Source organism: Kitasatospora sp. NPDC017646 (assembly GCF_044329365.1).
Classification (GTDB): Bacteria; Actinomycetota; Actinomycetes; order Streptomycetales; family Streptomycetaceae; genus Kitasatospora.
In genome coordinates this window covers 1-41,166 of record NZ_JBIRJC010000049.1, presented here as the reverse complement: position 1 = coordinate 41,166, position 41,166 = coordinate 1, and the positions used below count along the sequence as shown (strand labels likewise).

The 41,166-nt window shown below is 71.3% G+C and carries 25 protein-coding genes and 1 tRNA gene; 15 read left to right on the top strand and 11 right to left on the bottom strand.

Annotated elements, in window-relative coordinates; genetic code table 11:
• Positions 1-98: 98 nt before the first annotated feature.
• The 4 genes from ACH4J0_RS37650 to ACH4J0_RS37635 form a co-directional block, all read right to left on the bottom strand.
• Positions 99-860: a YcnI family protein gene (locus tag ACH4J0_RS37650; protein ID WP_396245694.1), complete on the bottom strand. Its 762-nt coding sequence runs from the start codon at positions 858-860 to the stop codon at positions 99-101.
• Positions 861-1,011: 151 nt separating this feature from the next.
• Complete coding sequence (locus tag ACH4J0_RS37645; RefSeq protein WP_396245693.1) at positions 1,012-1,848, bottom strand: hypothetical protein; 837 nt, start codon at positions 1,846-1,848, stop codon at positions 1,012-1,014.
• 518 nt (positions 1,849-2,366) lie between these two features.
• Entirely contained in the window at positions 2,367-4,766 is a 2,400-nt protein-coding gene (locus ACH4J0_RS37640) for a glycosyl hydrolase family 95 catalytic domain-containing protein (protein ID WP_396245691.1), read from the bottom strand.
• 42 nt (positions 4,767-4,808) lie between these two features.
• Complete coding sequence (locus ACH4J0_RS37635) at positions 4,809-5,828, bottom strand: LacI family DNA-binding transcriptional regulator (RefSeq protein WP_396245690.1); 1,020 nt, start codon at positions 5,826-5,828, stop codon at positions 4,809-4,811.
• Positions 5,829-6,112: 284 nt separating this feature from the next.
• Between ACH4J0_RS37635 and ACH4J0_RS37630 the strand changes: the two genes are divergently transcribed.
• From ACH4J0_RS37630 to ACH4J0_RS37610, 5 genes are all read left to right on the top strand, one after another.
• Positions 6,113-7,405: an ABC transporter substrate-binding protein gene (locus ACH4J0_RS37630; RefSeq protein WP_396245689.1), complete on the top strand. Its 1,293-nt coding sequence runs from the start codon at positions 6,113-6,115 to the stop codon at positions 7,403-7,405.
• 2 nt (positions 7,406-7,407) lie between these two features.
• Positions 7,408-8,373, top strand: a complete 966-nt coding sequence (locus ACH4J0_RS37625; RefSeq protein WP_396245688.1) for a carbohydrate ABC transporter permease — start codon at positions 7,408-7,410, stop codon at positions 8,371-8,373.
• A gap of 46 nt (positions 8,374-8,419) precedes the next feature.
• Positions 8,420-9,265, top strand: coding sequence for a carbohydrate ABC transporter permease (locus ACH4J0_RS37620; RefSeq protein ID WP_198429402.1), 846 nt, complete (start codon positions 8,420-8,422; stop codon positions 9,263-9,265).
• An 11-nt stretch (positions 9,266-9,276) separates the two neighbouring features.
• The gene (locus ACH4J0_RS37615) at positions 9,277-11,163 is read left to right on the top strand and encodes a DUF5107 domain-containing protein (protein ID WP_396245687.1); all 1,887 of its coding nucleotides are present in this window, start codon (positions 9,277-9,279) and stop codon (positions 11,161-11,163) included.
• A gap of 88 nt (positions 11,164-11,251) precedes the next feature.
• On the top strand, positions 11,252-13,738 hold the full coding sequence (locus tag ACH4J0_RS37610; RefSeq protein WP_396245686.1) for an RICIN domain-containing protein: 2,487 nt from the start codon (positions 11,252-11,254) through the stop codon (positions 13,736-13,738).
• 276 nt (positions 13,739-14,014) lie between these two features.
• Here ACH4J0_RS37610 and ACH4J0_RS37605 read toward each other — a convergent pair whose 3' ends face one another.
• Genes ACH4J0_RS37605 through ACH4J0_RS37595 form a run of 3 tightly spaced genes read right to left on the bottom strand, consistent with a single transcriptional unit; the run spans position 14,015 to position 17,108 of the window.
• Positions 14,015-14,863, bottom strand: coding sequence for a carbohydrate ABC transporter permease (locus ACH4J0_RS37605; RefSeq protein WP_396245685.1), 849 nt, complete (start codon positions 14,861-14,863; stop codon positions 14,015-14,017).
• A complete protein-coding gene (locus tag ACH4J0_RS37600) occupies positions 14,863-15,819 on the bottom strand; it encodes a carbohydrate ABC transporter permease (protein WP_396245684.1) in 957 nt (318 codons plus the stop codon). The genes ACH4J0_RS37605 and ACH4J0_RS37600 overlap by 1 nt, the downstream gene beginning before the upstream one ends.
• Positions 15,820-15,848: 29 nt before the next feature.
• Entirely contained in the window at positions 15,849-17,108 is a 1,260-nt protein-coding gene (locus tag ACH4J0_RS37595; protein ID WP_396245683.1) for an extracellular solute-binding protein, read from the bottom strand.
• A gap of 510 nt (positions 17,109-17,618) precedes the next feature.
• Between ACH4J0_RS37595 and ACH4J0_RS37590 the strand changes: the two genes are divergently transcribed.
• Genes ACH4J0_RS37590 through ACH4J0_RS37575 form a run of 4 tightly spaced genes read left to right on the top strand, consistent with a single transcriptional unit; the run spans position 17,619 to position 21,185 of the window.
• Positions 17,619-18,491 (top strand): SIS domain-containing protein, encoded by an 873-nt coding sequence (locus tag ACH4J0_RS37590; protein ID WP_391492914.1) that lies wholly within the window; start codon positions 17,619-17,621, stop codon positions 18,489-18,491.
• Positions 18,488-19,414 carry an ROK family protein gene (locus ACH4J0_RS37585; protein WP_396245682.1) on the top strand — a complete coding sequence of 309 codons (927 nt, stop codon included), beginning with the start codon at positions 18,488-18,490 and terminating at the stop codon, positions 19,412-19,414. The genes ACH4J0_RS37590 and ACH4J0_RS37585 overlap by 4 nt, the downstream gene beginning before the upstream one ends.
• A complete protein-coding gene (locus ACH4J0_RS37580) occupies positions 19,411-20,343 on the top strand; it encodes a 1-phosphofructokinase family hexose kinase (protein ID WP_396245681.1) in 933 nt (310 codons plus the stop codon). Before ACH4J0_RS37585 ends, ACH4J0_RS37580 begins: the two co-directional genes overlap by 4 nt.
• Positions 20,343-21,185 (top strand): ketose-bisphosphate aldolase, encoded by an 843-nt coding sequence (locus ACH4J0_RS37575; RefSeq protein ID WP_396245680.1) that lies wholly within the window; start codon positions 20,343-20,345, stop codon positions 21,183-21,185. Before ACH4J0_RS37580 ends, ACH4J0_RS37575 begins: the two co-directional genes overlap by 1 nt.
• A 218-nt stretch (positions 21,186-21,403) precedes the next feature.
• Here the strand turns inward: ACH4J0_RS37575 and nagA are convergent, their stop codons facing one another.
• Positions 21,404-22,573: an N-acetylglucosamine-6-phosphate deacetylase gene (gene nagA, locus ACH4J0_RS37570; protein ID WP_396245698.1), complete on the bottom strand. Its 1,170-nt coding sequence runs from the start codon at positions 22,571-22,573 to the stop codon at positions 21,404-21,406.
• Between the two features lie 361 nt (positions 22,574-22,934).
• On the opposite strand from nagA, the gene ACH4J0_RS37565 reads away from it, so the two are divergent.
• The 5 genes from ACH4J0_RS37565 to ACH4J0_RS37545 all read left to right on the top strand — a co-directional run bounded on the left by ACH4J0_RS37565 (position 22,935) and on the right by ACH4J0_RS37545 (position 35,572).
• Positions 22,935-25,754 (top strand): TIM-barrel domain-containing protein, encoded by a 2,820-nt coding sequence (locus ACH4J0_RS37565; protein ID WP_396245679.1) that lies wholly within the window; start codon positions 22,935-22,937, stop codon positions 25,752-25,754.
• A gap of 253 nt (positions 25,755-26,007) precedes the next feature.
• Positions 26,008-26,766 (top strand): DeoR/GlpR family DNA-binding transcription regulator, encoded by a 759-nt coding sequence (locus tag ACH4J0_RS37560; RefSeq protein ID WP_030290478.1) that lies wholly within the window; start codon positions 26,008-26,010, stop codon positions 26,764-26,766.
• A 969-nt stretch (positions 26,767-27,735) separates the two neighbouring features.
• Positions 27,736-30,192, top strand: coding sequence for an RICIN domain-containing protein (locus ACH4J0_RS37555; RefSeq protein ID WP_396245678.1), 2,457 nt, complete (start codon positions 27,736-27,738; stop codon positions 30,190-30,192).
• A 93-nt stretch (positions 30,193-30,285) separates the two neighbouring features.
• Positions 30,286-32,691 carry a ricin-type beta-trefoil lectin domain protein gene (locus tag ACH4J0_RS37550; RefSeq protein ID WP_396245677.1) on the top strand — a complete coding sequence of 802 codons (2,406 nt, stop codon included), beginning with the start codon at positions 30,286-30,288 and terminating at the stop codon, positions 32,689-32,691.
• Between the two features lie 1,267 nt (positions 32,692-33,958).
• Positions 33,959-35,572 (top strand): peptide chain release factor 3, encoded by a 1,614-nt coding sequence (locus ACH4J0_RS37545; protein ID WP_396245676.1) that lies wholly within the window; start codon positions 33,959-33,961, stop codon positions 35,570-35,572.
• 531 nt (positions 35,573-36,103) lie between these two features.
• Here the strand turns inward: ACH4J0_RS37545 and ACH4J0_RS37540 are convergent.
• The 3 genes from ACH4J0_RS37540 to ACH4J0_RS37530 form a co-directional block, all read right to left on the bottom strand.
• Positions 36,104-36,177: transfer RNA gene (locus ACH4J0_RS37540), tRNA-Met, on the bottom strand.
• Positions 36,178-37,031: 854 nt separating this feature from the next.
• Positions 37,032-37,697, bottom strand: coding sequence for a hypothetical protein (locus tag ACH4J0_RS37535; protein WP_396245675.1), 666 nt, complete (start codon positions 37,695-37,697; stop codon positions 37,032-37,034).
• A 166-nt stretch (positions 37,698-37,863) separates the two neighbouring features.
• Complete coding sequence (locus ACH4J0_RS37530) at positions 37,864-40,083, bottom strand: RICIN domain-containing protein (protein ID WP_396245674.1); 2,220 nt, start codon at positions 40,081-40,083, stop codon at positions 37,864-37,866.
• A gap of 269 nt (positions 40,084-40,352) precedes the next feature.
• Between ACH4J0_RS37530 and ACH4J0_RS37525 the strand changes: the two genes are divergently transcribed.
• Complete coding sequence (locus ACH4J0_RS37525) at positions 40,353-40,952, top strand: restriction endonuclease (RefSeq protein WP_396245673.1); 600 nt, start codon at positions 40,353-40,355, stop codon at positions 40,950-40,952.
• The last annotated feature ends 214 nt before the right edge of the window (positions 40,953-41,166 follow it).

Here is a 41,166-nt window from a genome sequence, read left to right as displayed (position 1 = left end):
GCGCCGGCCCGCGCGGGGGGTGGGGGGGGGGGGCGGGGGGTGGGGGGGGGGGGGGGGGGGGGGGGGGGGGCCGCGCGCCCCCCCCCGCCCCTGGGCTTTTATGCCGAGGCGCCCGTGCCGGTGCCGCGGCCACGACGGCCGAGCACGACGCCCGTCACCGCGCCGAGGACGCCGACCACGATGCCCGCGATGCCCAGTGCGCGGGCGGTGGAGTCGCTGTCGCTCGCCTTCGCGGCCGCGGTACTCGTCGTGTTCGCCGGCGCCGGGTCGGCCTTGGCGCTCGCCGCGGTGCTGGGGGCGGGGGCGTCGGAGTCGCCGGCGGTGGCGGCGGTCAGCTTGAGCACCGGCGCCGGGTTCTTCGGCTCGGGCTGGCCGTCCTGGGGCTCTTCGATCCAGCGGACCACGTTGCCGTCGCTGTAGGTCTGCAGGGCCTTGAAGACGACCTTGTCGGTGCCGTCGGGCAGCGCGCCGAGGTCGACGGTGAAGTCCTGGAAGTGGCCGGGGGTGATCTGGCCGCCGGTCCACACGACCTGGGAGACGGCCTCGGTGATGTCGCCGTCGTCGGTGTGGATCGCGGTGGCGAGCTTGGTGGTCTGGATCGCGTCGGTCCAGCCCGGCACCGGGGCGACCTTGACGGACGGGATCGGGTGGTCGGTCGGGAAGTCGATCTCCACCTTCACGGTGCTGTTCTTGTCGTCCTCGTTGGGCACGCGGAACGCGAAGGTCTGGTCGGTCGCGTTCTTGGGCGCGCTGGACGGCTGCACGATGACGTGTGCGGACGCCGGCACGGCCGCGACGACTACGGTCGCGGCGGCCAGCGCGCAGGTGACGGCAAGGCGCTTCTTCAGGGACAGACTCATGGCTGTGTGGTCTCCAGGTCGGAGGCGCGCGCACGCCGGTGCGCACGGGCGGCGGGCGCGGGTGACCCGGCGTCGTTGCCCGTGGAGGCGGAGCACGCGCATGTGTGATCAGGGGGCGGATGGCCGTGACCGGTCGGCGTTCCCGTTCCGGTCAGGCGGCCGGTATCGCAGGCGGGCCACGTCTGATCACCACGTGTCGAAGCAACGTCCACCGCGGCAGCCACCATCGGCCCTCGGCGGGCACGAAGTGCATGGCGGCGGCCCGCGACCGTCCGTGCGTCCGGCCGCGCAGCATCGCGAACAGGGCCAGCGCCCCGCGTAGTGATGCCGCGCGGGCGTGAACCGCCGCGGTGACGGTTTCGGCCGTCAGCCGGACCAGCCGCCAGACGGCCACCTCGCCCCGCCACAGCCACCACCCGGCGGCGACGGTCGCCGCCAGGTGCGCGACGAGCATGGCGGGGCTCAGCCCGAGGAGCGCCGCGTGGCTCCAGAAGGAAACGTGCGTCGCCGCCACGGCGACGTGCGGAGCGGCGCCGCCTCCCGCCGCGACATGGGCAGCCGACGGACCGGGCCGTCCGCTGCCCGCCGCCAGCGCCCTGGCCATGCCGGTCATGCCGTGCATCTCGGGCATCCCGGGCATCGCGGTCATAAAGGAGGGCCGGTCAGTGGGCCCGGCAGCCGGTGGAGATCGCCGACCGCACTGCGCGGCATGGAAGAGGACGTGCAGGCCGGCCTGGCCCGCGGCCAGGCCGCCGACGATCGCCCGCAACGAGCGCTCCCGCCGTGCCGCGAGCACGGCAACGGCACCGGCGAGCGCCCACCCGAGCAGCAGCGCGTCCAGCGGCACCCTGCTGCCGGACGCCAGCGCGTGCCCGCCGGCGGCCAGCGCGACGCAGACCGTCGCGAAGGGCAGAGCCCGCAGTACGCGGAGGTCGAGCGCGGCGGCACGTACCGGCGCGGGTACGGGCTCGGTTCTCGGGGCAGACATGGCCGGGACATCATGGCACCCGCGTCCACGACCCCGGGCGGGCTCCCCCGTATCGTTCCCAACCCGACACTTTCGGCCACCGGCGCGATGCAATGGGTGAGCACGGCGGAGCGAACGGGTACACCTCTGCGGAGCGGCGCCGGCCCGGTGCCTGCCATCAACAAGCGGAGGTGTCCCGTGTCCGAGTCCAGGCAGGAGCCGGTGGCGAGGTCCTGCGGAAACTGCAACTGCGGCTGCCCGCAGGTGTTCGTCGACCCCGACGCGCCGGAGGAGCGCCGTATCCCGGCCGACGCGCGCTCTGCCTATTCATGCCCTGCGGGTTGCATCGATGCGATCTCATTCTGCGGACGATAAGTCCGGGGAAGGAGTTATCGGCTGGCCAGCGATGCACTGCCGCAAGTGGAATGAAAGTGCGGATAGTCCGGTTGGGGTCGGCTACTGGCTGCGCCAGGCAGGGAGGGAATGAGGCACTCTGGGGCCGGGGTGCGGGGCACGGGGACGCGGCACCCGGGGCCCGTTCAGCCGGGTGTGCGGATCCGGTGGGTTCCCTCCTGGCCGAGCCGGATGGCCACGCGCGGTCCGGCGGGGGTGGCGGTGAGCGTCGCGGCGGCGGATCTGCCGGCCGGGTCGGTCACCGTGGGCTCCGGCGTGCCGGCGGGGAGGAGCAGGTCGAGGGTCTGCGGGCGGGTGTTGTGCACGGCTGCCTCGGTCAGGCGGCCCTGGTCCCAGCGGAGGTCGACGGTGAGCCCGCCGCGTGCGCGCAGCCCCCGGACCCGGCCGGTGGGCCAGGCCTCGGGCAGGGCGGGGAGCAGGCGCAGTACGCCGTTGTGGCTCTGCAGCAGCATCTCGGCGATGGCGGCGGTGGCGCCGAAGTTGCCGTCGATCTGGAAGAGGTCCGGCGGGTGCAGGCCGAGGAGGTTGGGGGCGGAGTAGTCGGTCAGCAGGCCACGCACGCCGCGGTGGGCGAGGTCGGCGTCGCCGAGGCGGGTGGCGAGTGCGGTCACCCAGGCCAGGCTCCAGCCGGTGGATCCGCCGCCGTGGTCGAGGCGGCGGGCCAGGGCGAGTCGAGCTGCTTCGGCGGCCTGCGGGTTGGTGAGCGGGTCGATGGCGCTGCCGGGGTAGAGGCCGTAGAGGTGGGACAGGTGGCGGTGGCCGGGGTCCTCCTCGGGGAGGTCCTCCCACCATTCGAGCAGGCGCCCGTCCTCGCCCGTCGGCGGGGGACGCAGCCGGCCGCGGGCCGCGTCCAACTCCTCGGCCAGGCCGACGTCCACCCCGAGGAGACGGGCGGCGCGGGCGGTGGCGGCGAACAGCTCGGCGGTCAGCCAGTGGTCCATGGTGGCCGCGGCGGAGACGGCGGCGAGAGTGCCGTCGGGCAGCCGAAAGTGGTGCTCGGGGGAGGTGGACGGGCAGGTGACCAGTCGTCCGTCCCGGTCCTCGGTGAGGAAGTCCAGCAGGAAGCGCGCGGCGCCGCGCATCAACGGGTACGCGCGTTCGGCCAGGAAATCGCGGTCCCCGGTGAAGAGGTGGTGTTCCCACAGGTGCGCGCACAGCCAGGCGCCGGCCATCGGCCAGTTCGCCCAGGAGGGCGAGCCTGAGACGGGGTTGGCGCAGCGCCACAGGTCGACGTTGTGGTGGACGGTCCAGCCGCCGGCGCCGTAGTAGGCGGCGGCGGTCCGGGCGCCGGTCCGGGCCAGGTCGGCGATCAGGTCGAAGAGCGGTTCGTGGCACTGCGAGAGCCCGGTGGTCTCGGCGTGCCAGTAGTTCATCTGAAGGTTGATGTTGGTGGTCCAGTTCGAGTTCCACGGCGGTGCGGTCTCGGTGTTCCAGATCCCCTGCAGGGTGGCCGGCTGGGTTCCGGGGCGTGAGGAGGCGATCAGGAGGTAGCGGCCGTAGGCGAATTGGAGGGCGGCCAGGCCTGGGTCGGCGTGACCGGCCCGTACGGCGGCGAGCCGTTCGTCGGTGGGCAGCTCGCTCGGTGGGCCGTCGCCGAGCCGTAGCGCCGTGGTGCGGAAGAGCCGCCGATGGTCGGCGAGGTGATCGGCGAGCAGCTGCTCGTAGGGCTGGGTGCGGGCCCGGTCCAGGCGCTTCCCGAGGCGCTCGACCGGCCCGTCGTCGGGGCCGGCGGGAACCTCGGCCGGCCCGCGGTAGCCGGTCTCGACGGCTACCAGGAGCAGCACTTCGTCGGCGCCGGTCACCCGAACCGCGTCCCGGCCCCGTTCGACGAGGCCGCCGGTGGCGATCACCCGCAGGCCGGCCGCGAAGCCCATGCCTTCGCCGGACCGGTAGCGCACCGGGTCCTCCTCGCCGAACGCCACGTGGGCGGGGGCCCGGCCGGAGACGACCAGTCCGTCCGCGTCCGCGCCGTCGTGGCGGGGGTCGGGATGCGGTGTGCTGAACCGGGCGGTGAGGTGGATCCGCCCGGGTACGGAGGACGTGATCCTGGTGGCGAGGACGTCGGCCGGCGCGGAGACGAAGGACTCGCGCAGTGTCTCCGTGTCGCCGGTCCGGTACGAGACCCGGTGGACCGCCTCGTCGAGGTCCAGTGTGCGCAGGTAGTCGTCCACCGTCCCGTCGCCGAGCTCCAGATGGAGCGTGGCGAGCGGCTGGTAGGCCTGCGAGTACGGTCCCTGCATGCGGGTGGCGACCGCTTCCGCGCGGGCGTAGTCGCGATCGCTCAGGACCGCGGTGCGCAGCGTCGTGAGGTGGTCCGCCGCGCCGCCCCGGTCGCGCGGGCCGGGGCCGCCGGACCACAGGGTGTCGGCGTTGAGGTGGATGGTTTCCGCCGCACCGGACCGGTCGGTGCCGCCGTGGAACAGCGCGCCGAGGCGCCCGTTGCCCAGGGGCAGGGCCTCCAGGAAGGAGGTGGCCGGCCCGCGGTAACGGAGGCGGTCGTAGCCGGAGACGGAGTCCGTCGACACGTGGATCGCCCTTTCAGGGAGTGGGAGGAGCGTGCCCGGCTGTCACGGCCCATCGGCCGGCGCGCAGCCGACCGGCGCAGTGCTGTCCCGGACGACCAGCTCGGGGCGCAGCAGGTGCATCGAGTTGGTCGGGACCCCCGACTTGGTGAGGGCGCGCAGCAGCAGCTCGACCGCCTCGCGGGCCATCTCCCGCTTGGGGATGGCGACGCTGGTGAGGGCCGGCCGGGCCACGCCCACCTCGGGGTTGTCGTCGTGTCCGACGATCGACAGGTCGTGCGGGACGGAGCGGCCGACGGCCCGGGCGGCCTCCAGGGCGCCCAGGGCGAGGACGTCGTGCGTGGCGAAGAGCGCGGTGGTCCTCGGATCGGCCGTCAGCGCCGCCGTCGCCGCCGCGAAGCCGCCCGCGGGGGTGGGCTCGGATGCCAGGTGGACGGCGCCGTCGGGGACGGTGAGGCCGTCGGCGGTGAAGGCGCGCCGGAAGCCCGCCACCCGGGGGGCGTGGTCGGGGCTGGCGAGTACGGCGACGCGTTCGTGTCCGAGCTCGCGCAGGTGGCGCCCGGCCAGGAAGCCCGCCCGCTCGTAGTCGATGGTCACGACCGGGAAGCGGTCGGGGGCGTCGGTCTCCCAGGCGCACAGGGCCACCGGGAAGGCGGCCTCCGCCAGCAGCGGCAGATGGTCGATCAGGTCCCGGTCCCCGGCGATCAGCAGCGCGTCGACCGAACGGCTGGTCAGCCCGGCCAGGTGCCGCTTGGCGCGCTCCCCGTCGAGCCGGGTGGTGCAGAGCAGCAGGTGGTAGCCGTTCGCGTCGAGGACGTCCTCGACCTCCTCGACGATGTCGGCGTAGAAGGAGCCCGTCACGGTGGGGACGAACAGGCCCACCGTCCTGGTGGCGCCGGTGGCGAGGGAGCGCGCGACCAGGTTGGGGGTGTACCCCAGTTCCTCGATCGCGGCGCGCACCCGGGCGGCGGTCGGCGGGCTCACGGCCCCCCGCCCCCGGATGACGTTGGAGACGGTCTGCTTCGTGACCCCGGCGCGCTCGGCCACGTCCTGCATCGTCACCATGGCTGGATCCTTCGAATTTACCGGTCAACTTTCTTCTGGTGAAACGTAGGGCACCAGTGAAGGGTCGTCAAGCCGATCCAAAAACCCGTCATCTCCATTGAGTTGAGGATCCGTCGCACGAGCGGCGACCGCATGCCGAACGACGGAACGGGATTTCGCAGAGACTCTTGATTTACCGGTCAACCCGCCCGTATCGTCCCAGCCATCCAGCGCCTCCCCCGTCCTTCGGGCCCCGGCTGACGCCCCGCCCGCACGGAATCTCGCGCCTCCGAGAGGAACCACCCATGGGTAGAACGACCACCGCACGTCGCCTCCTCGGCGGGGCCACCGCCGTCGCACTCGCGCTCGGCGTGAGCGCCTGCGGGGGCTCGGGGGGCGGCGGGAAGGCCTCGGGCAGCTTCACCTACTGGTCGATGTGGCGTGCCGACGAGCCGCAGGCCAAGGTCCTGAAGGCCGCGATCGACGACTTCACCGCCGCCACCGGCGCCAAGGTGGACGTCACCTGGGCCGGCCGGGACATCGCCAAGAAGATCGGCCCGGCGATCGCCGCCAACCAGGCCCCGGATCTGTGGGACGAGTCCGACGACAAGGTCTACGGCACCACCGCCGCGGCCGGTCAGGCGCTGGACCTCTCGCCGGTGCTCCAGCTGCAGGTGCCGGGGGAGGACGTGCCGATCTCCCAGATCGTCCCGGCCAAGTACTTCGACATGCTGCCGAAGGACCCGTCCGGCTCCAACCACTACGTGATCCCGTACGAGATCGTCACGAACGCCATGTTCTACAACGCGGCCGACCCCGCGATCGCCGCCGCCATGCCGAGTCCGCCCACCGACTGGGCAGGGCTGCTCAAGGTCTGCGACGCCCTGAAGGCGGCCGGGAAGGCGTGCATCGCCTCCGAGGGCGAGGACCCCTGGAGCAACGCGCTGTACTTCGACTACCTGCTCAACGGGGCCGGCGTGAACGTCTCGCAGCTCGCCGCCGACAAGTCCGGCGCGACCTGGGACGCCCCGGCCGTCCTCACCGCGGCGCAGCAGGTGGAGCAACTGGTCAAGGGCGGCCACCTGATCGAGGGCTACGACGCCACCAAGTACCCGACCCAGGAGACCAACTGGGCGAGTGGCAAGGCCGCCTTCTACATGGACGGCAACTACGTCACCGCCGAGGTCGCCAAGCAGGTCCCGGCCGGCTGGAAGATGGCGTCGATGCTGCCGCCCACCGCGAAGACCCCGGACGCTAACCTGATCGGCTTCGCAAGCCCCAAGCGCGCCAAGAACGCCGCCGCCGCGCAGAAGTTCATCGCCTTCTTCCTGCAGAAGAAGCACCTGGCCGGGATCTCCACCACCGCGCTCAACCTCACGCCGCGGGCCGACATCCCCGCGCCGGCCGAACTGGCCGACGTCCAGAAGGCCCTCGACGCCCCGGCCGTCCGCCTCGGCTTCGACGGGGTGGCCGGCAGCTGGCTGCCCAAGGTCCTGAACGAGAACTACCTGGACCTGTGGCACGGCAAGACGACGGCCGCCCAGTTCGTCGCCAAGTGCAAGGCCGACCAGGTCTCCTACTGGCAGACCCAGGGCTGACGGTGGCGACGACGATCGACGATCCGCCCCGGACGGGCGCCCCCCGGGGCCGGTCCGCGCCCGCCTCCCGGGCCGGCGTCGGCCCGCTGGAGCGCCAACGCCGCCGGATGTTCTGGCCGTTCACCGCGCCCGCGCTGACCGTGTACGCCGTGCTGTTCATCGCACCCGTCGGCTACGCCCTGTGGACCAGCCTGTACCGGTGGGACGGCATGGGCGAGATGGACTGGCGCGGCCCGCAGAACTACATCCTGCTGTTCCGCGATCCGAGGTTCCGCACCTCCCTGGTCAACACGCTCGAACTGATGGTCATCGGAGGCACGATCACCTTCGTGCTCAGCTTCGCGCTGACCCTGGTGCTGCGCGAGATGCGGGCCAGGCTGTTCGCCCGATCGGTGCTGTTCTTCCCCTCGCTCGTCAACGGCATGGTCTTCGGCATCGCCGCCGGGTTCCTGTTCTCGCCCACCGGCCCGGTGAACCAGGCGCTGAAGCTGTTCGGGGTGACCACGCCGCCCAAGTGGCTGTCGACGGACAACCTGCTCCCGATGGTCCTGGGCACCCTGATCTGGACGGCGACCGGCTACTACACATCCATCATCATGGCGGCCGTCGACCAGATCCCCGACTACCTCTACGAGGCGGCCGAACTGGACGGTGCAGGCCCTTTCCAGCGCTTCCGCCACATCACCCTGCCGTGCGCCTGGGACGTCATCGCGGTCTGCGCGGTGCTCTGGACGGTCAGCTCGGTGAAGATCTTCGAGCTGATCCTGCTCTACGGCGGCAGCACCAACGCCTATCCGCCGGTGAGCAGCTGGAACACCGCCGTGTACGTGTACAGCGAGGCGTTCCCGCAGGGCACCGTCCCCCGGCTGGGCATGGCCACCGCCGCCGCGATGGCCAGCCTGGTCCTGGTCACCCTGATCACCGTCGTGCTGCGCCGCCTGCTGCGCCGCGAGCCGGTCGAGTACTGACCCGCCGCGCCCCGGCCCCACACCGCTACCGGAAAGGTCACCACCCGTGCGACGCAGAAACCCGGCCGCCGGACTCGCGAGCAGGATCGGCACGGGCGCCGTCTGGCTCGTCGTCGCCGCGGACCTGCTGCTGGTCCTGTGGATCCTCCTGACCTCGCTGCGCAGCGGCCCCGACATCCTGCACCACGCCTTCGGCCTGCCGACCAGCCCGCAGACCGACAACTACACCACCGCGCTCGACGAGGGCGGCTTCGCGCGGGCGGCCCTGAACAGCCTGCTCACCGCCGGCCTCTCCTCGGTGGCGGCCGTCGTCCTCGCGGCGCCCTGCGCGTACGCCCTCGCCCGGCGCCGCTCGCGGACCTCCTCGGCGTTGACGATGACCTTCGCCATGGGCCTCGGCGTGCCCGGCCAGGTCCTGGTGGTGCCGTTGTTCGTCGGCCTGTCCCGGGTGAGCCTGACGGACAGCGACCTCGGCCTCGGGCTGGTCTACGTCGGCCTGGCCATGCCCTTCACGGTCTTCCTGCTGACCGGCTTCTTCAGCGGCATCCCCGGTGTGCTGGAGGAGGCCGCCGTCCTGGACGGCGCCGGCCCGGTGCGCACCTTCGTCCAGGTGGTGCTCCCGGTCGCCCGGGGCGGGCTGGTCACCGCCTTCCTCCTGCAGTTCATCACCGCCTGGAACGAGACCCTGTTCGCCCTCGTCCTGACGAACAGCCAGGGAACGATCACCCTCCCGGTGGCGCTCTCCTCGTTCGTCGCGGCACAGCAGTTCAACGGACTGGACTTCGGCACGATGTTCGCCGGGGTCTGCATCATCCTCGCCCCGATGATCGCGCTCTTCTCCTGGATGGGCTCGCGGATCATCCAGGGCATGACGGTTGGGATCGGAAAGTGACGTTTTCCCGCGTGACCTCGACTCTTCGCACCGGCCCGCTCCGCATCGACGGCACCCCCGACCCGGTCGGGGGCACCCTGCCGATCCTGCACGGCCTTCCCCGGCAGACCGGCGCGGGCGCCGGCGTCGACGACGAGATGCGCCGCAACCTGGCCTACGGGGTGCCCGGCACCCTGCTGCCGTACACCCGGCAGGGCGACTACGGCCGCGTCCGCGCCGAACGCGAACTCCCTTGCGCGGTACTGGAGAACGAGACCCTCACCGCGACCTTCCTGCCCTCCCTCGGCGGGCGGCTGTGGTCCCTCGTCCACCGCCCCACCGGGCGTGAGCTGCTGCACCGAAACCGGATCCTGCAGCCCGCGAACCTCGCCCTGCGCGACGCCTGGGTGGCCGGCGGCGTGGAGTGGAACCTCGGCACCACCGGGCACTGGCCGCTGACCTGCGAGCCGCTGCACGCCGCCCGGCTGACCGCGCCGGACGGCACCCCGGTGCTGCGGATGTACGCCTTCGAGCGGCTGCGGCGGCTGGTCCTGCGGATGGACGCCTGGCTGCCCGCAGGCTCCCCGGTACTGTACGTCCACATCGCGGTGCACAATCCCGCGCCGACCGAGACCCCGGTCTACTGGTGGTCCAACATCGCCGTGCCCGAACACGAGGAGGTCCGCGTCCTCGGCCCGGCCGACCACGCCTTCCACTGCGACTACGTGAGCGACCTGCGCCGCGTCCCCTTCCCGCAGATCGACGGCGCGGACCGCAGCTACCCCGGCCGGACACCGCGCGCCGCCGACTACTTCCTCGACCTCCCGGCCGGCGAACGCCCCTGGATCGCCGCCCTGGACGGAGCCGGCACCGGACTCGTCCAGACCTCCACCGCACGGCTGCGCGGACGCAAACTCTTCTGCTGGGGCACCGGCACCGGTGGCAAGCACTGGCAGGAGTGGCTCTCCGGCCCCGACGCCGCCTACCTGGAGATCCAGGCGGGCCTGGCCCGCACCCAGCTGGAGCACCTGCCGATGCCCGCCGGCGCCACCTGGTCCTGGACCGAGGCGTATGGGCTGCTGCAAGCCGATCCCGAGGCCGTGCACGGGAGTTGGGACGACGCCCGGTCGGCCGCGGGCGCGGCGCTGGACCGGCTGGTCCCGCCGTCGGCGCTGGAGCAGGCCGACGCGCTCGCCGACGGGTTCGCCGAGCCCGAGGAGGTGCTGGCCGAGGGCGGCGGCTGGGCCGCGCTGGAGATCGAGGCCGGCGCCCTGCCCGCCTCCCGCGCCCTGCCGTTCGGCGACCCCGCCGCCGCGCAGGAACCGTGGCGGCAACTCCTGAAGACCGGCACCCTCCCGGTCTGCGACCCACCCGCCGAACCGGTCACCGGGGCACACTGGCGGCTGCTGCTGGAAGGGAACGCCGCCGACTGGCACGCCCTGTACCAGCTCGGCCTGCTGCGCCTGGCCGCCGGGGAGCGGGCGGCCGCCCGCGAGGCCTTCGAACGCTCCGTCGCCGCGCAGGCCTCGCCCTGGGCGCTGCGATCGCTCGCCTTCCTCGACCCGGACCCGCAGGAGGCCGCCGACCTGATGCGCTCCGCCCACCGACTCCGCCCGGAGCTCAGGGAGTTGACGATCGAGACGCTGGATTCGCTGCGGCGCGCCGAGCGTCCCGCCGAGGCGCTCGCGCTGATCGGGGAACTGTCCCCGGCCGACCGGGCTCACGGGCGGATCAGGCTGGCCGAGGCGGAGGCGGCGCACGCGTGCGGCGACGACGACCGGGTCCGGCGACTGCTCGCCGAGGGCATCCAGGTCGACACCATGCGCGAGGGCGAGCTCTCCCTGGACACCCTCTGGCTCGCCGTCCACCCCGGCACCGCGGTGCCCCCGCAGTACGACTTCCGCATGGCGGACGGCTGACCGCCCGCCACCCCCGGGACCACTCTCCCGTTCCGCACCCCCACAGCAGGGGCGCAACGGTGCGCCCCGTCACGGAAGAGGAGTACCAGTGTCACCTCTACGCACCCGATGGGCCCGAGCCCTCACCGCCGCCGTGCTGGCGGCGCTCGGCGCCGGCGCCCTGGCCGCCGCCCCGGCGGCCGCGGACAAGCCGGCCCCCGGCAAACCGGCCTCCGCCACGTACACGGTCTCGATCGGCGGGACCGGCTCGTACGCCTACCCCGACGACACCCCGGCCGGTGTCTACACCGACAAGGACGGCACCTTCTACTTCCAGCAGTCGCACTCGCTGTACGGCGCGAAGGACTCCCGGCAGTGGAGCTTCTACACCGGCGCGGACTTCGAGAGCGCCACCAGGTCACCGATCAGCGACGCCGTCGACCCCGCCGACCCGAACGACCGCAACGACGACACCACCTCGCGGTGCAACAACAGCGTCACCGGCGTGCGGTCCACCGACGCACCGCAGGGCTCCGGCTACTCCCAGCGCAACTTCTGCGACCTGGTCGGTGTCTGGGTCGACCCGGACACCGGCGACTGGTACGGGCTGGTGCACAACGAGTTCACCCCGCAGCCCTTCGGCGACGGCCTGCACTACGACGCCATCGACTACGCCGTCTCCACCGACCAGGGCCGGACCTGGACCATCAAGGACCACGTCATCAGCTCCCCGTACAGCACCGCCCGGGGTGACAACACCGCCTTCCCCAACCAGACCTACGACTACGGCGACGGCGACCCCCGCCTGTTCGTCGACACCGCCTCGGGCTACTTCTACGTCTACTACGGCTCCCGGATCATCCCCAAGGCCGGCGTGGGCGGCGGCAACGGCGGCCTGGCCCACGTCGCGCGCGCCCCGATCTCGGCGAAGATGGCGTCCGGCTCGTGGCAGAAGTGGTACGACGGCACCTGGTCCCAGCCCGGTCAGGGCGGCCTGGAGAGCAACATGGTGCCGGTCACCCCGACGGCGCCGACCGGGTACACCCCGCCCGTGAACGACTACCACCCGAGCACCCCCGGCTCGGTGGACCAGCAGGTCAAGGCCGGCCAACTCCCGCCCAAGTCACCGCTGTTCATCATGAACATCGCCTACGACGCGTACCTGGGCCTGTACATCGGCGAACCCGAGGTGGTCTCCGGCACCGCCCCGCAGCAGTTCTACGCCACCAAGGACCTTGCCACCCAGCAGTGGAGCCTGATCGGCGACAGTGGCAGCGGCTACACCTCCGGCTCCTGGTACCGCTGGATCCTCGACCCGGCCAGCCGCACCGGCGGCACCGTCATCGGCAGGACCTTCCGGTCCTACTGCTCCATCGCCTGCGCCACCTCCGACGGCGAGTACGCCGACATCACCGTCGGCTCCTCCGCGCCGGCCGCCCCGCCGGTCGACCTGACGAGGACCTACCGGATCCAGAACGGAAACGGCCGGGTGCTCGTCCAGGCCGCGGGCGCCTCCGCGGTCACCTCCACGGCCAAGGCCGGCGGCTCCGCCCGGGAGTCCTGGAGGTTCCTGGCCGAAGGCGACGGCTCCTACCGGATCGCCAACGCTGCCACCGGTCAGCTGCTGGGCGTCGATTCCGCCTCGACGGCCGGCCGGGCCTGGGGCTCCCGACTGACCGCCACCGGCGCCGCCGGCGGGAACGCCACCGTCGGGCAGCAGTGGTTCATCCTCCCCAGCAAGGCAGGGAAGGGCCGGTTCCAGCTGGTGAACCGCTACAGCGGCCTGGTGGTCGGCATGTCCGGCACCTCGGGCCGGCTCGCCGAGACCGTGCCCGCCCGTTCCTGGAGCGATGCCACCGGCAGCACGGTCGGCGGCGGCCGCACGGCGGCCGAGCAGGCCCTCGCCTTCGCCCCGACCGGGACGGCCCCCGAGACCGTCCTGCTCACCGCCCCCGGTGACCAGTCCGGCACCGTGGGCAGGGCCGTCTCGGTGCAGCTCGGCGCCACCGACAGCGCCGGAAAGCCGCTCGCCTTCGCGGCGACCGGCCTGCCCGCCGGGCTCTCCGTCAGCCCCTCGGGCCTGATCACCGGCACCCCCGGCGGCGCTGGCCTGTCCACCGTCATCGTCACGGCCTCCTCCGGTACCGCGAGCGCCTCGGCCACCTTCACCTGGACCGTCGAGCCGGACCTCAGCGGCAACCACACGCTGACCACGGGCGGCAAGGCGCTCGACGACGCAGACGGCAGCACCACCGCCGGCAACCAGCTCGTCACCCGGGCCGCGTCCGGCGCGAGCAACCAGCTGTGGCAGTTCCGCCTCCAGCCCGACGGCTCGTACGGGCTGGTCAACGGCCTCTCGTCGATGTGCGCCGACGTCAGCGGCGGCTCCACCGCCGCCGGCGCCGAGGTGATCCAGTGGCCGTGCACCGGCGCCGCCAACCAGCACTGGAACGTCCGACTGACGGCCGACGGCTCCTACGCCGTCACCTCGGCCCACAGCGGTCTGCCGCTCACCACCGCCTCGACCACCGACGGCGCCCCGGTGACCCAGCAGCCGGACACCGGCTCGCCGCTGCAGCGGTGGTCAATCACCTGACCCAGGGCCGCCGGGGGCGGGTCTGACGCCGGGCTCCCGGGGCTGCCACCCCGGGAGCCCGGCACCCCATCCGTTCCGACCCGACGCACGAACGTGCACCGCACCCCAGGAGGACGTCATGGTCCGTGTGGACGAAGGGCTCGCCGGCCCGCTTCTGCGTGATCATTCACCTTCTGCGACGCCGATGGGCGGGAGCCCCTCGGGGGAGGCCCTCGGGGGAGGCCGTCCCGCCCATCGGGTGATGAGGGCGTGGTGCGAGGGGCCGGGCGCGCCGCGCTACTTGACGGAGCCGGCGGTGAGGCCGGAGACGACGTGGCGTTCGATCACCGCGAAGAGCACGACCACCGGCACGATGGCCACCAGCGAGGCGGCGAACACGTAGTTCCACTGCACGCTGTAGGCGCCGATCATGTTGTTGATGCCGACGGTGAGCGGTTGCCGGTCGGGCGAGTTGGTCAGGGTCAGGCCCATGATGAACTCGTTCCAGGTCGAGATGAACGTGAAGATCACGGCGGTGACCACGCCCGGCAGGGCGAGCGGCAGGGTGACCCGGAAGAGTGCGCCGATCCGGCTGTTTCCGTCGATCATCGCGGCCTCCTCCAACTCCATCGGGATGGAGCCGATGTAGGCGCTCAGGATCCAGATCGCGAAGGCCAGGTTGAAGGCCGCGTTCGCGAGCACCAGGACGATGGGGGTGTCCAGCAGGTCCATCGTGTAGAACTCGCGGTAGAGGCCGACCTGGAGGGCGGTGGGCTGGAACATCTGGGTGACCAGTACCAGCAGCAGGAACGCCTTGCGTCCGCGGAACCGGACCCGGGCGGTGTAGTACGCGGCGGGCAGGGCGACCAGGAGCACCAGCAGGGTGGAGCCGCCGGCGACCGTCAGCGTGACCTGGAGGTTCTGGCCGAGCGTGGTGTCGGTCCATACCTTGGTGAACGAGGACCAGTCGAAGCCCGTTGGCAGGTAGGAGTTGTTGCGCAGCTGGTCGGCCGGACGGCCGGCGGTGATCAGCATCTCGACGTAGGGCAGGAGGAAGAGCGCGGCGAGCGCCCAGGCCAGCGTGGTGAACAGGACGGTGCGGGCGCGCGGACGGCGCGCCGTCCACGGCGACTGAACAGTGGTCATCAGCCTTCCTCCCCGTTCCAGCGGCTGACCTTGAGGAAGACGATCACCATGAGGATCACGACGGCGAAGTTGACCACCGACATGGCGGCGGACTCGGCGACGTCGTAGCCGCGCAGCATGTACATGAACACGGTGGTGGTGGCGGTGTCGGCGTTCGGGCCGCCCTGGGTCATGCCCCAGATGACCGGGAACGAGTTGAAGACGTTGATCAGGTTGATCACCAGGCCGACCAGGAAGGCCGGGCGCAGCAGCGGCAGGGTGACCTTGCGGTAGGTCTGCCAGGGGGTGGCGCCGTCGACCCGGGCGGCCTCGTAGACCTCGCCGGGGACGGTCTGAAGCCCGGCGAGCAGGGTGTAGGTGGTGAACGGCAGCGAGACGAAGACCGCGACGAGGACCAGCCAGGGCCTGGCGTGGGCGGCATCGCCGAGCCATGCCCGGGGGTGGTCGATCAGGCCGAGGTCGAGCAGCAGGCGGTTGAACACGCCGGCGACCTGGTCGAGCATCCAGCGGAAGCCGATCGCGGTCATCAGCACGGAGGCCGCCCAGGGGGCGATGAGCGCCCAGCGGGTGAGGCGGCGGCCGGGGAAGTTCTGGTTGAACAACTGGGCCAGCGCGAGCGAGATCAGCATGGTCAGGCCGACGACGGCGACCGTCCACACCGCGGTCCAGGTGAGGACGCCGGGCAGTCGGGGGTCACTGAAGAGTTTGTGGTACTTGACCAGTCCGGCCGGGCCGTGGTCCGTGCCCGTGGTGTCGATCCTGCGGAGCGAGGTACTGACCATCTCGATGACCGGCCACACGACCACGCCCAGGATGAGCACGACGGCAGGGGCCAGCCAGGGCAGTGCCCCGAGCCGGGAGAAGAGGGAACGGCGCCCGGCGGGCCGGCCCGCCTTCGGCGCGGACGGCCGGGAGGGGGCGCCCGGCCGGACGTCTGTGGTGCTGCGAGAGGACACGGCGGGGATTCCTTTCGCGGTCGCGCCGGTCACTCGCCGGCCTGCTGGGCAGCCTGCTGGAGCGCGTCGAGGGTCTTCTTCGGGTCGGTGGCCGCGCTGCCGATCTGGGTCTTGACCTGCGCGGAGACGGCGGGCCAGGTCGGGTCGCTGAGCGGGTAGAAGACCGCGGTGGGCAGGATCTGCAGGAACGGCGTCAGGGCCTTCTCGTCCGGGTCGGCCTGGAGTGCGGTGAGCGCGGACTGGGTAACCGGCAGCAGGCTGTACTCCTTGTCGAACTTCACCGTGTTGTCCTTGCTGTAGGCGAAGTCGAGGAAGGCCTTGATCTGCTCCTTGTGGCCGCCCTTCTTGAAGGCCATCACCCAGTCGGCGACGCCGAGGGTGGCCTTGGAGGCGCCGTCCTTGCCGGGCATCGCCGTCCAGGTGACGTCCATGTTCTTGACGTCGTTCAGCTGGGTGGGGATGCCGTTGAGCATGCCGACCTTGCCGGATGCGAAGTCCTTGGCCAGGTCTGTGCGGTTGACGGAGGCGGGGCTCTGCTCGGTCAGGCCGGCGTCCACCCAGCTCTTGAGCTGGGTGAAGGTGTCGATGTTGGCCTGCGAGTTGATGACGTACTTGCCCTTGTCGTCCTGGTAGCCGCCGTGGTTCTCCAGCATCCAGATGAACGACTCGCCCTGGGCCTCCTCCTTGCCCAGCGGTACACCGAGCGGGATCTCGACGCCGGCCTTCTTCAGTGCGGTGGCGTCGGCGGTGATGTCGGCCCACGTCTTGGGCGGGTTGGCCGGGTCGAGGCCGGCCTTCTTGAAGAGCTCGTTGTTGATCAGGAACATCCGGGCGCTGGAGACGAAGGGGATGCCGTACTGGGTGCCCTCCTGTTCGCCGGCGTGCGCCATCGCGGGGAGGAAGTCGGCTGCGGTGCCGGCGGAGAGGACGTCCTGGGCCGGGTAGAGCTGGCCGTTCTTGGCGAAGTCGGCGTAGCCGCCGGTCTGCAGGATGTCCGGCTGGTTGCCGTTCTGCACCATGGTCTTGACCTGGGTGTCGATGTCGTTCCAGTTGATGACCTGGAGGTCGACCTTGATCTTGGGGTTCTGCTGCTCGAAGGCGGAGATGACCCCCTGCCAGTACGCCTGGGTCGGGTTCTGTCCGTTGGAGCCGTAGTCGGCCGCGACGAACTTGATCGTCGTGACGCCGTCGGCGGAGGTCGAACCGGAATTCGACCCCTTGCTGCACCCCGACAGCGCGAGCGCTCCGGCCAGGGTGGCCGCCGACAGGGAGAGCAGACGCCGCTTCATCTCTGATACCGCCTTTGCAGCTGGGGCCGACCCAGCGGCGGCCCTGGTGGGGGATCGCGCAGTTGCGCGAAGATGCGCTGTTCGTTCGATATTTTGTCAATATCGATCATTAGCGCTACCAGAGTGTGCACCGTTGCCAACCTGGCAGGCCAGCCGCGTTACCGAAGCGTTGCAGTCGAGAGTCGAGGGACCGCAGGGGCCGATGTCTTGACGTGGGACATCGGGCCGCCTGAAGTCGCTCGACATGTCGATCAAGCTGCGCAACGGGTCGAGGGTGGCATCAACTTCAGTCAGTCGCAGGGCAGGTGCCCCACTCCTGCGACCAGGCGACTCCTGTCGCGCCAGTGGCTGGCAGCGAGTCGGTGCTTCCGGCGATGGGCGTTGCTCATAGATGACGTATTGGGCTATGAATAGATCAGTTTCAAGCATTCTGGCTTGCAGTCTGAGCGAGCGCTCGGGACGGATCGACGCCCGAGTACCGCCCCGAGCCCCTACCGAGGAGAGTCCTGAATGAGCCACGTCGAGCGGGAGATCGCCAGTCAGCCGCAGAGCTGGAGCAGGGCGCTGGAGCTGGAGCCCGCGGGTCTCCCGGAGCGGGGTGAGCGGGTGGCCGTGATCGGCTGCGGAACGTCCCTGTACATCGCGCAGGCGTACGCGTCGCTGCGCGAGGCCGCCGGGCTCGGGGAGACCGACGCGTTCGCGGCCTCCGAGTTCCCGGCCGCCCGCGGCTACGACCGGCTGGTCGCCATCAGCCGCTCCGGCACGACGACGGAGGTGCTCGCCGCCCTCGCCCGCGCCCGGCACATCCCGAGCGTGGCGCTCACCGGTGACCTCGACACGCCGATCGTCACGGCCGCGAACACCGTCGTGGACCTGGAGTTCGCGGACGAGAAGTCGGTGGTGCAGACCCGCTTCGCCACCACGGCGCTGGCGCTGCTGCGCGGCCACCTCGGCTTGGCCCCGGCCGACCTGCCCGAGCAGGCCGCGCGGGCGCTGGCCGAGAACCTGCCCGAAGGCGCCGTAGCGGCAGGCCAGTTCACCTTCGTCGGCACCGGATGGACAGTCGGCCTCGCCAACGAGGCGGCGCTCAAGCTCCGCGAGGCCTCCGGAGCCTGGACCGAGTCCTACCCCGCGATGGAGTACCGGCACGGCCCGATCAGCATCGCCGCCCCCGGCCGGGTGGTCTGGTTCTTCGGTGAGCCGCCGACCGGACTGCTGGAGCAGGTACAGGGCATCGGCGCCGTCACCTCGGTGACCACCCTCGACCCACTGGCCGACCTGGTACGCGCCCAGCGCCTCGCCGTGGAGCTCGCCAAGGCCGACGGCCTGGACCCCGACCAGCCGCGCAACCTGACCCGCTCGATCGTGCTGGCCCAGCCGTGACCAGAGTGATCGCCCTTGACGTGGGCGGCACCTATATCAAGGGCGGCGCGGCGGGCGAGGACGGCGTCCTGCGGGAGGCGGACCGGTGGTTCACCGGAGCCGAGCGCGGCCCGGACGCGGTCCTGGAGACGGTGCTGACGGCGGCCCGCGAGCTGGCCGACCGGCACCGCCCGGCGGCGGCGGGCATCGCGGTGCCGGGCATCGTTGACGAGACGGCGGGCGCCGTCGTCCTCGCGGCCAACCTCGGCTGGCACCGACTGCCCGTCCGGGACTGGCTCGCCGAGGAGTTGGGCCTTCCGGTGGCGCTGGGCCACGACGTGCGGGCCGGCGGCCTGGCCGAAGCGCGCATCGGTGCGGGACGCGGCAGTCGGGACTTCCTCTTCGTCCCGGTCGGCACCGGCATCGCGGCGGCGCTCATGTCCGACGGGCAGGCGGTGACCGGCAGCCACGCACGGGCCGGGGAACTCGGACACCTGGTGGTCCGGCCCGGCGGGCCGGCCTGTCCCTGTGGTGGCCGGGGCTGCCTGGAGACCGTCGCCTCGGCGGCCGCCATCGCCCGCCGCTACACCGCCGCCACCGGGGAGGGCGGAGTCACCGCGAAGGACGTCGGCGAGCGCGCCGTCGCCGGGGACGAGACCGCTGTCACGGTCTGGAACGAGGCGATCGAGGCGCTCGCCGACGCCCTGACCGCCGCCATCACGTTGCTCGACCCCGAACGCATCGTGATCGGCGGCGGCCTCGCCCGCGCCGGCGACCCGTACTTCGCCCCTCTGCGCGCGGCGGTCGCCGAACGGCTCACCTTCCAGACACTGCCGCAGCTCCTGCCCGCCCAACTCGATCATGAGGCCGGCTGCCAGGGGGCCGCCCTGTTGGCCCATGACCTACTGGCCCACGACCTGCCGCACCCGAAGGCCAGCCGGTGATCCTGACCCTCACGCTCAACGCCGCGCTCGACGTCACCTACCGGGTCGACCGCCTGCGCCCGCGAGGGAGCAACCGCGTCCGGTCGACGGCCGAGCGGGCCGGCGGCAAGGGCGTCAACGTCGCCCGGGTGCTGCACGCCCTCGGCCGCGAGACCGTGATCACCGGATTCGCCGGAGGGGCGGCGGGCGCGACGTTGCGGCGCGACCTCGCCGCCGCCCGCCTGCCCGAACGCCTGCTGCCGATCGTGGGGGAGACCCGCCGCACGGTGGCGGTGGTGGACGAGAGCGCCGGAGACACCACCATCCTGCTCGAACCGGGCCCGGCCGTTCCGACCGAGGACTGGGCCCGGCTGCTCGACCACGTCGACCGACTCCTGCCCCAGGCCTCGGCGGCGGTGTTCTCCGGCAGCCTGCCGCCGGGCGCGCCCGAGGACGCGTACGGCCGGCTGGTGCGGCTGGCGCACGCACACCGGGTCCCGGCGGTGGTCGACGCGGACGGTGCCGCTCTGCGGGCCGCGCTGGCCGCAGGCCCCGACCTGGTCAAGCCGAACGCCGATGAACTCGCCGCCGCCACGGGCCTGGCGGACCCCGTCGCCGCCGCGGGTGCGCTGGTCGACGCCGGCGCCGGGGCGGTGGTCGCCTCGCTCGGCCCCAACGGTCTCATCGCCGTTACACCGCAGGGGAGTTGGCGGGCCATGCCGCCGGAACAACTGGCGGGAAACCCCACCGGAGCGGGTGACGCCGCGGTGGCCGCCCTCACCCTCGGCCTGGTCGATGCCACCCCCTGGCCGGAGCGGCTGGCCGAGGCGGTGGCGCTGTCCGCCGCCGCCGTCGCCGCCCCGCTGGCCGGCGACTTCGACCCCGACGTCCACCGCCGCCTGCGGCCACTGGTGGACGTTCAACCCCTCCACTCCCAGAGGAGTTCCTGATGCCCCTGGCCGGAACCGGCACCATCGTCACCCCCGCGGCGGACGCCGCGCGCGGGGTGGGTGCCTTCAACGTCATCCAGCTCGAACACGCCCAGGCCATCGTGGCGGGTGCCGAGGCCGCCGGTGCCCCGGCGGTCCTGCAGCTGAGCGAGAACGCCGTCCGCTACCACGGGGCGCTCGCCCCGATAGCGTCCGCGGTGCTCGCCACCGCCCGCACCGCCTCGGTGCCGGTCGCGGTCCACCTCGACCACGCGACCTCCGCCGACCTGGTGACCGAGGCCGTCGAACTCGGCTTCTCCTCCGTCATGTTCGATGCCTCCGTGCTGCCCTGTGAGGAGAACGTCCGCGCCACCGCCGAGGTGGTCGCCCGCTGCCACGCGGCGGGCGTGTGGGTGGAGGCCGAACTCGGCGAGGTCGGCGGCAAGGACGGGGTCCACGCCCCCGGCGCCCGGACCGACCCCGCCGAGGCCGCAGCCTTCGTCGCCGCCACCGGTGTGGACGCCCTCGCGGTGGCCGTCGGGACCTCCCACGCCATGCTCACCCGCGACGCCGTCCTCGACTTCGACCTGATCGCCGGGCTACGTGCGGCCGTCCCGGTGCCGCTGGTCCTGCACGGCTCCTCCGGCGTGGCCGACGAGCACCTGACCCGCGCGGTCGAGCACGGCATGACCAAGGTCAACATCGCCACCCACCTCAACCAGGTCTTCACCGGCGCCGTGCGGCGCACCCTCGACGACGACCCGTCGCTCGTCGACACCCGCCGCTACCTCGGCTCCGGACGCACCGCCATGGCGGCAGAGGTCACCCGTCTGCTGCGCGTCCTCAAGGCACCGACGGCCTGAGGGCGGTGACGAGACGAGGCCTGTCCCGAACGGGGCGGGCCTCGCGATCTGGGTCCTGCCCGTCTGATGACCCGTGGTCGCCGTCCGCCGTCGAGGCGGGCGGCGACCTGGCCGCTGGCGGAACTGCCCGCCGATGCGTGCGCACCGCCATCCCGCCGTCCCGCCGTGCTCTCCGCCGACGATGCCGCCATCGCGCGCCGGTACTACTGCATGAATGCTCAGACAGGCCGCAAGACGGCGAACTTCTCGTCGCCGAGGACCCACCGGCCGTGGCGCATCACGGCCACCAGGTCGAGGGTGCCGGAGTCGACCACGACCAGGTCGGCGAGCTTGCCGATCTCCAGCGTGCCGATCGAGTCGGCGAGGCCGAGGAGGCGGGCCGGAGTGGTGGAGAGCGACTCGGCGGCTTGGTTGAGCGTCAAGTTGTCAACCTGAACCGACCTTTGGAAGGCGCGGTCAAGGGTCAGCGTCGACCCCGCGATGGAACTGCCGTCGGGGAGCATTGCGACGCCGCCCTTGACCTGGACCTGGAGGGGGCCGAGGGGGTAGAGGCCGTCGCCCATGCCGGCGGCGCCCATGGCGTCGGTGATCAGGGCGACGCGGCGGGGGCCGGCGGTCCCGTAGGCGAGGTCGAGGACGGAGGGGTGGAGGTGGACGCCGTCGTTGATGAGCTCGACGGTGACGCGCTCGTCCTCCAGCAGGGCGACGATCGGGCCGGGGGCGCGGTGGGCGATGGCGGGCATGGCGTTGAACAGGTGGGTGGCGACGGTGGCGCCGGCGTCGATGGCTTCGAGGGTGGTGGTGTAGTCGGAGTCGGTGTGGCCGACGGCGGCGATGATGCCGAGGTCGGCGAGCATGCGTACCGAGTCGAGGCCGCCGGGGAGTTCGGGGGCGAGGGTGACCATCCTGGCGTGGCCGCGGGCGGCGTCGACGAGCTTGCGGACCAAGGCCGGGTCGGGGTCGCGCAGCAGGTCGGGGCGGTGGGCGCCGCAGCGGTTGTGGGAGATGAACGGGCCCTCGAAGTGGATGCCGGCCAGGATGCCGTCCTCGACCAGCTCGGAGAGCACGGCGGCCTGGCGGGCGACCTCGTCGATCTCGCCGGTGACGGTGGAGGCCATCGTGGTGGTGGTGCCGTGTTCGAGGTGGGTGCGGGCGGCGAGCAGGGCCTCCTCGGCGATGCCGGAGGCGTAGGAGGCGCCGCCGCCGCCGTGGACGTGCAGGTCCACGAAGCCAGGCACGACGGTGTACCCGGTCAGGTCGAGGTCGCCGGGCTCGGTGTCGCCGCCGAGGCCGGCAATGCGCTCGCCGTCGACGGTGAGGCGGTCACCCTCGACGACGCCGACGGGCAGGACCAGTCGGGCGCCGACCAGGGCGATGTGCTCCGCCACGCTCACGTTCGTCTCCAGGTGCTGCTTGAAGTTGCTTGAATGTTCCAAATTATAGTCAGTTTTAAACGGAGTGGCTGAGGGGATGTCGGGCGCTCGGGCGGAACGCCGCTTGTTGGTCGATGACCCTGGGCTCGCGACACCGGCCGCTACCTCGGCGCCGGACGGGCGGTCACGGCGGAGGAGGTGGACCCGCCCGCTGGGCGACCGGAAGGCGACTTCGGCACCGATTGACCCTGCACACCCAGATGCTCATTTCTGATTGAAATGCGCGACTCATTGACATGAGCGCGCACAGCCGGTGCAATCCGTGTGCAGGTCTCGCTCTTTCCCGCCCCTGACTCCCGACCCGAGAGGGACCCCCATGCCTCCATCGAGCGGCACCGTCAGAAGTCGGCTGACCCGCGCGGTCAGCCGCGTCCTCCGCCATCGCCCCCTGCCCGCCGCGGTGGTGGTGGCCGTCCTGTCCACGGCCCTGGTCGGCGTGGCTCCCGGTGCGACGACCGCATCGAGCACCGCCGGCCGGATCACCCGCTTCAGCCACACCGGCGCGACCGCGACCATCGCCACATCCTCCGGCGCGGCGGTGCGGGTGGAGTTCGTCCGCGCAGACATCTTCCGGATCCAGCTCGCGCCCGACGGCAGGTTCACCGACCCGGCGGGCGCCGACATCGCCCTGAACACCTCGTTCGGCACCCCCGCCGTCCACACCGCCGACCGCGGTGCCTACTACGAGATCGCCACCGGCTCGGTCACCCTGCGGGCCGCCAAGAAGTCGCTGGCCTTCGCCGCCTACCGGCCCGACGGCACGCTCCTGTGGCGGGAATCCTCGCCGACCTCCTGGACCGGAACCCAGACCACCCAGCACCTCGCCCGGGGCGCGACCGAGCAGTTCTACGGCACCGGCCTGCGGCTGGGCCCGTGGGCGCTGCGGGACATGACGGTGCCGATCTCGGTCGACAACACCTGGAAGCGGAACACCAACGCCAGCCCGGCGCCGTTCTACATGTCCTCCAACGGCTACGGCGTGCTGCGCAACACCTGGGCACCCGGTTCGTACGCGTTCACCGATCCGGTCGCCACGACCGAGGACGAGAACCGCTTCGACGCCTACTACTTCGTCGCCGACTCGCTCAAGGGCGTGCTGGGCGCCTACACCGACGTGACCGGCAAGCCGTTCCTGGCCCCGATGTGGGGACTCGAGCTGGGCAACGCCGACTGCTTCAACGCCTCCAACCCCGCCTACAACGGCGACCACACCCGGGCGCGCCACCAGACCACGCCCGACGTGGTCGGTTACGCGCGGGACGCCCGGAACGCGGACATGCCCTCCGGCTGGATCCTGCCCAACGACGGCTACGGCTGCGGCTACACCGATCTCAAGCAGACCGTCGGCGACCTCCAGGGGCTCGGCTTCCACACCGGCCTGTGGACCTCGACCGGCCTGAACGACATCGCCACCGAGGTCAGCGCGGACGGTTCGCGCGGCGTCAAGACCGACGTGGCCTGGATCGGTGGCGGCTACAAGTACGCCTTCGACGGGGTCGACCAGGCCGTCGCCGGAATCGAGAAGAACTCGGACGCCCGCCGCTTCGTGTGGACCGTCGACGGCTGGGCCGGCACCCAGCGCAACGCCGTCGTCTGGACCGGCGACACCAACGGCGACTGGCCCACCATGGACTGGACCGTCCCCGCCGTCGTCGGCGCCGGGCTGTCCGGTCTCAACTACGCCTCCGGCGACGTCGACGGCATCTTCGGCGGCAGCCCGGAGACCTACACCCGCGACCTCCAGTGGAAGGCCTTCACCCCGGCGTTCATGACGATGTCCGGCTGGGGTGCCACCAACCCGCAGGCCGGCTATCAGGACAAGCAGCCCTGGCGGTTCTCCGAACCCTACCTGTCCGCCAACCGCAAGGCCCTGCAGACCAAGATGCGGCTGATGCCGTACATGTACACCATGAGCCAGGTCGCCAGCACCACCGGTGTGCCCTCGACCCGCGCCCTGGTGCTCGAATACCCGAACGACCCGGTGGCGCAGGGCAACGCGACCTCCGGCGAGTTCATGGCCGGCGACTCCTTCCTGGTCGCGCCGATGACCTCCAGCGGTACCACCCGGGACGGCATCTACCTGCCCGCCGGGACGTGGACCGACTACTGGACCGGCAAGGTCTACCAGGGCCCGACCACGCTCAACGGCTACGCCGCACCGCTCGACGAGACGCCGGTGTTCGTCAGGGGCGGCGGCATCGTCCCGATGTGGCCGCAGATGAACTACACCGGGGAGAAGCCGGTCTCCACGCTCACCTACGATCTGTACCCCGCCGGGACGTCGAAGTTCAGCCTGTACGAGGACGACGGCGTGACGCGCGCCTACCAGCGCGGTGCCTCGGCGAGGCAGCAGGTCACCGTGGACGCGCCGAACTCCGGCACCGGTACCGTCACCGTGAACGTCGGTGCGAGCGTGGGCTCCTACGCCGGCAAGCCGGACAGCCGCGGCTACGAGCTCAACGTCCACCTCGCCGGCGCGCCCACCACCGTGGCGCTCGGCTCCACGTCCCTGGCCCGGGTCTCCTCCAAGGCGGCGTACGACGCGGCGGAGACCGGCTGGTACTTCGACCCCGCCGACCGGGGCGGCGTCCTGTGGGTCAAGGCCGGCAACCGGTCCGGGGCGTTCACCGTCACCCTGGCCGGCGCCACCCTCCCCACTCCCGCCACCGACGCCGGCGGCTCGCCCGTCCTGGACAAGTCGACCTGGAAGCTGATCTCCGCGGACAGCCAGGAGACCTCCGCCGGGAACAGTGCCGCCGTCAACGCCATCGACGGTGACATCGGCACCATCTGGCACACCGCCTGGTCCTCCGGCACCCCTGACCCGCTACCGCACGAGATCCAGATCGACCTCGGCTCCCGCTACGCCGTCGACTCGTTCCGTTACCTGCCCCGCCAGGACGGCGGCGTCAACGGTCGCATCGGACGGTACGAGGTCTACGTGTCCGACTCGCCCACGTCCTGGGGCACCCCGGTGGCCACCGGCACCTGGACGGACACCGCGTCACCGAAGACGGCGTCGTTCCCCGCCGTGTCCGGCCGGTACCTGAGGCTCCGCGCCCTGAGCGAAGCCGGCGACCGCGGCCCCTGGACCAGTGCCGCGGAACTCGGCGCGACCGGAGTACCGGCGCCGTAGGCTCCCCACTCCGTGCGCGGGCGCCCCGGATCCCCGGTGCGCCCGTGCACGGCTGCCGTCCGGCGGCCCCTTCGGACCCGCACCCTCTTCCGCTTCGGCGCGCACCCTCGTCGCTCGCCCTGTGCACACAATTGATCAGTGCATGGCATGCCGAGTGTCTTCGCGCGTTCCGCCGCCACCCCGGCTGACGAGCGGCGATGCCGGAAACCGCGGAGTCCGGGCGGCCGGTTCGGGCCGGAGCTACACTCCGTTCATGCTCAAAGCTGATCGCGCCGCCCGGATCCTGTCCCATGTCGCCGCGGCCGGGAGCGTCGATGTGCACGCACTGGCCGAACTGCTCGGAGTCTCGGGCGCGACCGTACGCCGCGACCTCCAGGAACTGCACGACCAGGGACTGCTGCACCGCACCCGCGGCGGGGCGGTGACAGGGGCGGTCAACCTCGAACTCCCGCTACGGCACCGCAGCGGGAAGCAGCAGGAGGAGAAGCGCAGGATCGCCCGCCTCGCGGCCGGACTCGTCCCGGACGCCGCCGTGGTGGGCCTCACCGGCGGCACCACCACCACCGAACTCGCCCGCATCCTGGCAGAACGCGGTGGAATGACCGTGGTGACCAACGCCGTGAACATCGCGGCGGAGCTGATCGTGCGCCCCGAGGTCCGGCTGGTGGTGATCGGCGGCATCGCCCGCTCGGCCAGCTACGAACTGGTCGGGCCCGCGGCCGACCGGATGCTCTCCCAGTACCACGTCGACATCGCCTTCATCGGTGTCGATGGACTGACCGCCCAGGAGGGCTGCACCACCCACGACGAGATGGAGGCGCAGACCGACCGCGCTTTCCTGCGCAGCGGCACCCGGTCGATCGTCCTCGCCGACAGCACCAAGATCGGCCGGGTCACCTTCGCCTCGATCTGCCCGCTCTCGGACGTGCACGAGCTGGTGACCGACGACGGCCTCACGGACGCCCAGGAGAAGGCCGTCGCGGACTGCGGGGTGAAGGTGCACCGGGCCTGACGCGGTTCTCGCGGAACCCCGCCTGCCCTGGCCCACTGCGCCCGGGCAGGCGGGCCCGGGGTCGGAGCTCAGGCGAACAGCAGCAGCCACTGTCGGCCGGCCGTACCGGTGGCGAACTGCCACCAGCCGGACCAGCTCGCTCTGGTCGGTGGCGGCGGCCTCGACCACCCCGGCGACCTGGCCGTCACGTAGCACGGCGATGCGGTCGGCGAGCCGGGAGATCTCCTTCGTCCGGTGGGAGACGTAGATGACCGCGACGTCCTCGTCGCGCAGCCGCCCGATCAGGGTGAACAGGGCCTCGACCCGTCTGCCCAGTGGAGCAGGCGGCCGGGCCGAAGGAGGTGACCAGGCTCAGCGCGGCGATCGAGGCCAGGCGGCCACCGTGGAAGAGGTGTGGTGGGGGCTCCTGAGGGTGGGACCGACCGGCGAGAAGCAACAGAATCGATCATAAAAGCATCGCAATCTAACGCGATCGGGCAAAAGAAAGCGCCCGGCCACGAGGCGAGTCAAGCTCATTGTTCCCCCCTTGGAGCTATTGAGACCATCTCGTTATGCCACTGTGCTCCCGGCTTGGCGCGGGGTTTGGTCCGGAGTCGCTGGATCGAGCGTGATCTCCTGGATCGGCCCAGGTCATGGGGTACGTTCGAACAAACTGCCGATCGGTAGATTGCCGCCCTGGACAGCTTCGAGCAAAGCCGGAGCGGCGTCAATGGCACGCGGCAGGGTCGTAACGGTGATCGGTGGTGACCCCGCCTGGCGGCACGGATCAACTGTCGGCTTGGTGGGCGTGGCGCCCCGGGCGTGTTGCATTTCATTCGAAGTTGTTGATTGTTGTTGAAAGCTGGGTCTACTGTCCTCCCCGGCGGTCCGCATGCACCCGCCAGCGCCCGTCCCGGCGGTTCGTCCGTGACTCCGGTGCTGGGGACCCCCATCCCCCTGCCGGCCCGGCCCGAGGAGCAGGAGCAGTCGATGAGCACACCACCCCATCCGTTCCGCCGGGGCGTCACCGCCCTGGCGGCATTCGCACTCGGCGTCGCCACCGCCGTCGCGGCCGCCCCCGCCGTGGAGGCCGCGCCCGCCCCCACGGCGAAGTCCGTGACGATCGACGGCTCCTCGCCGGGGCGGGCCTACGACGGGCTCGGCGCGATCAGCGGCGGCGGCGCCACCTCGCGCCTGCTGGTCGACTACCCCGAACCCCAGCGCAGCCAGGTGCTGGACTACCTGTTCAGGCCCGGTTACGGCGCCTCCCTGCAGACGCTGAAGGTGGAGATCGGCGGCGACGCCAACTCCTCCGACGGCCCCGAGCCGTCCCACATGCGCACCTCCACCAAGGTCGACTGCGACCGCGGGTACGAGTGGTGGCTGATGGAGCAGGCCAAGGCCCGCAACCCCAAGATCACGTTCTACGGTCTGGAATGGGCCGCGCCCGGCTGGTTGAACGGCGGCATCTGGTCCCAGGACAACATCGCCTACCTGGAGTCCTGGCTCGGGTGCGCCCACCAGCACGGGCTGAACGTCGGCTACCTCGGCGGCTGGAACGAGCGCGGCTACGACAAGGCCTGGTTCGAGAGGCTGCGTGCCGACCTGGACGGCCACGGCCACCAGGGCACCGTCCTGGTCGCTTCCGACAGCGACGACGAGCACTGGTCGATCGCTGCGGACATGGCGAGCGACCCCGCCTTCGCCGAGGCCGTCGGAGTGATCGGCCTGCACGGCACCTGCTGGCACTCGACGCCGGTCTACACGGCCTGTCCGGGAAGCAGCACCGCGACCGGGCTGGGCAAGCGGCTGTGGGCCTCCGAGGACGACAACGACAGCTACGGAGCCGACCCGGCCGCCCTGGCCCGCAACGTCAACCGCGAGTACCTCGACGCCCGGATCACCTCGGACATCAAGTGGGCGGTGGTCAGCTCCTGGCCCTCGGAGCTGCCCTACGCGGGCGCCGGCCTGATGGCCGCCGACCAGCCCTGGTCCGGCAACTACGCGGTGGGCCGCGACATCTGGGTGATGGCGCACACCACCCAGTTCGCCAAGCCCGGCTGGCAGTACCTCGACGCCTCCAGCGGCTACCTCGCCGGTGCCGGCGCCAACGGAGACCCGCACGGCGGGAGTTACGTCACGCTCAAGTCCGGCCGGGACTACAGCACGGTCATCGAGTCCACCGACGCCACCGCCGCGCAGACCGTCAACGTCAAGATCGCCGGCGGCCTGTCCACCGGCCCGGTGCACGTCTGGGCCACCGACATGAACTCCACCGATCCGTCGAGGTGGTTCGTCCACACCCAGGACCTGACGCCGAAGGGCGGTTCGTACTCCCTCACCGTGCAGCCCGGTTACGTCTACACGGTGACCACCACCACCGGTCAGGGCAAGGGCACCGCCGTGGCGCCCCCGTCCACCGCGATGCCGCTGCCCTACCGGGCCGACCTCAGCGGGTACACCACGGGGGCCACCGCCCGCTACTTCCATGACTGGGCCGGCGCCTTCGAGACCGCGCCCTGCCCGTCCGGGGCGACCACCCCGATGTGCCTGCGCCAGGTGATCACCCGGGCGCCCATCCCGTGGCACGACGACATGAACTACACCCCGCTCACCCTCCTGGGCGACCCGTCCTGGGCCCACTACCAGGCGAGCACCGACGTCGTCCTCGAACAGGCCGACACCTCCGCCGAACTGCTCGGCCGCATCGACCACGTCGACCACGACCGCTCCGGCTACCACCTGAAGATCGACGACACCGGCGCCTGGAGCCTGTTCACCGAGGACCGCGCCGGAGCCGACACCGTGCTGGCGAGCGGCAGCTACCCCGGCGCCGGTGCCGGCACCTGGCACAACCTCACACTGGCCGTGCAGGGACAGAACATCACCGCGTCGATCGACCGCGTGCAGGTCGCCTCGGTCGCCGACGCCGGCCACGGCACCGGCCAGATCGGCCTGGGCGTCGGCGGCTTCCAGCACGCCGACTTCGCCAACACCACCGTGACGCCGCTGGCCGCACCGGCCACCCACACCGTGACCAGCGCCAACAGCGGCAAGTGCCTGGACGTCACGGGCGCCTCGACGGCCGACGGCGCCCAGGTCGTCCAGTGGACCTGCGGGGCCGGCAAGGCCAACCAGCAGTGGACCCTCGTCCCGGTCGCCGGAACCGGCACCGTCCAGCTGGTGTCGGCCAACAGCGGCAAGTGCCTGGACGTCACGGGCGCCTCCACCGCTGACGGCGCCCAGGTCGTCCAGTGGACCTGCGGGGCCGGCAAGGCCAACCAGCAGTGGACCCCCGTCCCGGCCATCGGGGCCCCCGTCCAGCTGGTGTCGGCCAACAGCGGCAAGTGCCTGGACGTCACGGGCGCCTCCACCGCTGACGGCGCCCAGGTCGTCCAGTGGCCTTGCGGCACCGGCCGCGCCAACCAGGAGTGGACCGTCTCGTAACGGGACCGGCGAAGCCCCTGCCCCCACGTCGTGCCGGGCGCCTGCGGGCGCCCGGCACGGACCGCCACCCCTCCCCACACCCAGGAGACGCCCATGGGCCGTCAACACCTGTCATCGACCTGGCGCACCGCCCTGAGCGCGGCGCTCGTCCTCGCCGGCGCGCTGGGCGGCCTGACCGCGCCGTCAGGCGCCCAGGCCGCCATCCCCACCCCCACCGCCGTCACCATCGACGGCACCAAGCCGGGCCTCACCTTCGACGGGGTCGGCGCGATCTCCGGCGGCGGCGGCAACTCCCGCCTGCTGGTGGACTATCCGGAGCCCCAGCGCAGCCAACTGCTCGACTACTTGTTCAAGCCCGGCTACGGAGCCTCGCTGCAGGTGCTGAAGCTGGAGATCGGCGGCGACACCAACTCCACCGACGGCGCCGAACCCAGCATTGAGCACACCCGCGGCACCGTCGACTGCAACCAGGGCTACGAGTGGTGGCTGGCCGATCAGGCCAAGGCCCGCAACCCCGACATCAAGTTCTACGGCCTGTCCTGGGGCGCCCCCGGCTGGATCGGCAACACCGGCAGCGGCGGCCACTTCTGGTCCCAGGACAGCGTCAACTACCTGATGGACTGGATGGGCTGCGCCACCCGGCACCACCTGAACGTGTCATACCTCGGCGGGTGGAACGAGCGCGGCTTCGACAAGGCCTGGTACGAGAACCTGAAGAGCGCGCTCGTGGCACGCGGTTACGGCGCCACCAAGGTCGTCGCCGCCGACGACACCTGGGACGTGGCCGACGCCATGGCCACCGACCCGGCATTCAAGAACGCCGTCGACATCGTCGGCGTCCACTACCCCTGCGGGTACATGAGCGACTTCAGCAGCTGCCCCAGCCCGGCGAACGCCCAGGCGCTCGGCAAGCCGCTGTGGGCGAGCGAGAACGGCTCCGAGGACGCCGACGGCGGCGCCCCGGCGGTGGCGCGCGGGATCAACCGCGGCTACCTCGACGGAAAGATGACCTCGTTCATCAACTGGCCGGTCATCGCCTCGCTCTACCCCGACCTGTTCTTCTCCACCGACGGGATGTCGGTCGCCAACCAGCCCTGGTCCGGCACCTACAACATCGGCAAGACGACCTGGGTCACCGCGCACACCACCCAGTTCACCAAGCCCGGTTGGCGCTACATCGACTCCGCGAGCGGCTACCTCGGCGGCGCCCGCACCAACGGCAGCTACGTCACGCTGAAGGGCGCGAACAACCGCGACTACAGCACCGTGATCGAGACCCTGGACGCCACCGCCGCCCAGACCGCGAGCTTCACCGTCAAGGGTGGCCTGTCCACCGGCAACGTCCACGTCTGGTCCACCGACCTCAACTCCACCAACCCCGCTGACTGGTTCGTCCACCAGCAGGACGTCACCCCGGCCCACGGCACGTACACCCTCACCCTGCAGCCCGGCCGGGTCTACACCGTGACCACCACCACCGGCCAGGGCAAGGGCACCGCCACCCCGCCGCCTGCCGCGCCGATGAAGCTGCCCTACGCCGACGGCTTCGAGACGCCCGCGACGACCACCTCGCCGAAGTACTTCGCGGACATGAACGGCGCCTTCCAGACCGTCGCCTGCGGCGGCGGCCGCACCGGCACCTGCCTGCGCCAGATGGCCCCGACCAGGCCGATCAACTGGACCGACGAACCGTACAACGCCCCGTACACGATGATGGGCGACGGCAGCTGGTCCAACTACACCGTCACCGCCGACACGATGTTCGAGCAGTCGAGCACCGTCGAACTCCTCGGCCGGGTCAACCAGCAGGGCCGCAACAACAACGGCCTGAACGCCTACCACCTGCGGGTCAGCGACACCGGCGCCTGGTCCATCGACAAGAGCGACACCAGCTGGCACTTCACCACCCTCGCGAGCGGCACCACCACCGCCCTCGGCACCGGCCGCTGGCACACCGTCGCGCTCACCCTGGACAACGCTACCCTCACCGCGAACATCGACGGTACCGCCGTGGGCAGCACGACCGACACCAGCTTCACCAACGGACGCGCCGGTCTCGGCGTGACGGGCTACCAGACCGACCAGTTCGACAACTTCGCCCTCACCCCCGGCACCCCCACCACCCACACCGGACCGATCGCCTCCGCTCTGCCCGGCACCTGCGCCCGACCCACCGCCGGGACCAGCGGCGCCGCCGTGCAGCTGTGGGCCTGCGACGGCAGCGCCCAGCAGGTGTGGACCCGCACCAACGGCACCCTCACCCACAACGGCAAGTGCCTGGACGTCACCGGCGGTGGCACCGCCAACGGCACCCCGGTCGAACTCTGGGACTGCAACGGCGGCGCCAACCAGCAGTGGGCGCCCCAGCCGGACGGCAGCCTGATGAGCGCCCAGTCCGGCCGCTGCCTCGACGACCCCGCCGGGGCCACCGCCGACGGCACCCCGCTGGAGATCTGGGACTGCAACGGCGGCGCCAACCAGCGCTGGACCCTGCCGTAGCTCCCTGCTGGGGGTCAAGGGGTCGCAGGTTCAAATCCTGTCGTCCCGACTTGCATAACCGCAGGTCGTAGGCCGTTTCCACCGGATGGTGGGAACGGCCTTGACGCGTTTTCGGGGCCCTGTGAGTGCATTGTGAGGGCGAGATCCCGCTCGGGCCGATCACGTCATGGGTGCGGTGTCTCAACGTGCCTTCCGTAGCTGTGTTCTGGTGATGACCCTCTGGTTGCGGACCCTGGCGGCGTGATCCCCGGGTGTGTGCGGGCCTGGGAATGCGATGGGGTTGGGTGAGGTGAGAGCGCGGTCGATGGTGTCGACGGCGTCGCGGGCGGCCTGGGTGGTGAGGTGGCCGTAGATGTTGGCGGTGATGGACAGGGTGGCGAGATGATGGCCGCGAGGTGGCGAAGGTCGTGGACGGTGGTGCGGGGCACGCCGCACTCACGGCAGAGCTGGTGGAAGTGGTTGAGGACGTAGGCGGGGTGGTGGGGGCGTCCGTCGGGGTGGTGGAAGACGAAGCCGCCGTGGTCCGCGTGGGAGAGCGACGAGTGAGCGCATGGTGATCACTTCCAACACGGGTCGTATGAACAGCCATGCTCATGGTTTCCTGGCGGCCGTCAGCAGACGGTGAACCCCCGCCCTCACGCCGTACCCACATGCACATGAAAAGCGAAAAGCGCCTCTGACCTGGGACGATCCCTTGTCGTGGCGACAAGGGATCGTGGACTCGCTGGCGCTGCTCGGTGTCGCAGGGCGTAGCGTCCCGATATGACCGCTGACCACGGGCTCGAGAGCAGCCGGATCATCGCGCCCTGCGGAGCCGGCTTCGCCCGGATTGCTCACCTGTCGTGGGCGAGGCCGACCGATCCGGGCGATGCCAGCCTGCGCATACCGATACGTGGGCTTGACCTGCGGCGACGACTCTCTGATCCCCGCAGGTGGCCGGCTGCGAGAGCGAGGAGGTCGCCCGGCGCTTCATCCAGGGCACCGTCGCCAAACAGGGCTTCGATGAAGGCGAGTCGACGATCCACTCCGAGTGGGCCGGCGCAACCTGTGGCTGAGGACCCTGGACCGGCTCGGCCTCGGCTTCGACTCCTGACAGTTCGGCTGCTATCCCGGCTGGAGCTGGGGCAGCAGCCGGCAAACGGGAATTTCGGGGTCACGCCGTCCGGCAGCCTATTATCGCTTCTTGGGCCTGCGGACCTGATCCCCGGCTCACCAGGTACGGAGAGGCGTCACCCGGCCTGCTGCCGACGCGTACCCGAGGAAATCCGTGAGCACCGAACAGTCCGTCCCCGTCCCGCAGGTCCTTCATGAGGCCGGCCGCCGACGGACCTTCGCCGTGATCAGCCATCCGGACGCGGGCAAGTCCACGCTCACCGAGGCGCTGGCGCTGCACGCGCGGGCGATCACTTCTGCCGGTGCGGTGCACGCCAAGGGTGACCGACGCGGCGTGACCAGCGACTGGATGGAGTTGGAACGCGAGCGCGGTATCTCGGTGACCTCGGCCGCATTGCAGTTCGGCTATCGCGACCATGTGATGAACCTGGTCGACACCCCCGGCCACGCCGACTTCTCCGAGGATACCTACCGGGTGCTGGCCGCCGTCGACTGCGCGATCATGCTGGTCGACGCGGCCAAGGGCCTGGAGGAGCAGACCCGCAAGCTTTTCGCGGTCTGCCGCCATCGCGGCGTCCCCGTGATCACCTTCATCAACAAGTGGGACCGGCGCGGCCGGGATGCACTCACCCTGCTCGAGGACATCGAGACGCACCTCGGGATCACCCCCGTCCCGGTCGTCTGGCCGGTCGGCAACGCCGGCAACCTGCGCGGCCTGGTCGAAGCGGGGAACACCGAGCAGATGCTGCGCTACACCAAGGTGCCGGCCGGCACGCACGCCGCCCTCGAGGAGCAGCTCACCTCCGAGAAGGCCGCCGAGCAGGAGGGCGAAGCCTGGACGACCGCGCTGGAGGAACTGGAGCTGGTGCTCTCCTCCGGCCCCGGCTACGACCAGGAGGCCTTCGAGGCCGGCAAGATCAGCCCGGTCTTCTTCGGCGCCGCGCTGACCAACATCGGTGTGAAGCCCCTGCTGGACGCCGTGGTCGACCTCGCGCCGGCTCCCGGGCCACGCCCGCTGGCCAAGGGCGGCAGCCGCGAGGTCGGCGAGGAGTTCTCCGGTCTGGTGTTCAAGATCCAGGCGAACATGGACCCGGCCCATCGCGACCGGATCGCCTTCGTCCGAGTCTGCTCCGGTGTCTTCGAGCGCGGCATGCACGTCACCCGCGCGGCCAGCGGCCGCTCCTTCGCAACCAAGTACGCACACACCGTCTTCGGGGCCGAGCGCACCGTGGTCGACACCGCGTACCCCGGCGACGTGGTCGGCCTGATCAACGCGAGCGCGCTGCGGGTCGGCGACACCCTCTTCACCGGCAAGAAGACCGAGTTTCCCCCGCTGCCCGCCTTCGCCCCCGAGTACTTCGCGGTGGCACGGCCCAAGGACATCAGCCGTTCCAAGCAGTTCCGCAAGGGCGTCGCCCAACTCGATGAGGAAGGCGTGATCCAGGTGCTGGTCTCCGACCGGCGTGGCGACCAGGCGCCGGTCATGGCTGCGGTCGGCCCGATGCAGTTCGACGTGATCCTGCACCGGATGGAGCACGAGTTCTCTTCCCCGATCGCCCTCGACCAGCTCCCCTACCGCTTGGCCCGGATCACCGACGCCGACGGCGCCGCAGCCCTGGCCAAAGCCCGCCTGACCAACGGCGAGGTGCTCACCCGCCGCTCGGACGACGTTCTGCTGGCCTTGTTCGCCGACAAGTGGCACCTGAACGCCTTCCAGCGCAACCAACCCGACATCCTGCTAAAGCCGCTGATCGCCACGGCGGACTGATCGCCGACCTCTCGGCACGGCGGCGCGGCTTGGCACGGCGGACGGCGCCTGATGCGGCCCCTGCCAGGGGTCTTCCGGCGCGCGCCGCCCCTGTGGCTGCCGATGAGTTAGTCCGTGCAGGTCATGCGGCATGTCGGTACGCGTGAGGGTGCCGCCGAGGCGGTCGCGTCCACGGACGTCCAGCCGGGCGATCCGCCCGGGGTCGGCGATCGGGACGGGCGGTGGTGTCAGTGACGTGTCCTGGTGGAGTGCGTGATGTGGGCGGTGGGTGTTGTAGTGGTCCTCGAACTCCCGCAGTGCATGCAGGAGATGGCGCTGCTTTCAGATCAGCGTCCCGTCGGGGAGGTCGCGTCGGCATGTGAGTGCCCAGCGTTCCATTAACGGGGGCATTACGGGCAAAATGCGAGGATGATCACATGGCCCGCTCACCACTGACGAATCGACGTCGACACCGCCGTCGACTGCTGACCGAACCAAAACGAAGGCCGGGCCCGACGCACACAGTGCGACGGGCCCGGCCTTGTTGCGTAGTAGCGGGGACAGGATTTGAACCTGCGACCTCTGGGTTATGAGCCCAGCGAGCTACCGAGCTGCTCCACCCCGCGTCGGTGACACCGACTCTACGGCACAGCCGACACAGAACGAAATCTCATTTCCGCCGCCGCCGAGAAAACGCCTGCAGCAGGTGGCTACGGCGGCCCAGGAATCCATGGAGCATCACCTGCCGGACAGCTGGTCACCAGCGGACAGGCGGGGATGCGATCAGCGTCCACCCCTACCCCTGGGATGACCGTTGCCTGATCGATATCTTCCCCGACGGGCGGGAGTTCATGACCGTCGGACACGGTGAGGATGACGCCGTCTTCCACACCTTCTCCGACGGCACAGAGCTGTTCCGCTTCGCCGTCGAGCGCTTCCTGACTCCCACGGGAGCCGACGAGGACGGGAGCACCGATGACAATGACGAGGTCGAAGAGCCCCACATCGCGTGGAGCGGCGGCTACGTTGATGCCGCCCCGGCTCGTCCACGCGCAGCGCGTCCGGGAGTGCGGTGCGGGCACCTTCGAGGTCTGCGGCGAGACGGCGCCGCAGTCCGAGCAGCCAGAGGGAGTAGCGGCGGGACCACTGGGTGTGGTGGCTCTCGCACAGTGCCAGGCTTTGTTCGGCGTTGTGACGGGCGTCGGGGTCCCCGGTCACGGTGTGGGCGACGGCTAGCAGGAAGAGGGTTGTCCATTGGGCTCCGGGGTCGTCCGCGGCGGTGTGGCGGTCGAGGGCGGCGACCGGTTCGAGCGCGCCTTGGGCCTCCGCCGGGGTGGTGAGGCCGAACTCGACGGTGGATCGGATGGTGGCGTGGTCGTGAGTCGGCCCGTGCCGGTGAACGACGTGCGATCATCCGCTGAGATCGCGCTGCTGCAGGTCGGTGAGGATCGTCGTGGCCAGGGTTCCGTCGGTCGGTGTCTCAGCCGCGGCCGGAGTTGCGGCGGCGGAGTCGGAAGCCGAGGACTCCGAGGACGGCCGCGAGGAGTGCGGTGCCGATGGCGGCCCAGGTGGCGACGGGCGAACTGTCGCCGTCGTCCGCGGAGGCCTTGACCTGGGTGCCGGACGTCGCGGTGGCGGTCGAGGGACCGGGGGCGGTTGGCGCGGGGGTCGTGGGGCCGGCGGTGGGGCCGAGGGTGACGACCGGGGACGGGGCGGCGGTCGGCCCGGTAGTGGGAGCTGCGGTGGGCATGGAGCCGACCGGGTCGGTGATGGCGGCGGCGGCCACGTCGAGCTCGCGCTCGGCGTGGCCGAGGTCGGGGAAGGCGCAGTCGACGGTGATCTTCCAGTGGCCGGCCGCCAGGATCTCCCGGTGGGTGTAGCTGCCGGGGTGGCCGGGGACGGCGAGCAGGCGCCAGGGGCCCGCCGTGCGCCCGTCGGAGGAGGTGGCGGAGAGCGAGCCGGCGAACCCCTCGGTGACCGGGTCGTGGTCGTTCTCGAAGCTGGCGACGGTGGTGACGTGCCCGTTGTCCGTCCCGGTGATCTCCAGGTGGACGGTGTCACCATGGGCGGAGGCGGGGACGGCGGCAGGCGCGAGTACGGCCGCCCCGGCGACGGCCAGGGCGGCGGCGATGGAACGGATGCGCATGGGTGGGGCTTTCTCGTGCGGTGGGTGGGACGGCCGGGTGCGGTCGCCGTGAGCCCACGGCGGCCGCACCCGGCCGATCGGTTCTACCTGCGGTCAGTGGACCTGTCTGGAGTCGGTGGCCCCAGCTCGGTCAGCGGATCTGGAAGGGTCGGCGGACCTGCATGGGTCAGGAGGCCTTCTGCAGCGACCAGTTCTGGAAGGCCTGGCCGTTGGGCTGCTGGAGCTCCAGCAGCCAACCGCCGTAGTACCAGCGGTTGCTGATGCCGAGGACCAGCGAGGTGCCCTGGGCGGTGAGGGTGACAGCGCCGCCGGAGGAGTTCACCTGCCACTTCTGCGCGGCCGCGTCGGAGCACGGCTGCTGGGCGACGTACTGGCCGGCTACCGCGTCACCGCCCAGCTGGAGGCACTTCTCGGAGCGCACGGACTTGATCCGCAGAGTGCCGGAGCCGGCGTCCTCGAAGATCCACTTCTGGTTGGCGTAGCCGGTGCGCTGGTAGGCGATGGCGACCGTGCCGTCGTTCATCGAGCTGCCCCACAGGTCGGCGGCCTGGCCGGTGAGCCCGTTCACCAGGGTGTAGTGGGCTCCGGGCTGCGGCTTGCCGGAGTCGGCGGTGGTCTTGAAGGTCACGGTGCGACCCGGCTTGGAGACCTTGCCGGCGGCGTCACGGGAGGTGACGGCCACCTTGTACTGGGTGCCCGGGGCGAGCCGGACCAGGCCGACCACGGTGGTGCGGACGGTGCCGACGGACTGGCCGTTCAGCAGGACGTCGTAGCCGCTGGCGCCGTTGGCGGCCGGCCAGCTCAGCATGGCTGAGTTCTGGGTGACCTGGCTCACCGTCACGTCCGGGCCGGTGGAGCCGGTGGTGGAGGTGGCGGTCGGGGTCGGGGTCGGCGAGGAGGTGCCGGTGGCCGTCGGGGTCGGGGTGTTGGTGGGTGTGGTGGTCGCGGTGGGCGAGGGGCTCGCGGTCTTGGTCGCGGTGGGCGAGGGGCTCACGGTCTTGGTCGGGGTGGGGGTCGGGTTCGGGTTGGGGCCGGTGCCGCCGCCCGCGATCAGGAAGCGGTTGTTGGCGACGTTCCAGTGCGTGGCCAGGTAGCTGCCGGGCGCGGGGTTGGTGTTGTAGTAGTCGTCGTGGTTGCAGTCGAGCCGGTCGTCATGCTTGTTGTCCGGGCAGACGATTTTCATCTGCGGGTAGTTCGGGGCGTCCGAGTAGCACATGAGGTCCCACTCGTCCGTGCAGTGGCCGGCCTTGCTGGAGTGCGGTGCGCTGTCGTTGACGGCGCCGAGGTTGTGGCCGAGTTCGTGCGCGGCGGTGGAGCCGTCCCAGCAGCCCGAGTCGCTGCGGCCGTACGAGGGGCCGAAGTTGCTCTCGTTGTCCTGGCCGGGACGCTCGTCGCCGTCGAAGGTGCCGATGCCGCAGTACACCTGGGCGTCGGTGAACATCATGTACTTGCGGTCCTTGCGGTTGAACCCCTGCTTGGTGAGCGCGTTGTTCTGCGAGTTGAAGTCCTTGATCTCGGCGTCGGAGATCTGGACGTCCAGCACCGCGGCCGTGCAGTCGGACTCGGTGACGAAGCGGACGTGCCGCTCGCCGCCGGTCTCCTGGGCGCTGGCGTTGTAGATGACGTCGACGTCCGCGGCCCACTTCTTGAAGGAGGCCAGGTACTGGGCGTAGCGGTCGTTGCCCGGGGCGTGGACGTACACCACCTGGACGCGGTTGCCGCTGGTGCCGTCACCGTCGCAGACGACGGCCGAGCCGCCCGTGGCCGCGCCGGCGGCTGCGTTCTGCTGCGGGGCGGCGGCGGCCGCGTCGCCGAGCAGGGCCTTGTTTCCGGCGTCCAGGGCCGGCGCGCCGCCCTTCAGCAGGTCGGCGGCGGCCGGCGGCTGGGCGTTGGCGGGCGGGGTCAGCGTGGCGGGCGGGGCGGCGGCCGCGGCCACCGGGGCGACGTCCTTGTGGATGTCGACGCCCTTCGGCGGAGCGTCGGGGCCGTGGCTGCAGAGCGAACTGCCGCTGACCTGCAGCTGTCCGGCGCAGCGGTCGTCGCTGGGCAGGCTCAGGCCGGAGTAGACGAGGCCGCGCTCGGGTTGCTCCTTGGGTATTTCCTTGAGCGGCGTCGCCTTGGCGTCGTGCTTCGGGGCCGGCGCCTGGGTGCCGCTCTCGGCAGAGCCGGTCTCCCCCTCGTCGTCGCTGACCAGGCCGACCATCTGGCCCGCCCCGAGACCGTCGGCCGATGCCACGGACGAGTTGCGCGAGGGTGCGTCCAACACGGTCTGGATTCCCAGTGCGCCCGTGACCAGGCTGGCCGCGACCGCCAGGCCGATCAGTGCCGTCCTACGGGTCGAGCGCTTCCGGCGGCGACGGCGAAGCTCGCTGCTCCGGTGTCCCATCACGTTCCTTTCCTTGTGCGAGGGCCCGGGGCGTCCCCCTGTCGCGGGACGGGTCCAGGCCTTCCGACACACAAGAGAGCGGATTGGGCCGATGGGGATAACAGAAATGTCTGACGAAGATCGCGAGACTCCTCGAGGCGGGGCTCTGGGGGCAGCTCCGACTGGACCTCAGGAGACCGGCCCTCGAAGGTAGTGGAGGGATCCTTCGAAGGGCCCGGGTTGACCGTCACCCGCCACGTTGCTGCCTCGACCGTGGTGGCGAGGGTGGAGTGGCGCAGGGTCTTGGAGACGACGGCGACGGGGATGCCGGCGGCGATCATGATGCTGGCGCCGGTGCGGGTCTGATGTGCGGCGAACTGCTGGAGCGCGACGGGTTCACCAATGCCGTGCGGGCCGGCGGTGCCAGAGACCTCGGCGCCGATGTCGGCGCCGAAGACCGCCTGGGGCGGCGAGTGGTGCTGCGGTGCAAGCGGTACGCGACCCCATTGACATCGGAGGCCGTGCAGAGGTTCAACGGTACCGTCCGCCCGCCCGCCCGGCCGGTGCCCGGGGCTGCGGTCCCGGTCGTTGTGGCGCTCAACGGCTTCACCGACCCTGCGGCGGCCTTCGCCACCCGGCAGCGCCTGAACCTCGTCGATCGCGAGCGCCTCGCCCGTTGGGGTGCCGGCCAGCATCTCTACGACGTCCTCGACATCGACCGCGACCCGGGGCGGCGTACGCGATCGCCTGAGCGAGCGGACGAGCGCGTGGCTCCTCCGCCCTGCTCAGGGCGGTACGGGTACGCCAGCCTCCGGGGACGCGTGGTGCGCCGGGCCGCTATCGGGAGGCGGGTGGCTTCGGCCGATCGGTGCCTTGTGCGGCGGCTTTGAGGATGTCCCCCAGGCGGAGCCAGGCGTTGGGGCCGGAGTTGCTGGTCGGGCTGTCGGTGAGCCGGTGCCAGGCATGGCTGAAGACGGCGAAGGCTCTTTGTACAGACCGCCTACTGACGGGTGCCCTTGACTGTGGGCTGTGTCTTCTGGTTGTAGATCTCCTTGCCGTCCGCGTTGTAGGCGTGGACGTAGGGGTCCGGGGGGAAGGAGTTCC

Excerpts from the sequence above, each read along its gene's own strand:
- ACH4J0_RS37650 (WP_396245694.1), bottom strand. The coding sequence starts at position 860 with ATGAGTCTGTCCCTGAAGAAGCGCCTTGCCGTCACCTGCGCGCTGGCC.
- ACH4J0_RS37645 (WP_396245693.1), bottom strand. The coding sequence starts at position 1,848 with ATGTCTGCCCCGAGAACCGAGCCCGTACCCGCGCCGGTACGTGCCGCC.
- ACH4J0_RS37635 (WP_396245690.1), bottom strand. The coding sequence starts at position 5,828 with ATGGTGACGATGCAGGACGTGGCCGAGCGCGCCGGGGTCACGAAGCAG.
- ACH4J0_RS37630 (WP_396245689.1), top strand. The coding sequence starts at position 6,113 with ATGGGTAGAACGACCACCGCACGTCGCCTCCTCGGCGGGGCCACCGCC.
- ACH4J0_RS37605 (WP_396245685.1), bottom strand. The coding sequence starts at position 14,863 with ATGACCACTGTTCAGTCGCCGTGGACGGCGCGCCGTCCGCGCGCCCGC.
- ACH4J0_RS37595 (WP_396245683.1), bottom strand. The coding sequence starts at position 17,108 with ATGAAGCGGCGTCTGCTCTCCCTGTCGGCGGCCACCCTGGCCGGAGCG.
- ACH4J0_RS37590 (WP_391492914.1), top strand. The coding sequence starts at position 17,619 with ATGAGCCACGTCGAGCGGGAGATCGCCAGTCAGCCGCAGAGCTGGAGC.
- ACH4J0_RS37575 (WP_396245680.1), top strand. The coding sequence starts at position 20,343 with ATGCCCCTGGCCGGAACCGGCACCATCGTCACCCCCGCGGCGGACGCC.
- ACH4J0_RS37565 (WP_396245679.1), top strand. The coding sequence starts at position 22,935 with ATGCCTCCATCGAGCGGCACCGTCAGAAGTCGGCTGACCCGCGCGGTC.
- ACH4J0_RS37560 (WP_030290478.1), top strand. The coding sequence starts at position 26,008 with ATGCTCAAAGCTGATCGCGCCGCCCGGATCCTGTCCCATGTCGCCGCG.
- ACH4J0_RS37555 (WP_396245678.1), top strand. The coding sequence starts at position 27,736 with ATGAGCACACCACCCCATCCGTTCCGCCGGGGCGTCACCGCCCTGGCG.
- ACH4J0_RS37550 (WP_396245677.1), top strand. The coding sequence starts at position 30,286 with ATGGGCCGTCAACACCTGTCATCGACCTGGCGCACCGCCCTGAGCGCG.
- ACH4J0_RS37535 (WP_396245675.1), bottom strand. The coding sequence starts at position 37,697 with ATGCGCATCCGTTCCATCGCCGCCGCCCTGGCCGTCGCCGGGGCGGCC.
- ACH4J0_RS37530 (WP_396245674.1), bottom strand. The coding sequence starts at position 40,083 with ATGGGACACCGGAGCAGCGAGCTTCGCCGTCGCCGCCGGAAGCGCTCG.